Origin of the sequence: Lactobacillus gallinarum DSM 10532 = JCM 2011, assembly GCF_001434975.1 — a bacterium.
Taxonomy (GTDB): domain Bacteria; phylum Bacillota; class Bacilli; order Lactobacillales; family Lactobacillaceae; genus Lactobacillus; species Lactobacillus gallinarum.
Map to the genome: position 1 here is coordinate 1 of NZ_AZEL01000079.1, position 57671 is coordinate 57671.

Here is a 57671-nt window from a genome sequence, read left to right on the forward strand (position 1 = left end):
ATTGTTAGAAATTCTTTGCCATATAGATCTGCCTTATAAGCCAGCATGTTCAGGAAGCTGCGCCAACCAACATCTGAAATGGCTTGAGACAAGGCATGATTCTTTAACAGATTTCTGCTTCTTAGTTCCTCGGCAACTACTAAATCGTGGTTTTTGATTAGTGCAGTTGAGAGTACTTGTAAGAAGTCATTACGCTGTCTTCTGATCTTGTCGTGCAGTTTAGCTACAACTAAACGCTGCTTTTGATAGTTTTTTGCTAGCCGCAAATTGCGTCCTTCTTTTTTAGCCCGGCGCTGTCTGCGAGACAAGACGCGTTGGGCATGGGCAAGCTTCTTTTTGGTTTTGCAATAAAATCGTGGATTAGCAACCATTGCCCCGTTAGATGCTGTTAAGAAATTATCAAGGTTAAGGTCAATGCCAATTTGACTTTGCTTCTTAGGCAAGGCTTTAACAAAGGCAATATCGCTGCCTAATTGCATTGATAAGTAGAATTGCTCGTCAGCGGTCTTTTTAATCGTGACTGTGCCAATTCTAGTTGGGATATGATTAAGCAAACGCTCTTTGATTAGCCTTCTAAAACCAGCAATGCGGACGATACCCAGTTTAGGCAGTTTAATATGTTTAGCATCAATAAATCTAGCTGTCCCGTTATCAAGAAAAGCTTCTTTTTGCTTAGGATATTGACAGTTGGTCTGATATGACCAGTCGCTGCGTTTTTTATGGAAAGTTGGGATTCCATGACCAATCTTGCGATAGTTGCTCCAAGCTTTCTGGTAGTTCTGAATAGCGTTGGCAATAGCGAGGCTATCAATTTCTTTAACGCGTAAAAAGCTATAAGTATCGCGGATATTCCTTGGCTTAGCCAATAACTCGTTATTGGCGACTACTTTTTCTGCCAGTTGGGCTTCATAGCTATTAAGAGTAGAAAAGGCAAAAGGCATTGCTTGATATTGTCTAACAGCTAAATAGTGCTTAGCATGATAATTGCTTCGATTGCGTCCTACATAAGAGTTGTAGACAAAGCGTTGCGCATCATAGTTCAACTTAATGATTTTCTTTTGCTTAGAACTAGGATAAAAGCGAAGCTTAACGCCAAAATGATAGGCTAAGCTGCTCATTCTCTTCATGATTTCACCTCCTTCTGTAGATTAGATATTTATATTTTACAGGGAAGTCGAACGTATGTCTCTATTTTTAGAATAAAAAAAGCTGACTGCTAGGTCAGCTTGGCCCTATCCATCCCCGCATTAAAATACGGGGATTTTCGGGTGTTTTTCATTAAAAAAATCTTGTAAAATTAAGGGCTTTCAAATCACTTTTCAAGCCTTGCTGTGATTGAATCTAGCTTACTCTTGGTTTCTGATAGATTATCATTAACTAATATGTGTGCGTAATCTTTCAAGTCTTCCGGCAACAGATTTAATTCACTGCCGCTGAGTCGTTCTTTGATCTTTTCGGGATCATCTCCTCGCTTTAAAAGCCGCTCTTTTAATTCTTCTTCAGTCGAAGTTGTGACATAAAGAAAATAAACTTTATTGCCTAATTGTTTCAAATAAGTATAAACACCTTTAATATCGACAATTAAAGAAACGAGATCGCTCTTTTTCCAAGCAAGGTTTAAGGCTTCACGACTTGACCCATATTGATAAGAGCCATATCTGACGTGCTCAAAAAAGTGCAATGTCTTGAAGCTTTCATCCGTTTCAAAATGATAGGAGACATTCTGCTTTTCCCCTGGTCTCATTGGACGCGTCGTGTGTGTCAAAACACGTGGTATGCCATATTTTTCATTTAAATAATCAGAAATCGTTGTCTTTCCGGCGCCGCTCGGGCCCGCGATCAAAATTATTTTCTTCAAAAGAAAGTCCCCCACTTGAAAATGTTGCTCATCTATATTAACATTCCAATGTTACAAAAGACCAAGATTTTTTATCAAGAGAGGAGATAACTCCATGAAAAAAGCAGATGTAAAAGTTGGCGCAATCGTTGGTGCCAAGTCAGAAGAAGAACTTAAGAAGCCATTCCAAGGTAAGGTAGAAAAAATTTATGAAAATTCTGCTCTCTTAGCTATCACTTCATACGATCCAGTTGATGCCACTGCAATTAGTGACTTGAACAACAAGATTGTGGTCAACTTCAAAAACTTAAAGGCTGCTCGTGCCGCTAAAAATAGTAAGATTGCTTCAACTAACGAAGTTAAAGTTGAAAAGATTGCTAAAACTAAAAAGGCTAACAAAGACAGCAAAAAGTAAACAAAATTCAAAAAGATCCTGGGTAATATTTACGCAGGATCTTTTTTTGCCTAAAATTAATACAATATCGATCTATTTAGGGAGATTTTTTATGAAAGAGAAAACTCGAACCGTTTTATTCTGGTTCATCCTTATTCAGCCGTTTTTGGACCTTTATTGGTTTTATCATGGCAAATTGGCTGACGTCTTGCCGTTTACTTTGCCTACAATCATTAGAATTTTGGCTGTTTTTGTTATCTTTTGCATGTTCTTTAGTCAAAAACAGAATTGGCAAAAATTGGGTAAAAACAAATGGCTACTGTTTTATTTAGCCTTGCTAGTAATTTACTCGGCTCTACACTTGTTACACGTGAAACATTTTAATAGTATTAATCCAAATGATTACAACTATTCGACTGTCAGTGAAATCTTCTATCTCATTAGAATGCTTTTGCCGCTGATGGTGATTTTCTTTACTACCGCGTTAGATTTCACTCGCGATCAATTCAGACATGTAATTGAAGGAATCAGCGGACTATTTTCATTCACCATCGTGATCAGCAACCTTTTCGTGATTTCACTTAGAAGTTACGAAACCGGCCCGATCAGTGCCAATATTTTTGAATGGTTCTTCAATCCTAACATCGGCTATTCTCACATGGCTTCTAAAGGCTTCTTCAACTTTGCCAACATGGTCTCGGCCGTACTATTCATGCTAGTGCCCCTGATGCTCTACTTCATGTTCAGTCATTTTAATTGGAAAACCGTTACTTTAAATGTCGTGCAGGCCCTCGCAATGATCGAACTTGGAACTAAAGTCGCGCTAATCGGCTTAATTGGTGGCATTATCATCGGTATTTTGCTCTACTTTTTCCATTTGTTCATTGTCAAAGATGTCATCAAGAACGGCAAGGCAATTTTAGTAGCGCTGATAATCGAAATTAGTGCGATGGCGATTATCCCCTTCGGTCCAGCAATCCAGCGTTACAATTATGAAAAGTTTTTAGCGCAACAATCTGATAACAGCTTAACTGTTGCTAAGAAAGAATTAGCCGCTGGTCTTAAAAAATATCCAAGCGGCGAAAAACGGAAGCAATTTTTAATCGAATTTATCGAAGAGCATTATCAAGATTATGCCCTAAACAAAAAGTTTGTCACTAAGAGCTACCCTTACAAATATGATCCAGAATTTTGGCTTAAGATCATGAACGAGCCGGGAACTGCGCGTATGCAAAACCGTCACGTTGAAAAGGCTATGCTAGATCAAGTAGTTAAGACTAACAATAATAAGTTGGACAAGTTCTTAGGTATCTCATATACCCGTGAGACCAACATTTTTAACCTAGAGCGAGACTTCACCAGTCAGATCTATTCATTAGGTTGGATCGGGATGTTGCTATTTGTTGGCCCGTACGTAGCAATCATGCTGTACGCTTTTGTTAAATGGCTAATGAATAGAAGAAAACGCACCTACCTGATTAGTTCCATGCTGCTTTCAATCGCTTTTATGCTGTTTGCGGCATTTTCATCAGGCAACGTCATGGACTTTTTAACCGCCAGCTTCATCTTAGCCTTCGTTGAAGGTGGATTATTAGCTGAAATTAAAGCCAAACACCTTATTGCGCTTGACTTTACGTAGAAAAAATCCTCATTCGTCTTTGAATGGGGATTTTCTTTGCTTATTTTCCTTGCTTGATGAAGCTTTGATCTGGCACCCGGATCAAGTAATAACGCGTTGCCAAATGCCCTGCGTGCATTCCAATACCGTTTTGCCAATTCTTCTTATATGTCGCCGTATAAATGGCTACATAAGCACGTTGATATTTCTTATCCATTTTCTTAAGCGTCTTTTTAACGTATGGAATCTTTTCTGCATTAACATCTAATGCCGTATCACCATACGCAATCGATGCATAATCACTAGACGACGTGATTTTGCTTCCTGCCTTATAAAAAGTATATGACTGAGAACCGTATCTCTTCTTAGCTGAATCGATCGTGACATAGCTTGAATTGCCAACCCCTGTCTTCATTATCAGCGGTTCATATTTAACGCTTGAAGTAATTCGACTTGCATCTTCCAAATCTGGATTATCCATAAATGTTTGATTAAACATCCAGCCAGCTGCTACAAATAAAATGACCACCTCAACTATATTCAAGATAAAGTTAGGCCAGCTAAAGTGCTTATGCTGTTTAATAATCATCTTAATTCGTCTACGACGAATATTTTGGATAATAAATACTAAATACAGTATGATGGCAACCCAGATTAAGATACCAATAATATTCCAGCTAAACATGACGATTCCTCCTTGCTCTACATTATAGGGGAATTTTTTCAAAATTTGAATAGCTTAACTATTGAATACTTGGGATTTAGGTGAGAAGATAGGCATTGAGTACATTAGATTTATTAGGGAAAAATATGGTAGCAATAGCATTTTATTCAATAACTGGGCAAACTAAACGTTTTATTGATAAAACGCAATTAGAAGCCCATCAGATCAGCGATGCTAAACCCAAATTTGATATGGGTCAAAAGTACATTTTGATCGTTCCTGCATACCAGGATTTCATGATGGATTCAGTCGTTAACTTTTTAACGTATAAAGACAATAAAAAGAATATTATCGGAATTATCGGTTGTGGTAATCGTAACTTCAACGACCTTTTTGCTCAAACCGCGAAGAAGATCGCAGCTACGCTAAAAGTGCCGATTCTTTATTTATTGGAATTTAGTGGCACAAGTGAAGATGTCAAAAACGTTCGCAAGATTGTTCATGATCTTTCTACTGGTGAAAGCACCAAGAAAATCCGAAAACCTAAAGAATTACGTGGAAATATTAGCTTTTTAAGTGATTTTAGAGATTGAGTATGACTGAGAAATATTACGAAGCAATTAACTGGAACGACATGGAGGATCGTGTCGACAAATCCGCTTGGGCGAGACTAAACGATATTATTTGGGAACCTCGCAACGTTCCGGTTAGAGAAGATAAAAAAGAATTTATAAAATTAGATAAGCCAATCCAAGAAGCTTTGCTTCATGCTTTTGGAGCATTGTCTTTCTCGTCTGGCTTACAAATGCGTAACGGTATTGAACAGATTAAGGCGGACGCAATTACGCCTGAAGAATCTGCCGTTTTAAACGCGTTGCAATATTTGGAATCAATTGCCAATAAGGGTTACAGTTATGTTTTGCATGAGTTATCTGATGACAAGACTGTCGAAGAAACTTTGAATTGGGCAAACAATAATCCTTATTTGCAAAATAAGATCCATATTTTAAATAAAATCTATCAAAGTGGGGATGCCTTGCAGAAAAAAGCAGCTGATGTAATTTTGGAAACTGCTCTTTATCACTCTGGCTTCTTCGCCCCACTCTACTTGTTCGGTGACGGCAAGATGGTTAGAACTGCTGAAATTGTTAAGTTAGCCTTACGTGGTACTTCATTCAGCGGTATCTATCCTGGATATAAGTTCCGCTTAGGCTATAGCAAGCTTGGCAAGAATGAACTAGATAGATTAAAGGAATGGATCGACAACTTATACGATGAGTTAGTAGCTAACGAAGAAAAGCACATTCATTTAATGTATAAAGGCACTGGTTGGGAAGAAGATGCCAAACATTACTTCTACTACAGCGTCAATAAAGCTTATCTTAACTTAGGCTTTTCAGATAAGTATCCTGATACAGCTAATACTATTAACGCGACAATCGAAAAAGGTGTAATTAAGAGTGCCGTATTTGAAGACTTCTTCTACACCAATGACCATTCGCTTAATAAATTTAAAGAAATCAAATAATATTAACCTTGATGTACTAAAAATCGAATCAAATTGATTCGGTCTTTTCTTTTGGCAAAAAAAGATCAATCACCTGCAAATATGCAAAATGATTGATCTAAAGTCTATCTATATAAATACGCATTCATTATGTTTAGAATTATTTATTGTTTTGAAACGAAAATCTTGTCACCCTTTTTGATTGATGGGTTAGTAGGAGCAACTTCTGAAACACCTAACTTTGGAGCAGTGAAGCTAGCAGCTTCACTAACTGAAGCACCGACACCCATCATACTAATTGAAGCAACTACAACTGAAACAACTTTAACAATTTTCTTTGAGTCTAACATAATGAATACCTCTATTTTCTAAATCACTTTAACTTGTTGGAACTTTTCGTTTCCTCATTCCTTACATCTTTGTTATATAACATACATTATATAATGCAAGGGCAAAATAAAACTTTTTTAAAAAGAAAATAGATAGCGCGAAAGCTTGCTATAATAACATTTGTGCCAAGTTTTGACTGGAAAAAGAGCAAAAATAAAAAACAAAAATTTTTGTTATCATTACAAAAAAGACCCGAATCACTTAGATTCGAGTCTAAAAACCTTATAAAACTACTTTTTCTTTTTAATTTCTTTTTTAGCAGTTTTGCTCTTCTTTGTTTCCTTCTTAGCAGTCTTCTTTTCTGGCGCTTCATATTCACGCACAACTGTCAGCTTTTCAATGATTGCTTCTACTAGTTGATCTACCACCTTATCAGCATCTTTTTCAACTTCTTCTTCAGTTGCCAATTGATCAATTCTAAAATGCGAAACATTAACATAATCAGACCGCGTTTCAAAATAAACATTAAGCGGATATTCTTGCCCTTCCTCAAAAAAATTGACAATCTTCTTATAATTGCTGTAAGGCAAGTTGATGATATTAGTCTCTAAAGCAAATGTAACCGGACGCTGACCTGTCACTGCCAGCTGAGTTTGCACTAATGAATCATGCTTGAACGCAGCAGCGACTTCCTTAATCATCTTCTCTGCATAAGGCTTGATCTTGCTCTTAGATTTGCTAATATCGCCATATTTTACTGTTTCAAGATCTTGAATGTAATCTTGATTTTCAATTTTATTATTTAAATCTTCTAAATTAATCTTCAAAATAAACTTTCCTTTTTGTTAATTCTACTCACTAACATACTACAAAAAATTTTTTTGTCATCACTTTTTAGAATTCATAATAAGATTTTGCTAGAATAGTACTCATGAAAAATAAAAAAATTAATTTAAAGTACTTATTTTTAATTATTCCAATTGGATTAATATTAGTGCTTAGTCTAACTTACCTTGCAAACAAAAATCAAATTGATGACGAAATTAATTGGATGATGATGAAAGAGAAACAAAAGCTCAATGTTCCTCTAGAAAATCAGCTCCCCGACCTGCCTAACGGCTGCGAGGTTACTAGTTTATCCATGCTTATGAACTATTATGGCATCAAAGTTACTAAAAATGAACTAGCACAGAACATTCAACACGTCGATTCTTTTACCGACAATGGCCGTTATCGCGGTAATCCTAATCAGGGCTTTGTCGGTCATATGACTGTAGCAAATGCCGGCTGGTGCGTTTATAATGGTCCGCTTTATAACGTTGCACGTAAATACACCAACCACATCGTTAATGCTTCCGGCAGTAATTTCCTGAAAGTATTAAAACTAGTTTCCGATGGTCATCCCGTTTTAATTATTACTACTACAACCTTTAGCCGCGTCAACAATATGCAAACGTGGGAAACTAACTCAGGTAAGGTGAACGTTACACCATCATCACATGCTTGTGTAATTACAGGTTATAACAAGAAAAAGAAGGTTGTCTACCTTAACAATCCTTATGGATTTAAAAATCAAGCTGTAAACTGGCATAAATTAGAACAGAGTTACGATCAACAAGGTCGACAAGCGCTTTACATTAGTTAAACAAAACAAAAAGGACAAGCTTTATGGAAAGCTTGTCCTTTTTCAACTCAAGGCACATGCAAAAGCACATGTGGGCATTTAAACTGTTCACATCAGTATGTCCACCATCAGCACTTCCCGTGCTTGCCACTTAAGGCGGATGTCCTCTATCTCATAAATATACGCATCTCGCGTTCATTAATCGACTCGTCAACTAGGCATTGTACTATCTTTTACGTTTCATGTACAGCATTATCTTCTTAAAATGGCGATATTTTATTCTATAGAATGCTTCAATGCACATCGTAGATAACAAGAAACCTAACCCAATTGCGGCAGTAACAATTGCCACTCGCAAAATCAGCTCTTGTCCTTGTGTATAATTGCCTGCTACAAGTGCACGAACGGCCTGATAAGCTGGCATCCCCGGCACCAGCGGTACCAATGCAGGAATATTAAAGATCGTTGCAGGACATTTTTTTCTCCTAGCAAAAAATAATCCCAAAATTCCGATTAAAAATGCACTAATCAGATTAGAAACCATTCTGCCCATACCTAAGCGAAAGCAAAACCAATAAGCCATCCAGCCTACTGCTCCACTAATTCCAGATGAATTAAGCGCACGATGTGGGACATTAATAGTTAACGCAAATCCTACAGAAGCAATATAAGAAAAAGCAACATTAATTACTATCTCTAACCAAAAAGGCATCGTTATACCCCCATGAATTTCAAGATCATTCCGACTCCACCACCTAAAGCAAGTGCGGTTAAGACGGCTTCACACATTCTTACAATTCCAGATAGCAAATCACCCATAAATAGATCTCGCAATGCATTGGTTAAGGCAAGCCCTGGAACCAAAGTCATTAGCGCTCCAATCAAAATATTATCCACGATCATCTGTGAATCTAACCAATTCAAGCCTACTGCTAAAAGTCCCATCACCATCGCCGCAATTAATTCTGATAAAAAGCGAACTTTAGTGTACTTTTTAAATTCACAATATGCCCAAAAACCGACACCACCCACTAAAGCAGCTCCTGGAAAGTCGACCCAATCATAATTATCCATAAACAGAACCATCAAAGTCGCACTCAGAATTGCTGCACCAACTACTTGCAACCACATAGGGAAAGAAGGAGCATTAGCTACTTGGACTATCTTTTCCTTCAATTGTTGTAAATCAATTTGCTTAGCTGCAAATTGTCGCGATAATGCATTAACACGATCCACTAACTCCAGATTAATATTACGATCTCGCACTTGCTTCATTTGAGATAAGTTACCCCCATTTAAGCTCATAAATACACAAGTAGGAGTAGCAAAAACACGCGGATCTTCTGCACCCGCGTTCCGAGCAATTCTAAGCATCGTGTCTTCAACCCGATACATTTCACTACCGCCTTCAATCATTAAGCGTCCAGCGGTTAAACAAATATCCAATATTTCCTGATAAAATTTAGTATCGTGCTTATCGGACATAGTTTTATCCTCAATTCATTGTTTCAATATCTATAGTCTTATCTACCCAATCGCCATGGAAGAAATCTCGTTCGTGACTAACAATAATTACTCCACCTGGGAAATTGACGATGGCTTTTCTCAAGGCATCTTTCGTATCGTTGTCCAAGTGGTTAGTTGGTTCATCAAGGAAAAGCAAGTTAGCTGGTTCAAATTGCATCTTAGCTAATTTTACTTTTTCCTGTTCCCCACCAGACAATTCTTTCAATGGACTCATCGCTTGTTGCGCAGTCAAACCCATACGAGCAAGTGCCTGTCTTAATTCCTTAGGCTTCTTGCGTTCAAATTCTTCCTGCAAATATTGTAGCGGCGTCATATTATTATTTGGCCAAGCTAAATCCTGCTTGAAGTAAGCTAATTTTGCCGTTACTGATAATTCATACGAGCCATAAATTGGCTTGAGTTGTCCTAATAACGTCTTAAGCAAGGTAGTCTTACCAATTCCGTTAAAACCAGTGATTGCGACCTTTTCGTTGCCACCAACGGAGAAATTAAAGGCAGACTTAACTAACGCATGATCATAACCAATTACTAAATCTTGTGTTTGTAAAAGCAAGTTAGAAGCCGTAGCAACATATGGAAATTCAAACTTAGCCCGACGGTTGTTTTTAGGTGGGGTTAAAATATCCATTCTTGCCAGTTGCTTTTCACGTGACTTCGCACTCTTGGCACGAGTACCAGCCTTGTTCTTACGAATATATGCTTCGGTCTTAGCAATCTTGCGTTGCTGGTTAGCATATGCCTTAAGGTAAGTTTCACGGTTAGCCGCTTTTTGCCGCAGCGCTTGCTTCAACGTACCGGTATAACGCGTAATCGTACCAAAATCAATATCAATAATACAATTGGTAATTCTACCTAAAAAATCATAGTCGTGACTAACTACGATAAAGGCGCCAGAGAAGTTGTTCAGATAATCAACTAGCCAATCAATATGTGATACGTCCAGGTAGTTGGTTGGTTCGTCTAGCACCAAAACATCAGGGCTTTGCAAAAGAAGCTTAGCCAAAATAATTTTGGAACGTTGACCACCTGATAATTTGGAAACATCGTGGTCATAGCCGAGGTCCGCTAAACCCAACCCAGCTGCAACTTGTTCAATTTCGGTATCAACATCATAAAAATTGTTCTCTTCTAGGTAGGTCTGAATCTTACCTGCTTTTTCTAGCAATTGATTATCACTATTTTCAGCATACTTGGTATATAACTCATTTAATTCTTGTTCTTTTTTAAACAGCTCATCAAAAGCAGTCCGCAAAAAGCCGCGAATGGTTACCCCTGGTGCAAGCTTAGCGTACTGGTCCAAATATCCTACATCGATCTTATTTTGCCATTTAACTTGACCGTCATCTGGAATAATCTCACCTGTCAAAATCTTAATTAGCGTAGATTTACCTACCCCATTTTGACCGGTAACCCCCATGTGATCTTCCTTATTTAATACAAAGTTGGCATCTTCGTACAAAGTCTTATCAATAAAGCTTTGACTTAGGTCTTTAACAGTTAATAAACTCATTTTTCCCTCTAACTATTATTTGTAGATTCTTGTTCTTTTTCATACTTTTGCAGCGCATCAAGTACACGTGGCCAGTAGCGTTTAGGCAAAATCAACTGCAAGCGATCGTGATAAATTGGAAAATCGCTCGGTTTCATCCCCGTAATATTAGCCACTTCTTGATCTGTTAACTTATATTTATAAACGATGCGCTTAATTTCAACTGAAGCATGCCCTCTAAAATAAGACAAGCCAAAAAAGAAAATTGCAAAAATACCTGCCAGTATAATCGCCAATTGCAGATTTAATCTAAAAGTGTGCAGGCAAATAAAAAATACGGCAATAAAAGCAATTATTGCGGAAATTATGCCATAAATGACTGGAAATATTGATTCTTTTTTTTGCATAATTTTCTCCCTTCAACACAAAAGCAGTAACTTTTACGAACTTAGCAAAATTTAGCTAACTTTGCAATGACTTTTAATTATGAATTAAGTATACTTGCAATAACTCAATTTGTATTTAGAAAGAAACGGTAAAATGAATAAAAATATCCACTACTATTTTTCATTAATCCACTTCCAAATCGATGATTTAGATATTCACTTAGTATTGCCGCAAACTTGGCAAGCAATTGATCTTTATCATGCAATCGCCCATGATCGAGAAAGCCTAGGTAAGTGGCTGCCCTGGGCCTACAATATGAAATCTTCAGCTGATGAAGCTAAATTTATCAAAACCATTCAAGCTAACATGGTTCAAGAGCGCATGATTGTATTGACTATTCTCGTTAACGGCGAACCTTGTGGCATGATTGATTTGCATAATTTAATTACCAACCAAAAAGGCGAAATCGGCTATTGGTTGTCTAGCAAATATCAAGGCCGAGGCATTATGACTAAAAGCGTACGTGAAGTGTGCAAATATGCCTTCAGTGAGTTAAATCTTAAATACGTTGACTTAATTGTTGCAGTTGCAAATGGTAAAAGCACCCGCGTTGCGCAAAATGCAGATTTTAAACTAATGGGAATTAAAGACAACTTGATTCATAACCATAGTATGGCTGGCAAAATTTTCAGAAAAATTAATTCAAATTAAAATAGGCCCGTTACATCTTTAATAATAAAAAAGATAACTGGTACTAGCAGTGCAGGCAAAAAATTCAATGTCTTTACATCACGAATTTTTAATAAAGCTAGACCTGAACAGGCAATTAAGAAACCACCAACAATGGAAATTTCTGTTACAAGTGGACCGGTAAAAAAGCTGGCTGATAAAAACTTGGCGACGAGATAAATACTGCCTTGCCAGCAAAATAGAACTGGAGCAACAACCAGCATCCCCCAGCCGAAGCTTGCACCAAAGACCATCGACGTTACAAAGTCCAACGTAGAATTAGTGAACAGCATGGTGTTATCGCCCTTTACAGCTGCAATAACGGGACCAACAATGGAAAGTGCCCCAATACAGCAAAGCAAAATTTCAGTTGCGAGACCCTTGCCTAAATTGGATTTACCAGTTTTAGCAACTAAGCGATCAAAATGTCCAGAAATATCAAGAGCGGTTCCACATACGCCGCCTAAAGCTAGGCTGACAATGAATAAAACGGGATACTGGCTCTTCGGCATGTTGTTGGTCACGTTTTCCCAGCCAATGCCTAGAGCAGCTAAGCCCATTGCGATAAATAAAACGTCTTCGTAACGCTTGTTAATCCCCTTTTTTAATAAACAGCCAATGGACGTTCCTACTAATAACGCTAATGTGTTCACGATTGTCCCAATCATCTTTCTCACCTCTCAGTTTATTTTACATCAGCAAAAAACAGCATCCCAGATCGGGATGCTGTTAATTTTTACCATTGAAACTTCCAGCCACCACTACTTGATGATGAACTAGAACTGCTGCTATTTGACGATGATGAAGCATTTGGATTCTTACCATAACCAGAATTAGAATCACCAGCAGGCTTATCTGAATTTTGATCATAGATTCGATAATTAGTAAATGCTTGCGGATCGTCCCACTTGATATGACTATTTTGGTCATTCAATTCGTTTTGTCGTGTCTCTTCATTATCTAATGTTTCAGTTTCTAAACCTAAATTCTTCCGAATTCTATTAGAAACCTTCTGCAATTCTTCAGTTGAAGCAACTTGAATTGAAGAACCATCAATCCAGGCATCATGACCTTGAATGTAGCCACTCTTCAAATTCTTAGCACAACCACGATAATTCAAAGTAAGACTAAGCATATCGTTAAAGGTCAAATTAGTTTTCACGTACTTGTTAAAAATATCAATTAACTTACGATAATTGCTCAGCGTATTAACAGACATAGCCTTATGCATAATCGCCTCAATTACTTGGCGTTGACGAAGTTGACGACCATAGTCCCCACGTGGGTCTTCTTTTCTCATACGGACATAAGCCACAGCGTGACGACCATTCAAGTGTTGCTTTCCTTTATGGAAATCACACCAATCATATGAAAAGTCAAACGGCACATTAACGTCTACGCCACCTACTGCATTAACTAAGCTGCGCAATGCCTTCATATTCACTTCTAGATAATAATCAATTGGTACATTTAACATGCTTGAAACAGTCTTCATGCTGGATTGACTACCACCAATTTCATAGGCAGAGTTTACCCTGAACATGAAATATTCGTCTCCCGGATCTCCCTTAATATCAGCTAAGGTATCACGCGGAATTGAGGTCATCGTTGCAGTATTTTTTTGCGGATTAGCTGTAGCTAAAATCATGGTATCTGAATTACCACGATCATGTCGTCCTTCAATACCTTGATCCACACCTAACACTAGGATAGAAATAGGTTGTCTATTAGCAATCTTAGCTGAAGCCGGTACATCGCTATCCCCCTTACCATCAACTGCACTATGAATGGTGAAATACATGTGCGCAGCCCATGCTACTCCAAAGCAAACAACCACTAATGCGACTACGCCAATAAAGCGTGCAAACATATTACCACTTTTTAATGCAGAACTGTCTGCAGCAAAAGCACGATTGCGGTGGAGATTAAGTGAGGAATGTCTTGTTCGGTATTCTTCTCTTCGTTTTGGATTTTGGTCCATTCTTTGTATCTTTTCCCTTCAAAATTAATACATGTTAATTTGTATCACTTTTAATCGCTAGATAAAATAAAATTACTTATAATTAATAATAACTTATTTTTTGTGTTTCATTGTACATCGAATTATGATGTATACAAAATGTAATTAATGGAGGAAAATTTATGGCGATTCCAACAAGAAGCGAAGTCCCAGAAAATATGAAGTGGGATTTAACCCGAATCTTTAAAACAGACCAAGACTGGGAAAATGCCTACGACAAGGCAAAAGACGAAGTAGCTAAGCTAAGTGAATTAAAGGGCAGTTTGGCTAAATCAGGCAAAGGCTTATATGAAGGCTTAACCAAGATTTTAGCAGTTAAGCGTGATGTGGAAAATATTTACGTTTATGCCACTATGTCTAGCGACGTTGATACTTCTAACTCACATTATTTAGGCTATGTTAGTCGCGTGCAAAGCTTGTCCAATCAATTTGAAGCAGCAACCAGCTTTATTAATCCTGAGATTTTAAGCATCCCTGCCGCAAAGTTTGAACAATTTAAGAAGGATGAACCAAGATTAGCTGATTATGCCCACTATTTGGAAATGATTACTAATAAGCGCCCTCATACCTTGCCAGCAGAAGAAGAAAAAATTATCGCCGATGCTGGGGATGCCATGAGCGTGTCCGAGAACACCTTTAACGTCTTAACCAACTCTGACATGGAATATGGCTACGTGCAAGACGAAGACGGCAACATGGAACAATTATCCGATGGTCTTTATTCATTATTGATTCAGTCCCAAAACCGTGACGTGCGCAAAGGCGCCTTCGATACGCTTTATGCAAGCTATGGTCAATTCCAGAACTCACTTGCATCTACTCTATCTGGTGTTGTGAAAAAGCATAACTACAACGCTCGTATGCACAAGTATGACTCAGCTCGAGAAGCCGCATTAGCTGATAACGGCGTGCCTGTTGAAGTCTACGACACATTAATCAAAGAGGTTGATTCACACCTTGATTTGCTCCACCGTTATGTCGCATTACGTAAAAAGATTTTAGGTCTTAAAGACTTACAAATGTGGGACATGTACGTGCCGCTAACTGGTAAGCCTGCTTTGTCTTATAACTTTGAAGAGGCAAAAAAGGTTGCTAAAGAAGCCTTGAAGCCACTTGGTGAAGACTACTTGAAGCACGTTGATTATATTTTTAATAACCGTGTGATCGACCCTGTTGAATCTAAGGGTAAAGTTACTGGTGCTTACTCTGGTGGTGCTTATGACACCGATCCATATGAGCTTTTGAACTGGGAAGACAATATCGATTCACTTTATACCTTAGTTCACGAAACTGGACACTCAGTTCACTCTTGGTACACCCGCCATAGTCAACCTTACATCTATGGTGATTACCCAATCTTCGTAGCTGAAATTGCTTCAACTACTAACGAAAATATTTTGACCGAGTATTTCCTGGACCATATTACTGATCCTAAGACACGCGCATTCATCTTGAATTACTACCTTGATTCATTCAAGGGTACTTTGTTCCGTCAAACTCAATTTGCGGTATTTGAACAATTTATCCATGAAGCAGATGCTAAGGGCGAACCATTGACTGCTGATATTTTAGATGATGTGTATGGTCAAATTAACCAGCACTACTACGGCGATAGCGTTGAACCAGGTGGCGATATTGCGCTTGAATGGTCACGGATTCCGCACTTCTACTACAACTTCTACGTTTACCAATATGCGACTGGTTTTGCGGCTGCGACAGCTTTGGCTAATAAGGTTGTGCATGGCAGTCAGGCTGACAGGGATGCATACCTGGGCTACCTTAAGTCAGGTTCTAGCGACTATCCTACTGAGATTATGAAGCGTGCCGGCGTTGACATGACCAAACCTGATTATTTGGAAGATGCTTTCAAGACTTTTGAAAAGAGATTGAACGAATTCGAGATCTTGATTGGGAAGTAAAAAATATTTATATCGAAAAAGCTGACAATTCATTTTTACGTGAATTATCAGCTTTTTTATTTTAAACGGAGCCTGTTAAACCAGCTTCAGTACATTTATTTGGATTTTCATCTAGCATAATTTTTAACTTAGTTAACGTTGACGGTAATTTGAAATCATGCGTCAACGAATAATTATCAATCTCTTGATTTAATTTAAAAACGACCTTATTTAGATCAATATCTTGTTCTATTTCAATCAAAGCATGATCAATTATTGTCATTGCTTCAGGATCACCAGTATTATCTGGCTGTGTTTGCATGCTAAGCAAAATAGATTTTATTCTTTGATTCATTTAAATCATCCCTGCAACTAAACCAACTACATACAAGAAGATACAACAAATCACAAGATACAAACTGCCCCACTTGACAGTCTCCTTCAAGATCTCGCCTTCGTCACCTTCACGGTTGATCGCACCGGTTGCTACCGCAATATTCTGTGGGGACAGCATCCCTGCCGTTGCACCCGTCATGTTCGATGCCACAACCCAGTACTTGCTTACACCTAGGTCCGCTGCTGCTGACAGTTGCAAGTTACCAAAGAGCACGTTAGCTGAAGTGGCAGAACCAGTTAAGAATGTTCCTAATGCCCCAATAAGTGGTGCAAATAATGGATAAGCTGGCCCTAATAAGCTAACTAAGGCCACTGCTAATGCATCGGTCATTCCTGCATAGACCATTACTTTGGCTAATCCTACAATTGCACAAACCGTAATTGTTGTCTTCCAGACGCTCTTAATTACTTGTCCTAAAATTTGCATCATTTTCTTAAAACTAACGCCCTGAATTGCCCCACCGATTAAAGTAGCAACAAAAAGCAACGTACCTGGAGACGACAACCAGCTAATTGACAAGGTATTCGGATTTTTCCCCGTATAAACAACCAAATTAGTTGTCACCTTATTAAGTAAATTATTAACTGCTGGCACCAATGATGATGCAAAAATGACGAAGATGAAGACTAAGATAAATGGTGAACATGCCTTAAGCATTTCATTTGTACTTGGACGCTCCACATCAGATTCTTCCTCATCTTCATGCCATCTAGTAAACAAAACCGTAATAGCGATTGAGCAAAGAGAACCTACAATTGCAGGTAATTCTGCACCGACAAATTTGGCAGCTATTACCTGGGGAATAGCCATTCCTAGTCCTGACATCAAGGTAATTAAGCCAACGCCTTTTACAGCTTTAATACTGCCTTCTGTCAAAATCACCAGGATAAATGGTACTAACACTACCAATACAAATAATTGCAAAGTTACAATGAAAGATAAATTTTCTTGCTTCAAGTTAGTTACTTCAGCCAATGTTAAAATCGGCAAACCAATTGCACCAAAAGCTGTTGCTGTTGTGTTGGCAATCAAACTAATTACTGATGCTCTAATTGGATCTAACCCAAAAGCAATCAAAATACCTGCCGCGATTGCTACTGCTGTACCAAAACCTGCAATTGATTCAAGAAAGCCACCAAAGCCCCAAGCGATAATTAGCACGATAATACGCTTATCAGTTGAAATTGTGGCCAGCATATTCTGAATGGTTTTCATTCTGCCCGACTCAGTAGTCACATTGTATGCGAATAACGCCATCACGATCACGAACATGATTGGCCAAATACCCATGATGATCCCTTCTAAGGCTCCCGTCATGGTATCTAAAACAGGTAATTTAAAGCTAAAAATTGCAAGCACAATTGTTAATACCAATCCAATTACACAAGCTCGTGCAGCTGGCATGCGCATCACACCAAGTGAAATAATCAACCAAATGATTGGCAACAACGCAATCGCAAACTTAATCCACATCTAACCCATCCTTTATCGTAAAATATCTTATAATATATTTAATCATTAAATAAGTCAAAAGTTAAAACCAAATACTCAAATTTTATTAATTATTACAAATTCTAAAATTTTTGCTTGCAACTTTGCTCAACAAACTATATAACAATTAATGGAAAGTAAAATTTCTCACATCATTTGAGAACTACTCCTCGGAATGGAGTAGTTCTTTTTCTTTTTCAAATAAAAAACAGGTTGAATTTCTCAACCTGCTTTATTTCTATTAACGATGTTTAACTACATGGAGGCCATAAGCAACCAGATAAATTACTACTTCGATTGTAGCAATAAAGAATGTGACAGGCCAATTAGTGATAAAACCTAAGTATAGACCTGCCCAAACACCGATTAAGGCAAAGAAAACCGACCATGCAATCATCGCTGGAATTGTTCGACCAATATAACGGGCCGTTGAAGATGGCAATGTTAGCAAAATAAATACTAACAATGAACCAACAATTTGTGCACCGATAGCAACTGACATAGCTAAAGAAATTAAGAAAACAATTCCTACTAAGCCAGTATGCACACCGTGCGCAATCGCACCTATATGGTCAAATGAATCAAAGTTCAAGTTCCTTTGAACCAGCAAAATCATCAGCAAAACGATAACTGATAAAACAACCAATTGGATTACGCCTTGCTTGTCTACACCGATAATACTACCGAACAAAATATTCGTCGCATAACGGCTGTTAGACCCTGAAATAGCTAGGAACAAGACACCCAATCCAATAAACAGTGCAGAAATCGCACTAATTGAAGATTCCTTTTGATCACTATGCAAAGACAATTCACCAACGCCAATCGAACCTAATAACGTGAAGAGTAGCATCCCCCATAACGGCGCAATACCGATAAACACGGCAAAGGCTGCCCCCGCAAAGCCAATTTCTGACAAAGTATGAGCTAAAAAGGCATAGCTGCGTGCTACAACATAAACTCCGACGACCCCACAGGTAATCGCAATAAATGTACTTGCTAAGAAGGCATAACGCATAAATTCATATTGAAACATTATTCGAAATCCTCCTTAAACTCACTCATCTTTCCTTGTCTGATTGAACCCTTGTTAAGGTACAAGTAATCAGTCATATATTTTTTAGCTAACGGAATATCATGAGTAACGAACAAAACCGTAATTTTGTGTTCTTGATTAAGGTGCTTGATTAGCCCCATTAATTCTTCCTTAGCCGCCGGATCAAGACTCGCTGTTGCTTCATCCAAGATAATCATATTAGGACTATCCAGCAGCGCCTGAGCTAAATATGCACGCTGTTTTTGACCTCCTGAAGCTTCACCCATTCGAGTATCCTTAATCGAATCTAAGTGAGTTTCAATCAATTGATGATCAATTTGATCCTTCACCTTTTTTGTTTTAAAAAGTGGTGCATTTAAACCTATAAATGCACGAATTGAAAGTGGATATTCTGAATCAATATTTCTAAATTGTGGCACATAGCCTAATTTAACATCTGATGAGAAATTATAACTACCATCAGTTGGCGTAAGCATCCCCATCAAAATCTTAATTAATGTTGTCTTTCCCGTTCCGTTTGGTCCCAAGAGAGCAGTCATTGATCCTTTTTCAAGATGAAAGTTAATATCCTGAAAAACGGTCTTTGTATCAAATCTCATTGAAAGATCATTCACATCTAAAATCAATTTAGCATCCCCTTTACTTGCTAAATTCTATCTATTTTTTGCTAATATTAGCTAAATTTTGGTAATTTTCTCTCATCCAATCCAAGTAAGTTATATGATTTGGAATTGTTTCGCGAACGTTAAGTACTGGCACACCGTTTTCCTTAGCAAGCTTAACAAAAGTCTTAACAGTTGAACTACTTGCTTGAGTGTTATTAACAAAGAATGCGATCTTCTTATCCTTAATTTCATTAGTCATCTTGTTGATGGTCTTAGGACTTGGATCAGTACCATTTTCAATTGCTTCTTCAAATTCCTTGTCGCCAATCTTGTAATCAGCTTCTTCTAAACCGTAATCAAAAACAGGTTCACTAACGAAAACAGGCTTATTGTTCTTCTTATCAGTTGACTTGGCAATTTGCTTGATCTTAGCAACTTTAGCTAAGTACTTGTCACCATTTTCCTTAAAGTAAGCTGCATGTTTTTTGTCTAACTTAGACAGACGCTTAACTAAGTAGTTAACATACTTGGTTGGCATATCTAAATCATACCAGATATGAGGGTTGTCGCCCTTCTTGAGTCCCATTAAGTCTTCGCCCACCAAGACTGGTTTCTTGCTTACTGAACTAGCTAACTTGTTCATCCAAGTGTCATAACCCAAGCCATTAGCTACGATAATGTCAGCCTTAGTCAATTCCTTGGCATCTGCAGTTGTTGGTTCAAAATCGTGTGGGTCAGTTGCACTGTTTTTAATAATGGCTTGAACACTGCCGTACTTACCTACAACATTCTTAGCAATATCTGCATAAACATTAGTTGTAGTCACAATTGAAACCTTGTCAGAGTTAGTTTTTGCACCTTTTTTATTTGAGCATGCGGAAGCTAAGAGCATAATCATGCCCATTAATCCCATGATAAAAAGTGACTTAGTAATTCTAGATTTTATTTTTCTCAATATAATTTCCTCCATACAAAAAAAGCATTTAAATCAGAAAGTTCAGCAATTCTTTTCTGACTTAAAGTTAGAATAAGCTAGTTTGATAATCGTGTCAATATTTTTAAGCGTATACAAATAGCACCAGTGCCTCTTAGACCTGATGCTATCAATAAAAACTTATAAATTATAAGAAATGTTTAAAATATAAAACTTGCTGAATTTTATTTAAATGCTTTTGTTCTAGAATTACATCATTATATAAACATATTTTTATATGCTTGTCAAACTATTCTTTGACGTGCTGACGTAAAACATCCAAGATTTTAATAATATGATTATCAGCTAAACTATAGTACTTTTCCTGCTTAACCCGTTCACTTTTAACCAACTTAGCTTCTTCTAAAATTCTAAGATGACGTGAAATAGCCGGTTGACTCACATCGAATTGCTTAACCAAATTATTTACACTACTTTTTTGATGATCATTTAAATAATAAAGAATCTGAATACGAATTGGATGATTGAGAGCCCTGGTGATCCGGATAATTTGATCGTTCAACTTTTTCACCTACTTACTAGTTTTAGCTTAATATATCCCTTAATTTTTCTCACAAAAAAACGCTACCCGAAGGTAGCGCAAAACATAACAGAGTATCTTGACTCAAGTAGAGATCATCAAGATACTTATATTATAATACGTTTTTTACATAATGGAGCATTTTTAATTAATAACTTAAATTATTTTACTCCAGTACATATTTTTATTCGTCAGGATCGTCCTTAACGTTCTTCTTCCAGAAACTCATGATCAAACCGGCTACGATAGAACCGATAATAGTTGCCAAGAAGTAGAACAAAATGTGACTTGGTCCACCAATGTTACCAGCAAGTGGTGATACCCAAAGACCACCGTGAGGAGCTGGAACACCAACGTGCCATAAACCAACTAACGCACCACCAACAGCTGAACCGATAATACATGAAGGAATTACACGACCTGGATCAGCAGCTGCAAATGGAATAGCACCTTCAGTAATGAATGAGAATCCTAATACCCAGTTTGAAACACCTGCACGACGTTCTTCCAAAGTATATCTATTCTTGAAGAAAGTAGTACCGATAGCAGTAGCAAATGGTGGAACCATACCACCAACCATAACAGCAGCCATTAAGATAGCAGCAGTAGTTGAGTGTGGGTCGTTAGCAAAAGCACCTGAAGCAAATACGTAAGCAGCCTTGTTGAAAGGACCACCCATATCGATTGACATCATACCTGCCAAGATAGTAGTAAGAAGTACCAAGTTACCAGTACCCATACCATTCAAGAAGTGGGTAATAGCAAAGTTAATACCACTGAAGATTGGGTTAATGATGTAGAACATAATAGCTGCGATTAACAGCAAACCTAAGATTGGGTAGAACAGCATTGGCTTCATACCTTCAACTGAGTGAGGTAATTTAGCAAATAGCTTCTTTAAACCAACCATTAAGTAACCAGCGATGAAACCGGCAGCAATACCACCTAAGAATCCAGCTGGTGAAGTTGCGTGTGATTGAACGTTAACTTGGAATTGACCGTTAACGATCGCAGCCATGTAACCACCAACGAAACCTGGCATAAGAGCTGGCAAGTCACCGATTGATTCAGCAATGTAAGCAGCAAGAACTGGAACCATGAAAGCAAAGGCCAAGTTACCAGCGTTGTTCAAGAAGATAAATGCAGGAGACTTAGCACCACCACCGTAGTTTTCTACGATGAAGGAGATAGCCATCAAGATACCACCACCAATAACGAATGGAAGCATGTGGCTGATACCGTTCATTAAGTTCTTGTAAATACCTGCCCATAAGCCTGGCTTTTCAGTGCTTGATGATTCTTCTGACTTGTCAGATGCACTTGCGTGGTAAACATCTGCCTTGTCATCCATAATGTCATCAATCAATTCACCTGGCTTGTTGATACCATCAACAACTGGACGGTTAACTAAGTGCTTACCGTCAAAACGTGGCATATCAACTTTCTTATCAGAAGCGATAATAACACCTTTAGCACGCTTAATTTCATCAGGGGTTAACTTATCCTTAACACCTTCTGAACCGTTAGTTTCGATTCTAACTTCGATACCGCGCTTCTTACCTTCCTTGATCAAGGCTTCTTGAGCCATGTAAGTATGGGCAATACCGTTGATACATGCAGTAACACCAACGATCAAAGGCTTGTTATCATCTGAACTACCTTGAGCTTTAGCAGCTTCCTTAGCCTTTTTAGCTTCGGCAGCCTTCTTGTCTTCTTCGTCCTTCTTAGTTTCAGCCTTTTCGAAAAGATCGATAACTTCTTCTGGAGTCTTAGCAGCCTTAAGTTTTTCAACCAATTCTGGATCAATTAATAAACCAGAAAGCTTAGCTAAAGCTTGAAGGTGAGTATTGTCAGCACCAGCTGGTGCAGTAATCATGAAGAATAAGTGAACTGGTTGACCATCAAGTGAGTTGTAGTCAATACCTTCTTTACTCTTAGCGAACAACACACGAGCCTTGTTAATTAACTTGTTACGTGCGTGAGGCATCGCAATTCCGCCACCAATACCGGTAGTAGATTCATTTTCACGGTCCCAGATGGACTTGATAAATGCATCTTCGTCGTTAACGATATCGGTTGCAACTTCAAGGTCAGCCATTTCTTTAATGGCATCTTCTTTGTTTTTAGCCTTGAGTTCCATAATCATGGACTCAGGACTTAATATGTCCTTAATTCTCATATATCTTTCCCCTTTAAATTAAGAAATTTGTCCAACCTTAATCTGTGGCAATACTGCGTCGATTTGACTCTTCACAGCGATATCCTTGGTAAATGCAGTAGCAGCACCACAAGCCATACCAATTCTAAAGCCTTCCTTAGGATCTTGAGTCTTGTAGTAAGTACCAACAAAACCAGCGATCATTGAGTCACCGGCACCAACTGAGTTGACAGCAGTACCAACGGCACCCTTAGCGTGGTATACGTGATCCTTAGTCAAAAGGAAACCACCTTCGCCAGCCATTGAAACCATGACATTTTGTGCACCCATATCAAGCAACTTTTGTGCGTATTCAAGCATCACGTCGCTAGAATCAAAGGTTACGCCAAAGAGGTCAGCCAATTCGTGGTGGTTAGGCTTGATTACTAATGGCTTGTATTCCAAAGTATCAAGAAGAGCTTGACCAGTAGTATCAACTACGAATTCTGCACCAGCTTCCTTAATAGTTGGAAGAAGTGATTGATAAAAATCAGTTGGTAAGCTTGGAGTAAGTGAACCACTCATGACAACAATGTCACCCTTTTTCAAGTCGTTCAAACGATCCTTGAAAGCAGTGATTTCTTGGTCAGTAATGTTAGGACCAGCTGCGTTAATTTCAGTTTCCTTTTCTGCATGAATCTTAACGTTCACACGAGTGTTGTCTGAAATAGTAACGAAGTCACTTTCAATTCTCTTTTGGTTTAATTGGCGAACCAATTCCTTGCCAGTGAAACCACCAACAAAGCCCCAAGCAGTGTTATCAACACTTAATTGGTTAAGAATTTGAGAAACGTTAATTCCTTTCCCACCTGCTAAAAATGCATCATTATTAGTTCTGTTAACTTCCCCGCGGTTAACTTTTTCTAATTGAAGAACATAGTCAAGCGCTGGGTTAACAGTTACTGTATAGATCATTATTTTGCCTCCTCTAGGTTGATATCGGCAGGTAATGCCGCTTTTTGACTGGATTTAAGTTGATCTGTTACCACGTAAACGTCCTTGGTATTGGCGAAAACCGCAAAGTTGCGTTCACCAATCTTGGATGAATCAGCTAAAACATAGGCATGTCTAGCTTGTTTAATTTCGGCAGCCTTAATTGCAGCTTCTTCGGGATCTGGCGTTGTAAGATTGCCATTTTTTTCGATTCCGTTAGCTCCAACAAAACTAACTGAAAAGTTCATCTCTCTAATTTGAGCGAGTGCAGTTTGACCAATCACCGCATGAGTGTCATCTTTGACCTCGCCACCAATTAAGATGGTCTTAATGCCGTGATTCAAGCTACATAACGCCGTTTCAACACCATTGGTAATGATCTTCACCTTGGGAACATCGGCCAAAAATGGGACTAACTCATATGTGGTCGTTCCCGCATCGATAAAGACATTATCACCGGGTTGAACAAAGTTGCGAGCTGCATACTTAGCAATCGCAATTTTAACGTCATGATTCAAATTAAAGCGGACGTTTTGGGAAACATCACGAGAAAAATTTTTTACTGATTGAGCACCACCATGCACACGCTTAAGCATTCCGTTCTTCTCCATCTGAATAAGATCGCGACGGATAGTTGATTCGGATGTATCAGTTAAGTCGCATAACTCGCTAACGCGGCATACTTCGTGCTGATTAACGTAGTTTTCAATTAAGCTTTGGCGTTCTTGTGTCAGCATTTCTTTTTCACCTCTATCATTATTGTATCCGCTTTTTTCTCCAAAATCAATCACATTTCTTCAAAAATAATCATTTTCATTAATTATTCTTCATTAAAATTCATTTTTATGCATTTTTTACGCAAAAAACAGATCATGTGTATTTACATGATCTGTTTTCGTAGTCACTGATAATTATTCTTAGTCATTTTACCCTATTTGACGAAGAATAAACAAAAATGACGAAGAAAAACCAGCAAGATTATTTCTTGCTGGCTAAATAAATATTCTAATTAAGCAATCCACGCTTAAAGTTTTGCCATGGACCTAAATCGTCAGTTTGTAAAATCAACTTCGGATAGATACGTCTGATCCACATAAAGGAAATTACTATTGCTAACAAAGCAGCCACAGCTGAAATTCCTGCTTCAAAGCCAGTCGCATTTCCTTTCAGCACTCTCATTGGCATAATGAATGATGATAAGAATGGAACATATGACAAAATCTTAGCCCAGATCGGATCACCTGCTGATTGTAAGTTGATTGCGATCAAGAAGCCAACAATACCGACAGTCGTCAAAGGTGAAACTGCCTTATTTGCATTCTCGCTCTTAGCAGTCAAAGCACCACAAAATGCGGCGAAGATGATGAATAATACTAAAGCTAGTACCGTGAACAGTAGGCCCCAGGACAAAAGGTTGCCTACGACTTGGTAGATCATCGGTTTGAACTTGTTGAAACTGTCGCTAACCCCACCAATATACGGTGCAGCATAATAACAACCTGCTAAACCTAACGCATAAATTAACACCTGGGTAATAATTTCACCAAAAATGCCCAAAATTTTACCAATAAAGTAATCCCCACCTGGCATACTGGAGAAGATTACTTCCATCATCTTGGTGCCCTTCTCGGTCGCAATATCTTGTGCCGTTACTTGAACGTAAGTTAAAACCAAGAAATATAATAAGAAAATCAGAATGAAGAAGGTTATTTCTTGTACTGGATTATCGGCACTGCCGTCAGATTGTTTGATAGTCTGTTTGAAATCAACTTGATTCGACAATGCCTGTATTTGCTTAGCAGATAATTGGGCTGCTTTTAAGTTCAAGTCTTGCTGGACATTTTTTAGACTAATCAAAAATTCTGACTTAAGATCATCGTCCATCTTCTCATCGCTGTGATAAGTAGCAATTATGCGATTATCCTTTTCTTGAACTACTACGTAACCATCAATGTCGTCATTGTGGTAAGCCTTCTTAGCCTTGGCGACGCTGGCGTAGTTGTCAAAATCATCCGACTTCTTGACTGATTGGCGTAACGCCGCATTGTCAGTTACCACGCCAACATAACTATCGTCACCACTACCCGTCATGAATCCAATTCCAAATATCACGAAGACCATAATGAATGGTGCTAAAATCATGAATAAATATGACCATGTCTTAACTTCTCTGCGGTAGGTTTCTTTCGCTACTAACCAAATCTTATGCATGACGGGCACCTGCCTTCATCCTAAATATTTCATCCAGTGTTGGTGGTTCTTGATCAAAAGTCTGAATATATTGGCCAGCAGATAACTCATCAAAGATTGCTTTGCCATATTTTTCATCTTCAAGAATGAGCAGCTTAGAGCCGTTATTCTGTGCGATGGCATCCGTTACACCAGGCAATTCACGAAGATCACTCAAACTCTTGTCTGTTCTAACAAAGATCCGAGTCAGGCCAAAGCTATTCTTGATCTCATTGACCGGACCGTTTAAAACGACACGCCCATCATTAATCATCACGACATCATCACAGAGTTCTTCAACGTTACGCATGTCATGATCAGAAAAAATAATCGTTGCACCATTTCTTTTTTCTTCAAGAATCAGCTGTTTCATCAAATCAACGTTGACGGGATCTAATCCGCTAAAAGGTTCATCCAAAATAATTAATTTAGGCTGATGAATCAAAGTAGCGATCATCTGGACCTTCTGTTGATTACCTTTAGACATTGATTTGATTTTATCGGTAGGTAAGCCTTTTACGCCTAAGCGTGATAACCAATCAGGCAGTTCTGCCTTAGCCTTCTTAGCTGACATCCCTTTCAAGCTGGCTAAAAAACTAACTTGATCAGCCACGGTTAATTTAGGCATCAAACTGCGTTCTTCAGGCAAATATCCTACTTGATCATAGTCTTTGGCATTTAACTTTTTGCCATCAATACTAATCGTACCGGTATAATCCACGAAGTTCAGAATGCTGTGAAAAATCGTTGATTTTCCGGCACCGTTTTTACCGACCAAGCCTAGGATGCGGCCATTCTGCACGGAAAAGCTCACATCGAATAAGACTTGATTAGCACCGAAGCTCTTATTGAGGTGGTCGATCGTTAACATAGTTTATCCTTTCGTCAACTTTTATCGTTCTTGTCTCTTTTCATGGCAAAAGCCACAAAAAAATGAAAAAGTTATCACAGAAATTAATTAGTAGAACTTTTCCCAGTGAATGACTGCTTCTCAGCGTTTTTTTGCCTAACACAATAGTGCGATAAGTATATTGACCGCCACGCCGTCCTGCAATCGTTCTAATTACTGCAGCAATTAAACTCACGACTAGCACAAGTACAATCACTAAAATAATCGATTTCGTATTATTATCCATATTCATTCTAAAATAGTAAAGCAAAGAACATTCCGCTGATAAATTCGCCAATTATTTCCCAGGAAAATATTTCCTTCATCAAATTAAAACTATTAAGGTTCATTAACCAGTCAAACAATACACCTACTACTATGAAAAATAGACCGGTTAAGATCATGTTTCTAATCATAGTAGTTACTTTAATCTTAGAAAAGGTTGCAGCAATAACGCCATGCTCGATCAAACTTAATGTAATAAAGGCCCCAGCCATTGAACCAAAAACGGCTCCGATAGCGATTTCAGCTAATTGATTAACTAATGGTGCGTTCTTTAAGTCATAGCCAATCCACATAACGATTGGTAAAACAAGCATCCCTACTAACATGCCAACCAAAATCTTACGATTATCACGTTCAAATTTAGTCTGTTCCATGATTATTCACTGCTTTCTAAATAATTGAATCTGAATCTTTTTGCACTTTCATTCCATACTTGAATACCAAGTACACCACATACAAAACTGCTAAAAACAATAATCCATTAGTAATGCCATTCGGATAGACATAATTCTGAGTTTGTGCATTAACCAGCTCATGATTGCAGGCAATTATAACGTAATCAATAATTGAACCCACCGTATAACAAGCAACTGAAATTAATAATTTTTTGAGCAGTTGCAAGTTCTTTGCCGCAAAGTAAATTTCTTGCTTAATGTTTTTGACAATTAAACGTGCGTAACGACAAATCAAGAATTCAGCGATAGCCATTACCATGAATAACATTCCTAATCCTACAATGAGCCAGATGAGTTGTACATCTGAAATATTATGTACGCCCAAGCCTACACGGAATCCGTCGCGAAAATCTGCGTTGGATAAGCCAAATAAACCCACACCTACTGTGCCAATGCCGAAAATTACGCCGAGAACACAAATCACTTGATATATCCAAGTTAATATCGTTAATAGATTTAAAATAAACTTTTTCATTTTCTTACTCCTCTATGAGTTAGCTTTTAATACGCTTCTAATATATTATTGTATATCGATAATTAATAGCTGTAAAGCACATAAATAATATTTTTTAAAGTAAATAGTTTTAGCTATATCCATATTACTTATTTTTAATATTCTACCTTGAAAGAGCATTATCAGAGTAAAAAATACCGAACCGGTCGGTTTTAGGACTTATTCGGTATTTTAGAGCTTATATTAACTTTTACTGCCCTCAATAAACAAGAAACCATATGTAAAAATATAGGCAAACGCTAAAGTAATGATTGTTTCTAAAACGAAACTATCCGTATGTATTATTAATCGATTAATGAGTTGATACAACCCACTCGCAACGAGCACACTGACTATGGATACAAAAATTATCCATTGTTTTGATACTTTTTCTTCGCCACGTTTAATTGCTTTTTTCATTTTTCTATTCCCTTAGAATTCGTTTGATTTTAATGACAGCGCTGATAATTAACATAATAGCCACAATTGTAAGCAAGGTAATTCTCTGCCAGCTCCAAGTGCCCTGGCCAATATTTGCTAACACTAAAACTAACAGCAATAGCAACATTCCAATGATGTTCATTATTTGTCTTTTCTTATCTGGTAACATTTTTAATGCCTCAACTTATTCTAAAAAAACCTTCCAAAATAGATGGGAATACCAAGGCAAATAGTTGTTTGAAATCATTAATAAGGTAGGCAACGAAGGCCAGGCCAAAATTAACCTTTTCATCTCTTACCTTGACTATCATGAGTTTTCCATCAATCTTTTTGTATTCTCTATGCTTGTAGATATACACTCCATTTTGTCGATTATAAACAGTCTGAATCAGTGCAGCTATAAGCCAGATAATCAATATTCCACTGATGAGCATTAGAATCGAAATCATTATTCTGCCTTCTTATTTTTATTATTTTTCTTTGAAATTTATTGCATCTCGATAATTAATAATTGAAAAGAGGTAAAATAATATTTTATCAAGTATATTTATCTATCTTCAATTAAGACACTGCCTCAACAATCCTCACTGCATTATCTTCCATGAAATTCCGTCTTTTACCAGTTATGCGCGTTAACGGTGTTGGGTTCATCCCCCTTTATAAAATCATATTAAAACGACAGCTTCACATGTAAAGAAGGACCGATTTGGTATCAAAAAAGCTCCAACTAGTTCATGAAATACACTAGTTGAAGTCTTATAATATTCAACTTTAATATTTTTTCACCCACAAAAAATAGCCACCGAATTTAATCGATGGCTACAAACTTATTTTTATTTTTCTACGTATTCACCGTCGCAATAATCAAAGACAACTTCGCGATCAGCTAACTTAACTATAATCTGTTGATATTCATGTGCATAACCATGATGAGTTAACTTCACTGTTACCTGATCACCATCAACTTCAACGTCATACAAGTTGTATTCGCCATTTTCATACTTAAAGTCAAGACCATTATCTTGATAATGAGTGTACTTACCAAGCTTGCCAAAGACTCTGAAGGTTATTTCTTGATCTGGTTCATCAGAAATGTGACTAACTTCCTTACCCCATGGTAAAATCGTATTCTTCTTGATAAATAATGGCAACTTATCAATTGGTGCATCAACTAAAATCGTATTTCGTCCGGCATACTCAACCCCGTTCCAAAAGTCGATCCATTCACCTTCTGGCAAGTAAACGGCCCGCTTCGTCTGGCCTTCTTGAACAACTGGGGCTGTCAAAATGTCTTCACCCACCATGTACTCGTCGTTCATGTTATACACATGTGGATCATTTTCATAATTCAAAACCAACGGCCGCATAACTGGCAAGCCTGTCTTGCTTTCACGATAGAATTCATCATACAGATATGGAATAAAACGATAGCGCAACTTCAAATATTTCCGATAAATTGACAAAGTCGGTTCACCAAAGACCCACGGTTCCTGTGAACGCGTGCCAAGAGCGGCATGGTTTCTATAAAGCGGACTAAACAATGCTCCCTCAATCCAACGTGTTAATAATTCTGGCGTGGTATCAGCTCCAAAGCCGCCAATGTCAGTACCAGCAAAGCTGAAGCCACTCAGACCCAAATTACATAATTGCGGAATCATCATTTGCACATGTGGCCACAAACTTTGGTTATCACCCGTCCACACTGTGGAAAACTTTTGAGTTCCGGCATATGCTGCACGCGTGATTACAAATGGCCGCTTACCTGAATATTTCTTCAAGCCTTCATAAGTTGCCTTAGCCATGTTGTGGCCATAGACATTGTGCATCTTTTTATGAGTGGTTTCCTCATCTTCATTATGGAAGACTACATCTTCTGGAACTTCACCTCTAAATGAAGCTGGTTCGTTCATATCGTCCCAAATACCTGAGACGCCTAAGTCAACTAAGTACTTGCAGTTCTTAGCCCACCATTCACGTACTTGCTTGCGACCAAAGTCTGGGAAGACTGCATCCCCTGGCCAAACTTCATTCACATAAACAGTGCCATCTGGAGCCTTAACGAAGTAGCCCTTTTCAAGACCCTCTTGGTAGATCTTGTAGTCGTCATCCTTCTTTACACCCGGGTCGATGATCGTAATAATTCTGAAGCCGAGCTTACGCATCTTTTTAACAAAATCTTCTGGAGCTTCATAGGTATCTTTTCTCCAAGTGAAGACACGATATCCATCCATGTAGTCGATATCAAGGTGTAAAACATCGCATGGCAAATCATATTTGCGCAAATTTTCAGCGATCTTTTCTACTTGTTTTTGGCTGACACTATAGCCCCAACGTGATTGTTGATAACCTAATGTCCACTTTTGAGGCATTGGTACACGGCCGGTCAGATAAGTATAGTTAGTGATAACTTCCTTAAGTGAATCACCGCCAATAATGTAGTAATCAATATTGCCATCAACTGCTGAGTAGTAATAATAATTGTTGCTTTCTTTACCTAGATCAATGTGGTTGCGGTAAGTATTGTCAAAAAAGATACCGTAAGGATGACCATTTTTAATACCAAGTAAAATTGGAATTGACTTATAAAGTCGAGTGAAACTTTCTACTTGCGGATCAGGATTATCAGTATTCCAGTTGTCATAAGCATAATGACGCTTGTTTAAGAAACCTGTTTTATCACCCAGGCCATAAAATTGTTCATCTCTGGCTAAAGTCTTGATAATTTCATAATAGTTTTCATCATGCATGCCCAGCAATTTCTTAACATCATGGCCTTCTGATTCAGCTAGCTTCAAGTGCTCTTTGTCCATCTGACGATCGATTGGCGTTCTACTGCCGCGATAATCAATAATTAACGGATCGCCTTTTTCATCATAAACATCAATCTTTTCGTCATCGTATGCCTTAACAGTTAACTTTTCAGTTGTTATTTCAGCATAATCGCCTTTATCTTCAACATCAAAGTCAGTCTTAATTTCCTTATCGCCTTCAATGGCGTAAGAATTGCTGGCGTTGCCGCGATCTTGAAACACACGAATAATCTCTGGAGTTAAGACTGTTAACTCTAAAGGTTTATCTTGATAATTTAAAATAATTTTTTGTCCATCTTTAGTAAAGTTAATTAATTTATTAGTCATAAAATTCCCCTATTCAAGCCTTTTTTGTATTCGCTTTCAATTTTAGCATAATAGTGCGCTCGATTAACTTAAAACTGGGAATCCGAAACTTTTTCCAACAAAAAAACCGCCTTGCGGCGGCTTAGTTAATTGAAAATATCTGACATTTTAGTTGGAATATTATTATTTTTAACAAAATATTTTTTAAAAGTAGTGAAATCTTGGTCTTCTCGATCTCGGTGTACGTACATATCATGCACTGCCCAAAATGCGGTAATTGCTAAATTAACACCTAGAACAATCAATAAACCAATCAAAATATATAGTAAGTACATCATTATACGTACACCTCCTAAATCGTTATCTGGCCCAGCGTGATATCTTCAATGAAATATCTTACAAAAGCCTCTCCAAAACTCATGCCTTGTCCATTGTAGACATGCCATTCTTCACGCTTTGCTCCAATTGTTCTAGCCATACTGACTAAAAAACAAATGGCTAAATAAACTAAAACTATGTTTGCAACTATCATAATGACCATGTCTACACGTCCTTCCGCATCTGTATCACTTAACTAATACACTAATATCTATTGCCTAATTTGTCAATATCTAATTCAAAATTTCACTAATAGATTTTACTTATCATGCTTCCTACCAATATACAAAAAGCCATAAATCGCCGGTCCAATTACAATTGCACCGGCAACAGAAGTAACTAGTACTACGACAAAACGTGGCATTGCAAAAAAGTCTGCACTAAAACCCTTACCAGCCCAGGCTCCGACAAATACTATTGCCCAAGCAATTAGCATTGAGATAAATAATTTTAAAGCTGAAAATTCATTTTTATTTTTCATCATCTTCACCTTTATCTTCATCATCTGGCACATACTTAAGCAAATCACCAGGTTGGCAATCTAATGCCTTACAAATTTTGCTAAGTGTATCAAAACGAACACCATGTGCCTTACCTGTTTTCAAAATAGACAAGTTCGCCGGTGTAATCCCAATTTCTTTAGCTAAATCTTTTGACTTCATCTTTCTTTTTAACAGCATAAAGTCAACAGTTACTTCAATCATCTGTTTTCATCCCCATTAAATAAAAGTATCTGATTCTTGTTGCAGCTTTAAACCAGATTTAAATACTAGATAAATAATATAGATAATTGCTAAAAAGATTAAGGCATTCCAGCTACTTGCTACCCATTCACTAGAAAGCTGGTCTGCTTTAGCAAATTCACCAGTCACGCAAATCAACAAGACATTGACCCAATTTAGTATAGTATAAATACCTACAGTCGCCAGCAACCGCTGCAATAATTGCAGGTTATCTTGTTCAAAATACTTCTCTTGATTTAAATTTACAATCATTTTTTGTAAATAATGAACAATTACAATCATCACAATATCGGCAATTAATGCCACAGCAATCACCATCCATGCTGAAGGACCATTGCTTACTTTAAAAAATGGAGTAATCATCATCTGGCGAATCCAGCCTTGCGTTCCGGGCGTTATGACTGCAGCAACTAAAAAGATCAAATAGAAGATCGCCATCAAAACAAAGTATATTTCGCCAATCCAGGATACGATGTTAAGTAATTTAAAAACTTTATTTTTCATTTATATTCTCCCTTCCTAAATAATCTTGTTAGTGTCATCACGTAAGGCTAAGCCATGCTTAAAGATCAAGTAGACAACATAGACAATCGCAATAAATACCAGATCAGCAATATATGCATTAGGATAAAATGGTGTGCTGTCCATTGGCAAGATAATTGCCCAGGAAATAATTGACAACACTGTATAAACAATTGATCTAATTAACAATTGCTTCAATTCATGCAGGTTAGCCTGATCAAAGTAAACTTCTTGCTTGATATTCTTGATCAAGTGCCGCACATTATGAATGCCAAGATTAAAGAAAATAACAGCTATCAAACCAATAATCATAAAAAATGGTAGTATATGCCAAAATTGGCTACTATACTGGCGTAAACCAGGTTCTTTAGCAATTTCTCTGATTACATCTGGCATTTTAACTAATAAGAATACAAAAGATCCTGCCATGAGTGTACATACAGCAATTGAAAACCACATAAATATTTCAATAATCCAGCTAATTATCGTTATTAGATTCAGGATAAACTTTTTCATAATTCATTCCTCCCTATAGAGTTATCTACCTCTCATTAATTTTATTGTATTACGATAATTATTGGTTGTAAATATATAATTTTATATTGAGGTGCAAAAAAATAGCTATCAAACCATTTTAGGTTAATAGCTATTTTCTTATATTTAATTTCTGTTTTATCTTCTACCAATGCCCGAAAAGGCCAAGCCTAAGGCTGCACCACCAAGTGCTCCTGCTTGATGAGAGACAGGGCGAACACCATTAGCAATCTCATAGTGAAATTCAGTCACACCCTTAGATAACTTGCTTTGCCAGCTTAAAGGATCAAGACCAACACGAATTAAGTTGCAAACATAGTTAGCTGATTCGCCAGTTTCGAGTTGATGCTTAGCATTAAGCAAAACTTTGCGTTCTTCTGGTTTAGTATTTTCGTTTACTAACAAATCAGTAATATTATTCAAAAGCCAAATCTTCAAGTCGTTTTCATCTTCTTGATACATTTTGAGACCTTCTTTGATTTTTCATTTGCTCTTATTATAGTCCTAAAAAATCAAAATGAACCTTCAAAATTAATTCTCTAATCAACGAAAAGCCTGGCAAAAAATCGTCGCAATTATGCCTTCATAAAGCGCAGCCATTCCCCAGGGGACATGATAATCTTCTTTTACTATTGTGTTCCAAACATCTATTAAATCATTCATTCTCTCATATAACCTATTTACAATATTACGATTTACTATATTATAATATTGTAAATTATAGTCCAACAAAATACCGAACCAGCTTCGCACTGATTCGGTATTTTTTACTTATACATATATTTCTTACATGCTTCTTCAGGATCCATCCCGTGACGAATCTTAAGCGCAACCTCAATTGACACGTCAGCAATAATTGATTGCGGATCAATCACGTTATAAGGATGATCTGGTGCCTTTTCTTGAGCTAAAGATAATTCAGTACAACCAAGTAAAATAACGTTGCAGCCATACTTATCATGCATTGTTTTCAAAATCTTGTGATACAAGTCATGATCAACAATGCCTTTTTCTTTAATATCAGAATAAATCAATTCATTGACCATCGGCTGAATCTCAGGACCACCTAATTCTACCGTCCTGCCAACTTTTTGAATTTCATCGGCATATAAATAATCATAAATTGACCCTTCTGTAGCAATTAAGCCAATTTTCTTTTCATCAGGATAATTATCAATAAAATTGTGCACTGCAATCCGCATCATATGCAAGAATGGCTTATCAGTAAGTGCTGCCAAATCATCATAGAAATAATGCGCAGTGTTGCATGGCATTACCAAAAAGTCTGTTCCCAGCTTATCCTGGCCTTCTACATCATCTTTTAAATCATAAAAGAAGTTAGGCTTAGAATGATCCTTAATATAAGCAGTTCTATCAGGAACTTGAGCATCATTAACCAAAATATAGTTTAAATAATCTTGGTCTCGCGCAATTTTTACTCGATGGTTAATTAAACGAACATAACTTTCAGTGGCAATGGTTCCCATCCCACCAATAATACTAAAGAAATGTTTCATCTTATCTTCTACTTTCTAAAATGCTCTTTTTGACCTTCTAATTCATTGATCACTTCTTGAGCAACTACGATATCTGATGGATATGGAGTATTTACGCCGCGAATCTTTTGAAATGCATCTGCACCCTTGCCGCAGATTAAGACTACATCATCTGGACCGGCCATAGCAATCGCGTCATGAATAGCTTTCTTACGGTCTAATTCAATTGTAACGTCGCATTTAGAGTGATCGATACCTGAATCTATTTCCTCGGCAATACTCTTAGGGTCTTCGAATCCTGGATCATCAGTAGTCAAAAATGCTTTATCTGCATATGCACTTAAACTTTCACTAAAGCCTGGACGACGAGATACCCCTTTATCACCAGGTGCACCAACGACCACAATAATCTTAGGATTATTAAATTCACTTTGCATGAAGTTCATTAAAGCCATCATCGAAGCTTTATTGTGTGCATAGTCAACTACAACCATTCCGTGGCTCTTAGTTCTTTCAGTTTGCATACGACCTGGAATAGTTACATCACGAATACCCTTAGCACATTGATCATGGTTAAGGCCTGCAAGACCAGCACCGATAATCGCAGCAGTACCGTTTGATTCATTAAAGTCACCAAGCATCTTCAAAGTATAGTCACCGTTGATTGGCAATTTACGTGCCTTATTACTAGAGCAGAATAACTTGAAGCGAGTTTCCTTCATATCTAATTCTTGAGAAGCAAATCTGAAGTCAATTGGTACCTTTAAATCCGGATTTTCAAAATCTTCTCTAGCAAATAAGTAAATGCTATCAGGATTAGTAGTAGTGGTTGCTGCAGCGTAAACCTCATTGAAGTGAGCAGTTTCTGCATTGATAATACACTTGCGTGAATTTACCAATAATTGCAACTTGCAGTGTAAGTAATCTGCAAAATTAGGGTGTTCATTTGGTCCAATATGGTCTGGACTAATATTCAAGAAGAAACCTAAATCATAAGTTAAACCAAAGACACGATTCTTCTTGTATGCTTGACTTGAAACTTCCATTACCAAGTGAGTCATTCCGTTATCAACAGCAGTACGCATGTCACGGAACAAGTCCAAACTTTCTGGGGTAGTCAAACTAGACTTAAAACTATCTTCTGGCTTTGGTCCAACAACGTCATTAACTGATGAAATCAAAGCAGTCTTGCCGCCATTAGCTTGGTCGAGCATTCCCTTTAAAAAGTATGCAGAAGTAGTCTTACCCTTAGTTCCAGTAAATGCTACTACATACAAATCATCTTGTGGAAAACGGAAGAATGCTGCTGAAAGTAATGCCATTGCCTTTGATACGTCACGTACGATCAATGCATGCATCCCTTTACCTTCTGGATAAGGTTGTTCAGCTACGTAGCAGATTGCTCCATTATCTTTAGCCATTGATAAATATGTTGGTCTAAAGCCTGCACCTTTACAGAAGAATAAAGTGTTAGTTTGGATATCACGTGAATCATATGACACGTATTCCATCTTGGTTGCTACAGTATCTTGTACTGCACTTGACTTAAGTAAATGATGCTCTTTTAAAATTAAAATACAGGTATTTAAAGAAATACTCATTTTTTCTCCTCGTTGTATTAAAACATTTCAGTCAAAATTATAACACAGCTAGCCCTTGCTGTTTGCCTTCTTAGGATTAAGTGGTAAACGAATAATAAAACTTGTCCAATTCTTATCCGATTCGCATCTAATAGTTCCGTGATGCAAATCAACCACACCCTTGGTGATAGAAAGTCCCAATCCTGTACCACCAGTTTTTGTATTGCGCGATGTCTCCACGCGGTAAAAACGATCAAATATCTTTTTCAATGATTTCTTCGGAATAGGTTCACCATTATTTTCTACACGTAATTCAACTTCACGTTTATTTACTAGATTAGCCACTAATTTAATCTGCGTAGCGCCAATACCGTATTTAAAGGCATTAGAAATCAAATTATTATAAACTCGCACTAATTTTTCTGCATCAGCCTTAATGATTAAATTTTTGGGCCGAGCTTCAATTTTAATTTCTATGCCCTTTTTCTCAGCTTCTAGTTCAAATCCCGCAGCAACTTGCTCTAACATTGAATAAATATGTAAATTGCTCAAATTCAACTTAGTAGATTTAAGGGTAGTATATTCAAATAAATCATTGGCAAGAGACTTCATCTGCTCAGCCTTAGTATACGCAATGTTAACGTATTTTTGCTGATCTTCTGGTGAGGCAACCCCACTTTTCAACAATCCCAAATAACCAATAATTGAAGTTAACGGCGTTCTGATATCATGCGAAACGTTGGTAATCAATTCATCTTTTGACTGTTCAATTGCACGTTCCTCATTAATTGAATTAACCGTACTATCAACTAAAGAATTAATAGAATCAACCACATGTTGCAAATCTGGACGAACTCGAAAGTTGATTCGATGATCAAAGTGTCCACTTGCAATATAATGCAATTCTGAAATTACGTGGCGTAGCTGCATTTGATGATAGCGTCTAATCAGTCGCCAATATAAAACGACAATATCGCCTATCTCCATCAAAATAATAAACGTATTCTGCCAAGACCAAAGATGATACCCACCAGCAAATGTCATTGTTTTTTTCAAAAAATAAATGCCATTAACTAAGCTCTCATCTTGCAAAATAGCCAGGTGAATCAGAATAATAATTGATAAATTTAACAAAAGCAGAAGGACGATGGTTACCACTCCTTCTGCAAACAACTCACTTTTTTCAGCGCCAGTAAGCTTGACGCGTTCTTTTTTCATTAACTACGCCTCGACTTTATATCCTACGCCCCAAACGGTTTGAATGACATCTTCACCGCCGGTAGCTTTTTGAATCTTATCACGCAAGTGTGAAACGTGAACCATAACAGTTTTAGCTGAAACAATAGATTCTTGTTGCCATACGCGTTCAAAGATTTCATCTGCTGAAAATACCCGGTTAGGATGACTAGCTAAAAGATATAAAATACCAAATTCAAGAGCAGTTAATTGAATTGCTTTGCCATCAATAGTTTTAACTTCGTGTGAATCACGGTTAATAACTAATGGACCTACCTCCAAAACATCTGGTTCATCATCTTTAACTTGTTTTTGACTACGACGAAGAAGTGAACGAACCCTAGCCATTACTTCAAGTGGATTGAATGGCTTAGATACATAATCGTCGGCACCGGTGATTAACCCTTGAATCTTGTCCATGTCGCCAGTCTTAGCTGAAACAATAATAATTGGAATATCTGAATCTTTTCTGACTTCCTTAATTACTTCAATTCCTGACATATTTGGCATCATTATATCCAGTATCATCAAAGCGATATCTGGAGTCGTGGTTAATTTAGTAATTGCTTCTTTGCCGCTATATGCCGCAATTGGTTCATAACCTTCATTTTTCAGATAGATGCTTAATAATTCTACGATTTCCTTGTCATCATCAACAACTAAGATTTTCATAAAGAAAACCCCCTCTCTTTATTTTGCTAATTGATTATAGTCTGTATCTTTATCTACTAGTTTAGCAGACCCTATGGTCTATATTTTACTATTTTTCAATAAAAGGCTGAAAGGTAAAGCTATTTTTTAGAAAAATACAAAAAATAGAGCAACTTGTGCTCTATTTTACTTCTATTCAATTTCTTTTTTACCAGTGTAAAGCTCGTAGTAGTAACCCTTTTGCTTCAATAGCTCTTCGTGGTTACCGGATTCAATGATATGACCATGATCAAGTACCAAGATCAAATCAGAGTTTACTATAGTTGACAAACGGTGGGCGATAACAAAACTAGTTCGTCCAGCAAGCAAGTTGTCCATACCTGCTTGAACCATCTTTTCGGTCTTAGTATCAATACTTGAGGTTGCTTCATCCAAGATCATTACAGGTTCGTCAGCAATCATCGCTCTCGCAATACTGAGCAGCTGCATTTGCCCTTGTGATAAATCTCCACCGTCTCCATCAATCACAGTATCATAGCCATGATCAAGATCGTGAATAAATTCATCGGCATGTGACAATTTAGCTGCTTGGTAAACAACATCATCACTAGCTTCAGGATTACCAAAGCGGATGTTATCCATGATAGTGCCAGTAAACAAGTGTGTTTCCTGCAAAACAATTGAAAGTGATCTACGCAAATCATCCTTCTTGATTTGTTTAATCGGGATACCATCATACGTAATTTTACCTGAATCAATATCATAGAATCGGTTCAACATATTTGAAATGGTAGTCTTCCCAGCACCAGTTTCACCAACCAAGGCAACTTTCATCCCTGGCTTGGCATTGATTGAAATATCATGCAAAATTTGGTGTTCTGGAACATAGCTAAAATTAACATGATCAAAAATGATGTGTCCGCGAACCGGTACTTTCTTAACAGAACCATCTTTTTCAGGAACATTCCAATTCCACATACTGCCGACTTCAGCACCTCGTGAAATTGTAACATCACCATTGTCAGTTTCAGAAGCTTGATCTTCCAAATTAAAGATTCTTTCGGCACCGGCTAAAGCTATCACAATTGAGTTCAACTGTTGTGAAATCTGGGCAATTGGCATACTAAACTGCTTTGATAATTGCAAGAATGAACCAATAGCACCAAGAGATAATGGAGCCCAGCCATTAATAGCCACAGCACCACCAACAAAGGCAATTAAAACATAGAGCAAGTTACCCATGTTACCCATAATTGGGAAAAGGATAGTGGCATAGGTGTTAGCCTTACCTGAAGCTTGACGCAATTCTTCGTTATACTTATCAAAACCTGTTTTAGATTCTGGTTCATGACTGAAGACCTTAATAACCTTTAACCCATTAAGCATTTCTTCGTTATAACCATTGATTTGTCCCAACTTCTTCTGTTGAACTTGGAAGTAGTGACTTGATCTTAAAGTCAAGAAACGCACGATACCAAATGACATGGCAAAGATAATGAATGAAAATACAGTAAGTTGCCAGCTAAGTGAGAACATCGCTACCACAACGAAGATCAAACTTAAAGCTGAGTTAGTAAATTGTGGAATGGACTGTGAAATCATCTGCATCAAGGTATCGATATCGTTAGTATAACGACTCATGATATCGCCAAATTCATTTTGATCAAAGTATGAAATTGGCAAGCTTTCCATGTGGGTGAACATTTCGTTACGAACACGGAATTGTACCTTTTGAGCTAACACACCCATTAACATGTTGAACAAATAGTTAGACAAAAATCCAATGGCATAAATACCAAACATTACCGCAATAGCAGTCGCAAGTGGACCATAATTTGGCACCTTTTCCTTAGTTAGCGGAATAATGTAATCATTGATTAATCGTTCAATAAATAATGAACCGATAACATTACTTGCCGCTGCTAAAACGATGGTAATCATAGAAATGATGAGCATCCATGGACTTGTACTGTTTACTAATTTAAGCAAACGCATCAAAATCTTAATTCGATTGCCCTTAGTTTGATTTTTATTATCTACTGCTTGATCCATAACACTCACCTACTTTCCTTGTTCTTCTTGGAACTTAGCAATTGAACTGTAAAACTCATTAGTCTTCATCAATTCTTCATGCGTTCCAATATCTTGAATTTTACCGTGATCCATCACGATGATGCGGTCAGCATCCTTAATTGAAACAATTCTTTGTGAAATGATGATCTTCGTTGTATCTGGCATGTCTTTAGCCAAAGAAGTTCTAATTTCACGTTCAGTACTGGTATCAACAGCTGAAGTTGAATCATCCAAAATTAAAATCTTAGGATTCTTAAGCAAGGCTCTCGCAATAGTAATTCTCTGCTTTTGACCACCAGAGACGTTATTACCACCTTGTTCGATCATGGTATCGTAACCATCCGGCATTTCACGAATAAAGCCATCAGCATGCGCAATCTTAGCTGCAGCTACAACTTGTTCATCGGTTGCATTTTCGTTGCCCCATTTGAGGTTATCTTTTACTGTACCAGTGAACAAAACGTTGTTTTGCAAAACCATCGCAACGTTATCACGCAACGTCTTTAAGTCATATGACTTAACGTTATGACCCGCTACACGAACGGCACCTGCCGTTACATCATATAAACGCGGAATCATTGAAACCAAAGTTGACTTAGAAGAACCAGTTTCACCGATAATTCCTAGAGTTTCACCCGATTTGATATGCAAATTGATATCATGTAACGCATCAGTCTTGTCAGCTAGTTCATATTTAAAACTTACATGATCAAAAATAATTTCACCATTAGTTAAACGCTTAAGTGGCTTTTTAGGATTTTCAATAGTTGGCTTTTCAGTAATGACGGCAGCAATACGACGACCACTGGCACCTGAAACAACTAATTGCGTAGTAATCATAGCTAAAATATTCAAACTGAACAAAACGGAGTTTGAATAAGTAAACATTGAGATAAGTTGACCAGTTTGCAAACTGCCACCAACAACTTCTTTAGCACCAAACCAGCAGATAGCCAAAGTTGAAATGTTCAAAACAGCCGCTACAACTAACGCATTTAAAGACATAATCTTTTGTGCGGTAGCGAATAACTTATAGATAAAGCCTGATGACTTCTCAAATTGTTTAATCTGATCTTTTTCTTGAACGTAAGTCTTTACTTCGCGAATACCCCGAACATTTTCACGAACGACTTGGTTCATACGGTCATATCCTCTAAAAATTTTAGGGAAATATGGATATGCTGCTTTAATAATTAATCCTAATAGAATCGCAAAAATTGGGCCTATAACTAAGAAAATCAAAGATAATCTTGGACTAATTATGATAGACATCACAATTGAAACGATGAACATCATTGGTGCTCTAACCGCAATTCTGATAATCATCTGATATGCCATTTGTACGTTATTAACATCAGTAGTCAAACGCGTAACCAAACTGGCACTTGAGAAACGATCAATATTTTCAAAAGAATAGTCCTGCATATGGTAGAACATATCTTTACGTAAATTAGATGCAAAACCCGCTGCAGCATGTGCGGAAACATAACTCGCACTCGCACCTAATATCAGTGAAACTATAGTTATTATCAGTAATAACAACCCCATTTTACTGATATAGGGCATATTCCCCTTCATAATTCCATTATCAATCAAAATTCCGACCAAATATGGAATCAGCATTTCGATAATTACTTCACCAATAACGAATAATGGTGAGAGCAATGACAATTTTTTGTATTGTCTAATCGATTTGCTTAGTGTTTTGACCATATAGACCCACCTTTCCATGCACTTCATAAATAAAAAGATAAATAGGCTATTACCTATTTATCTTTTTTGACGTTATTAAATTAAGTATGTACTTTTTTTAAAAAAGAAGCAAATTATTTGCGTTGCATATTTGGTGCAAACGGTGAACCAGTGATCTTGTAATATCTTCTGAATAAGTAACGAGCGCCAAATGCAACTACCGCAATAATAATATCTACTTCACCTGGCAATACCGGGTTAATAGGTCTTAAGCCTGGAAGAGATAGTAACCAAATCCAGACGAATAATACGACAACAACGCCTATCATCCCTAAAATGATTTTAGCCCATGATTGGCGCTTACCATTTTTAGGCATTATCCAGTCATTATATTTCACCATACCGATGCCCATTACGATACCAACACTGGCTAAGGTTAAAATACCCATTTGTGAATTCTTAGGTTGTTTAGTTTCAAATAAAGCAACGACTCCAAACAAACCAACAAAAATTGCAAGATACATTAATGCACCATCAATAGCTAATTGCCAAAATGGAGTTGCAACGGGCTTCTTATCCGGATGAAGCATTTGCTCTGCCTTAATCTTTGGCGAAGCTAAGTATAAACCATTAGCTGGTTGTCCATGACGTTGTGCCACTATAATTTCACCTAATAGTTTATCAGTCATCTCTACTGCTTCGGCACGGGAAATTGAACCTTGCAATTGCAATTCTTTTTCCAAACGAAAAACGTAATCTTGATTTTTATTACTTAACTTATTACGTAATTCCTTTGGATCCATTTGTTTAATTTCTTCATCTTGATTGTCAGCTTCGGTTTGACGCTTTAACTTTGCTTGTTTTTCGCTATCAATATTTGAAGCTGTTTGTTCTTTTTTTGTCTCTTCAGCCATTCTTCCTCCTAGACATTAAATCTAAATTCGATAATGTCACCATCTTGAACTTCGTAGTCCTTACCTTCAAGACGCAACTTACCAGCTTCCTTAACCTTTTGCATAGTTTCAAGCTTGTCTAAATCATCGAAGGAAACAACTTCTGCACGAATGAAGCCACGTTCAAAGTCTGAGTGAATAACACCAGCAACTTGTGGAGCCTTCATACCCTTGTGGAAAGTCCATGCACGAGTTTCAGGACCACCAGCAGTAAAGAAGGTTCTAAGACCTAAGATGTGGTAAGCGGCACGAATCAAACGGTCCAAACCAGATTCTTCAACGCCTTCCATTTCAAGGAATTCCTTCTTTTCATCGTCAGCCATGCCAGCGATTTCTTCTTCAGTTGCAGCAGAAATACCCAAGCATTCAGCACCTTCGCTTTCAGCGTGCTTCTTAACGATCTGGTAGTACTTGTCGCTTTCTGGATCAGCCATTGAATCTTCAGCAATGTTAGCAACATAAATAACTGGCTTAGAAGTCAAAAGGAATAAGCCCTTAACAATCTTTTGTTCATCTTCATTAAAGTCGATTGAACGAGCAGCATTACCTTCTTCAAGAACTGGTTGCAATTTGTTAAGTACAGCCATTTCTGCCTTAGCTTCCTTGTCACCTTGTTGAGCAACCTTCTTTACCTTGTTAATGCGACGGTTAACAGCATCAAGGTCAGCAATTGCAAGTTCCAAATTAATAGTATTAATGTCTTCTTCTGGATCAACCTTACCTGTAACTGAAGTAATGTTGTCATCATCAAAAGCACGAACTACGTGAACAACGGCATCAGTTTGGCGAATGTTTTCGAGGAATTTGTTACCAAGACCTTCACCCTTTGAAGCACCCTTTACCAAACCAGCAATATCAGTAAATTCAAAAGTAGTGTGCACAATCTTCTTAGCAGGAATTAATTCTTGGATTCTTGCTAAACGCTTGTCAGGAACTTCAACCATCCCGACATTTGGTTCAATGGTGGCAAATGGGTAGTTAGCCATTTCTGCACCAGCCTTAGTAATCGCATTAAACAAAGTTGACTTACCAACGTTTGGCAAACCAACGATACCAGCAGTTAATGACATTTGTTGTCCTCTTTTTCTAAAAAACTATTTTAATATTTTATCTTACTTGTCTATTTTATCTAAAATTAGGGCGAGCGATACGATCTTTTGGCACATATTGCTCTTTTTTTGCATTAACCGGATCATTAGCTTTAGTTAAAACCTTTTTCATCTTCCGATTAAATTCGCTACGCGGCATCATAACCATATGGCCGCATCCCATACACTTCAGCTTAATATCAGCACCCATACGCAAAATTTCCCAGTCGTTGACTTGGCATGCGTGAGACTTTTTCATTTGAACTGTATCAGCTAAATTATAAGTGATTTCTTTAGTCATCTAAATCAACACCTAACAAATCAAGAATTCTATTCAACGCTTCGGCAGAAGTGAAATCAATTGATAGGTGACCTTTACCCTTTTTAGTCTCTGAAATATTAACGCTTGCGCCAAATTTATTAGACAATTGGTTTTCGCTTGCTCTAATAAAGGCTGACTTTTTAATAGCCTTCTTTTGGGGCTTTTTGGCATTCATTTCATTGACCAAGGCTTCAACCTTACGAACAGGTATCCCTTCTTGGGCCACCTTTTTGGCTAAACTATCAATTTTATCTTTGTCTTTTAAAGCTAAAAGAGTTCTAGCTTGACCCATTGATAATTCGCCATGTTGCAATAAACGCTTAGTTTTGCTTGGCAAAGTCAATAAACGTAAATAATTGGCAATGTATGGACGAGACTTGCCCATTCTCTTAGAAACTTCTTCCTGAGTTAAACCCAGATTCTTTTGTAGCATTTCATAAGCTTGTGCTTCTTCAAGTGGGGTCAAATCTTCACGTTGCAAGTTTTCTAAGACGGCTACTTCCATCATTTGACTTTCGTCAAACTTGCGAACGATTGCAGGAATGGTCTTTTTCTTAGCTAATTTTGATGCACGATAGCGCCGTTCACCTGCAATAATCTCATAACCATTAACAGACTTGCGGACGATAATAGGCTGAAAAACGCCATTTTCCTTAATAGAATCAGATAATTCTTTCAGGCTCTTGTCATCAAATCGCTTTCTAGGCTGATATGGATTAGAGCGAATCTCACTTAAATTGAGTTCTTGAACTTCTTCAGTTTCCTCAATTTGTGGTTCATCATCAAATAAAGCTTCGATACCACGACCTAATCCGCCTTTTTTTCTATTTTCTTTACTTCTGGAGTCTCTTACCATGAGCTTTTAACACCTCTTTTGCTAAATCATCATATACCTTAGCACCACGAGATCTTGGAGCATATTCGGTAATCGGCTGACCATAACTTGGTGCTTCTGCCAATTTAGTGATTCTTGGAATAATTGTTTTATAAACTTTTTTACTAAAGTATGATTGAACTTCCTTAACTACTTCTGCACCTAAATTGGTTCTAGCATCTAACATAGTTAAAAGGACGCCTTCAACACCTAAGTCCTTGTTAAAGTGCTTTTGTACTAAACGAATAGTATTCAAAAGCTGACTTAAACCTTCCATAGCATAATATTCACTTTGAACTGGAATCAAAATTGAGTCAGACGCAGTAAAAGCATTAATTGAAAGTTGACCTAATGAAGGAGGACAATCAATAAAAATAAAATCATATTGATCACTAATTGCATCTAAAGCTGACTTCAATCTTGTTTCACGTGCCATCATGCTAATTAATTCAGTTTCAGCACCTGATAAATTGATTGTTGCTGGAACCATGTCTAACTTAGCCATTGATGTATGATGAATTGTATCTTGGATTGGAATTTCGTCAATCAAAACATTGTAAATGTCCTGGTCAATCTCTGATTTTTCAATTCCTAAACCAGAGGTGGCATTTCCTTGTGGGTCAATATCCACAATTAAAACACGGTAACCACGGTCGGCAATTGAGGCTGCTAAATTGATAGTAGTAGTGGTCTTACCCACGCCACCTTTTTGGTTAGCAACCGAAATTACATTTACCATATTTTCCATCCTTTCTACTTTCTCTTTAATTCAATGGTGATTTTGTAATCATCTGGATTTTTATCTTCTTTAATTTTAACTTTAATTCCTGAATCTTTAGCCAACTTAACAGCCTTCTTAATGGTATTAATTTGAACTTTAAGGTCCTTTGGAATGCGGTTAACAACACGCTTTTGTTCTGCTTTTTCCTTTTTCTTAGGTTGAGGATTAAAATAAGCATCCACATCTTTAGCAATTTCTTCAGTTTGCTTTACATTCAAGCCTTTAGCTTCAATCTCAGCTAAAACTCGCTTTTGATCAGCATCATCAAGATTTAAAAGAGCACGGCCATGACGAGCAGTAATTTTTCCTTCAACCAAAGCAGTTTGCACGTCATCATCTAACTTAAGTAAACGCAACTTGTTTGCGACATATGATTGAGACTTACCCATATCTTTAGCCAAAGCAGTTTGAGTTAAATCATTTAATTTCATCAAATTAGTATAGGCTTTAGCTTCATCAATAGGATTCAAGTCTTCACGTTGCAAATTTTCAATTAAAGCAAGAGAAGCTGCTTGATCATCATTCATGTTTTTGACAATGGCAGGAATAGTCTCCCAGCCTAAACTCTTAGCAGCACGATAGCGACGTTCACCTGCAATAATCTCATAGTGATCATCACCATCTTCACGTACTACAATCGGTTGAAGCAATCCATCTTGATCAAGAGTATCCGCCAATTCCTTAATTGAATCATCAGAAAATTGATGTCGTGGTTGATATTGATTAGGAACAATCTTATCTAACTCAAGATCTTGAATTTGCTTATTCTTGGGGATTTCTTCATCATGATGCATAAAAGAAAATAATGACATTTTTCATCCTCCTATTAACATATTGGTTTACGCCGCGGCGTCCCCGCTTGACGAGGGTATTTCTTTGGCGTTTCTTTAACTTTTTTAACCAAAACCAAAGTTCTTTCTTCTGTAGTTCCTGGCAAAGTTAACTCTTCATCTTTAATTAATTTACCTCCGAGAACTGCAAGTGCCTTTTGTCCTTCATCCAGTTCATCTTCAGCTTTTGGTCCTTTAAGAGCTACAAAATAACCATCTTTTTTAACCAATGGTAGACAATATTCGCTTAAAACACTCATCTTGGCTACAGCCCGTGCAGTAACAATATCAAACTTTTCGCGATAAAGCTTATTTTGACCAACATCTTCAGCACGGCCATGAACTAACTCCACATTATCCAAATCTAATTTAGCAATCAAATCTTTCAAAAAAGTCAGCCTTTTAGCCAGCGAATCAACAATCGTTACTTTAAGAGATGGCTTTAAAATCTTTAATGGGATCGAAGGAAATCCGGCCCCAGCTCCGACATCACAAAGAGTAGCACCATCTTTAAAAACATCGCCAAAAACAAAGAGTGGCGTAACACTATCATAAAAATGTTTGAGATAAACTTCATTTTCTTCCGTAATTCGAGTCAAGTTAACATGTTCATTGACTTCAATTAAGAATTTAAAATAAAGTTTAAATTGCTCTTTTTGTTTATCAGTTAATACAAAATTATGTTTTGATAATTCTAAAATAAATTTTTCAGGATTCATTTTTCACCCGTGAAACCTTGTTTCACACTTCTAAATTTAACGCTAATTATACTTATTAGTAAAGAGAAATCGTCCTTACAATTATCAACTATTTCATTGCAATCGTCAAAGTTTTGTCGCATGCAAAATAGGGTATAATATTCCGCAAAGGAGAAATAAAAATGGTTGTTACTTTAATTGTTTTGGCTTACTTAGCTTATAAAGCCTATACAGGCTATAAAACCGGCTTTACCAGATATATTATTGGTTTAATTTGTTCCGCTATTGTCTTTATGGTCGCAATTTTTATGCAAAATCCGTTTGGCAATTGGCTTTACACCCAAGTTACAGGAGAAATGATTCGAAGCAATTCAACAACTAATGTTGAATTAATGATTGCACGTTTTGCTGCATTCTTCATTATCTTCTTCGTTGGTAAGATGATCATGAAAATATTTAAGGGCTGGATTCCTGCTAAAAATCCACATGCCACTAATCTTGGCAGCCTTTTAGACAATGTCTTAGGAGCTTTGGCATCCCTAGTAGCCAGTTACTTCGTAGTCTACGTTGTCTTGTCCATGTTCAATGCATTGCAAAATCCATGGTTCATGCAACAAACAATAGATTCTAGCTTCTTACGCTTCATTATCTACAGTACACCTGGACTTTCTAACGGCGTCTTCAACAGTATCTTCAACATCGGTAAGACCGTTGGTTAAAAAAATAGGACTAAACAAACAATTTGCTTAGTCCTATTTTTTATTGATTAAAATTATCATATTCAACATGTTCATCATTATAAACAAAAATTGCCCCAACACGGTCAGGATCATCATGCCAGCCTTTTAGCGAATGACCTGCAAAGAATAATCTCTTGCATTCAATTTCTGCTTCCACGGATGTTTTGGTAAAAGTAGTTACGCCTGCCAAATCCGTTTTTACAGGATAACCAGTTCTAGGATCGATTAAATGATGATACTTATGTCCATTAACTACTAAGTAACGCTCATACGTACCACTAGTCACAGCTGAACATTCTCCTACCATTACAGAGGTAATATTGTCACCGCGAGGCTCTTTAGGATCTTGAATCCCAATCACCCATTTACCATTGTCTCGCTTAGGTGAATCGCCTACCAGAAGGATATTACCACCTAAATTAATAATCCCTGCTTCAACACCATATGCTAGCCATAAATCACGAATGCGGTCGGCGATCCAGCCCTTGGCAATACCACCAAGATCCAGTTCCATCCCCTTCATTTGAAGAAAAACAGTTTGATCTTGATCATTTAATTCCACCTTAAAAGGATTCGTCAGTAACATCTTATCTTTGATTTCTTCATCTTTTGGAACATGGGCACCTTTAAAACCAATGTGCCACAATTTTACTACTGGTCCAATTAAGGCATTAAAGCCAAAATTCTCTCTGCTTTTTTCTACGGCTAACTTCACTAGGCTGTAGACTGCACTTGAAACTTGGACAGGATGCTCACCTGAGGCATGGTTAATATCCATTACTTCAGATTGATCACGATTAACAGTAAAAATATCTTCATAATGATCAATTAAATCAAAAGATTTTTTCAACAGGCTTCGATCTTGTGTCCCAAATATTTGCAAAGTAATCGATGTACCTAAAGCATGGTGATGCCCTACTACTTGTTCTAATGCTAAATCTTTAATCATTTTAATTCCTAGTTTTCTAAATACAATTCACGTAATCTATCACGCAATTCCGACGTTACGCCAATTTTTTCTTTAAGATAATTATCGATACTACCGAAGTCTTTTTCAATTGCAATTAATGCAGTATCTAAAAATGCATCGGATACGGAACCTAAAATACGCATATTAGCACGGAAGCATAAATTTTCTCCTTCTTCTTGCATCTTTTTATCCCGTAAAGCACGATAGTCATTTAGCATATAATTTGAATATAAATAATCCTGCCTAATAGTTTCCATATCAACACCCAATAGGTAAAGAACAACTACGGTAACAATACCTGTTCTATCTTTACCTTCAGAGCAATGATACAACACTGCACCATCTTCAGTATTGGCTAAAACTTCTAAAATTTTATGAATACTATTTTGAGCGTGTTCTTTTAATACATGTGAACGATAGCGATCACACATCATTTTAAAGCCAGCATATTGGTCATGACGATAAATTTCAAATGTCTTAGCAAGGTCTTTTTTGCCTCCTTGCGTATTATCATCAGTCGAAATAGATAAATCAATGTGTTCTACGCCCGGAATTTTACTATCAGGCATCTTATGACACTCTAATGGCGAACGTAAATCAATGATTTTGGTCAAACCATAATCAAGCAAGAATTGCTGATCATGCAGCGTTATATTACTGATCTTCCCCGTTCTCAGTAAACGATGCATTTTTACTCTACGTCCATGATCACCAATATAGCCGCCCAAATCACGCGGATTACGAACTTGCTCTAGTGACAAAACAACTGGATTCATCATTTAATTCACCCCATTACATTTTTTGAGAAAAAACCGGATAGTTTTCTATCCGGTAATTTTACTATTGAGTTAGATAACTGGCAAAATTATTTATTTGCTTGTTCTACAAACTTAATGAAATTGTCCATCATTACATCTAATTGCTTGATGTAATCTTCATTTGAAAGATCACCAGTAGTTTTATCGAAGTTTCTTGCAGCGCCACCAATTAAGATTTCATTGCCTGGTAATACGTTGGCACTCATATCAGGTGAAAGCAAAATTTCTCGTGCATCTTCTTGAGCACGACTTGAACCTTGAATGCCGTATGATGTACCAACAACTGCTGCTGGCTTCATCTTCATTACGTCAGGGCCAGCATGTGAGCCAAGCCATTCAAGTGCACTCTTAAGAGCTGCAGGAATAGCATGATCATATTCAGGTGTTGTCAAGATTACGCCATCTGCATTCTTAATATCTTCAATCCAATTCTTGGTAGCTTCATCAGGTTCATCCGTTCTAGAGAAAGGCTTAATTTGATCAATTTCTTTAACTTCAAAATCAGCCTTATCTGCATAACGCTTAGCAATAAATTTTGCTAAAAAACGATTATATGAAAATGGAGCATTTGTACCAACGACTACTAATAATTTCATTTAAATAAGCCCCCTACTTAGTAAGTTGTGCATACCAATCATCTACTTCATCAAAGAAGTGATTCAAAAACTTAAGCGTACCTGGTTCGGTTAAATTGCCCTCTTCGTCAAATTGTTGTGGTGCAATTCCCATCATAAATTCATCGCCGTTAAATACGTGAGCACTAAAACCAGGAGCAGCCAAAATACTCTTTAAACGAGTTTGAGAACGAGCACCACCTTGAGGCATTGGTGAAGTTGAAACAATCACAACTGGCTTGTCATGGAAAGGATGAACTGAACTAGAAAGCCATTCAAGTGCACTCTTTAAAGCACTTGTAACTGAGTGTTGTTGCTCAGGAGAACCGATTAAGATCATGTCAGCTTCTCCTACTTTTTCGCCTAAATCTAAAATTTCTTTAGGAGCTTCAACACCTTCTTTAAACATTGGTAAGCCCTTAACAGTTGCAAAGTCGAAGTCGTATTTATAATCTAAATTTTTGATAATAACTTTGAGTAATTTTTCGTTAAATGAGTTATCTGCATTTGAACCAGATAAAGCGAGTACCTTCATAAAAACCACCTTTCGAAAATTCCTTTAATATATATAATTATAACTTAATGGCCACAAAAATAGCTGAATTTTAACAGCAAAAAAAGACACTCCACAATTGTGAAGCGTCTTTTTTCATTAAAAAGCACAGATGATTGATGAAATATTATGCTAAGTTATCCTTCAGAGATGCTTCGTCATCTGCAGCAAACATAGGATTTTCCTGAGTTTCGCTAAGACGATCGTTAAGCATTGCATCATGGATTTGAGCATTCAAAACATTAATAATTTGATTTTGGTTGAAACTTGCAATTTCGTTAACAACTAATGCAGCCATACCGGTAGTTGAAATCCAGTTAGCAATTACAATGTCATTAATCTTGTCTTTATCATATCCAGTATCAGGATATTGTTCATTAAACTTTTCAATTCCAAGATCCATCAAAGTATCAGCAATAATCTTGCTACCGAATTTACCATCAACAAACATTGCACGGAACAAGTTAACATGCTTTTGTGCAAAATCAATGTATGATAAATCCAAGTCGATTAAAGGCTCACCAGTAAACTTTTGTTGTAAAGTGTGAGTTCTTAAATCTGAAGAAATTCTCTTCAATACTTGATTACGAAGATCTCCCATATTATCGAATTCTAGATATAAAGGTTGGGTTGAAAAATGTCCTGCCTTAGCAATACTACGAGCAGTTAATCCTTCAATTCCACCTTTAATAGCCATCTTATAAGCAGTATCTAAAATCTTATCTTTGCTTATTTCTTTTTTTCTTGCCATTTTAATACACCTTAATCATTTGTTAAGTATGTGCTTTTCAATACGCTTGTTATTTTTTATGTACATCATATATCTAATAAATAACAAATGCAAGCCTAAGCAATACAATTTTGCCATTTTTTATAATCGCTTGAATAGCGATGATCCGTCGTCTCCAGTAAATTGATCATAATGTGATGACACCATTTCAATAACTGCTTGCTTATCTAATCCTTGTGCAGCACAAAATGAAAAGAAAGCTGCAGAAAGAATATAGCCCCGCTCACGATCGTCAGTCAGATTATCTGAAAATTTCATATTAATAGTATGATCTGCATAATCTGTCGTTAGCTCGATTGATTTATCTTCTGGTCCTTCACTCATGTTAAGACCTCCTTTTTTTACATATTTTTAATATAATATAAAAATTAATACAATTACATTATAATTATGTTACAAATGCGATTTAGAAAGCGTGATTTTTTATGAATAATGTAATCGGACGTTCATCGTGTACTTCTATTCTTATTGGTAAGAAGGCTTCTCTCACAGGAAGCGTAATTATTGGTCGTAATGAAGATGCTAAAACCGCTTGGCCCAAACATCTTGCATTTAATCCGCATCAAGATAATGTAAAAAATAACCATTTCAAATCAAAAGATAACAAATTTGAAATGGATTTACCTGAAACTATTTTTTCATATTCTTCAACACCAGAATGGACAGACAAGTACGGCGCCTTTGAAGAAGATGGTATCAATGAACATCATGTAGCAATGAGTGCTACTGAAAGTGCATATGCCAATGAACGAGTATTAGCAGTTGATCCTTTTGATACAGAAAAAGGTATTTTAGAAGAAGCCATGGTAACCGTTGTTTTGCCATACGTTAAAACAGCCCGCGAAGGCGTACAACGTTTAGGTGAAATCGTCGAAAAGCATGGTGCTGCTGAAGCAGACGGTATTTTATTCAGTGACCCAGATGAAGCATGGTATATGGAAATCGGTTCAGGCCATCACTGGGTTGCTCAAAGAATTCCTGACGACTCTTACGCAGTAGTTGCTAACCAATTGGCAATCCAAGCTGTCGTCTTCGATGGTAATGATTTTATGTATTCAAAAGATCTAAAAGACTTTGTTTACCAAAATCAATTATGGCCTAAAGATGCCGTCTTTAACTGGCGTGAAATCTTTGGCACACATGACGATAGCGACTTGCATTACAACACACCTCGTGTCTGGATTGGGCAAAAATTATTAACCCCATCTGTCGAGCAAGAACCACAAGATTTTGACTTGCCATTTATTAGAAAACCGGACAAGCCAATTTCTATTCAAGACGCACAAGCCGTATTGAGCAATCATTACCAAAATACGCCTTATGATTTAACTAATCCTAAGAACAAGAATAATGCGACATTTAGACCTATTTCTGTTGCTACTACCCAAGAGTCTCACTTATTAGAATTAAACGGTGAAAACATGATTCATTGGTTAGCAATGGGTATAGCTGCACAAAGCGTTTATGTTCCATTTTACCCACAAGGAACTAAGGTCCCTACTATGTATAAATATGGCAAGGAAACTTACAGCACTAACTCTGCTTACTGGGTATTTAAACTGGCAAGCACCTTAGCTGACCGCGATTGGAATAAATATGGAACAGACTTAAGCAATGCCCAAGACGAAGCTAGAGAAAAGACTACCCGTCTGCGTTACGAATATGATCAAAAATTAGCTAAAGAAAGTGATCCAGCTAAGAGAATTGACCTTGTTAATGAAGCTAACGAAAAGATGGCTAAAACTGCTACGGATATTTTCAAAGAATTGTCTGCTAAATTAATCACCAAGCAAACTGGCGATTCACCTCTTCGCTTCAAGATGGATCCTAACTTATAGTTCATAACAAAAATACCTAGTTCAAAATTTTGAACTAGGTATTTTTTACTTCTTTTGACTCATCTTACCATCCATCATTTCATAAATATGATCCGCATATTTTTCAAGACGAGGGTCGTGCGTCACAATTAAAATTGCTTTTTCACGTTCTTTAGCCAGCTTCTTAAATAACTTACCAACTTCTTCTACATTTTGCGTATCTAAAGATGCCGTTGGTTCATCTGCTAGCAGAATCGCTGGGTTAGCATAAAGCGCCCGCGCAATTGCCACACGCTGCTGCTGACCACCTGACAATTCATTAGGATATTTTTTAACTAATTTAGTAATACCCAAATCCTCAAGCAATTTATCCAAATCTTCTTTAGACAAATTATCTTCCTTTTTAACTTTATCGACCAAAACAAATTGATCATGAACAGTTAAATACGGAACCAAATTATAGGCTTGTAAAATAAAACCTATTTCATTTAAACGCAAACTATTTCTTTTTTTATCAGAGAACTTGCTAATATCTTCTCGGTTAATGATAACTTGGCCTGAAGTTGGCTTCTGCAGTGAACCGGCAATAGTTAAAAACGTACTCTTACCGGCACCGGAAGGTCCCATAATCAGAACCAATTCGCTCTTATCAGCTTCAAAATTAATATCTTTTAAAGCTTCAACTTGCGCATCGCCTTTACCATAAATCTTTTCTACATCTTTTAACTCAATTACTGCCATTTTATTCACCAATTGCCTTTGCAGGATCAACCTTTAAAATTGATCTAATAGGAATCAAACTACCAATAATACCCATTACAAGCATCCCTAGCGTACCAGCAATCATAATAGTTGTGGTAAAGCTCATAGGCACCGCAGCGGGTAAAACAGCGGCTGTGACCCACATCAATATTAAGGCGATAATCACTCCCACAACGACCAAAATAATTGATTGACTAACTGTTGCACCAACTAGTGTCTTGCTTGGAATTCCCTGTGCTCTCATTACAGCCAAATTATGCATTTTTTGCATCGTCAAAATGTATAGGAAAACTGCAATGATAATTAGAGAAATGACAAATAAGAATCCAATCATTAACCCAAAGGTCATATTTTGTGCAGTATAACCTGGCAATTTATTAATAAATGTGGCAATCGGATATGTTTTTGCATCTTTATAGTTGTATTTATAATTAGCATTTTTGGAAACAATCGCTGCAGCAGCTACATTTGGTGCAACCATCCGCAGTTTTCTCCATGTAGCAAAAGAGCCATAGATAATTGGGGCAATGTTGATCTTGGCATTATTAACGAAGCCCACAATCTTATACTTTCTAGCTGAACCATTCAAACTAATCTTATCGCCTAAACGATAGCCTTTATCCCTTAAGCTTGAATCTACGGTAATTTCTGTTTTGCCTTTTCCTCGTTTACCAGCTACTAAGACCTGGTCTTTGTAAATAAATTGGTCTTTCTTAATCCCTAAAAATTGCGCAGAAACAGATGGCCGATTTTTAGATTTAACTACTACCGCTACTTGACCAATATATGCTTCATTTTTACCAATATCATCGTCTTTTAAATCTTTTTTAGTCAAAATAGATTGACTCAAACTAATATTGGAATTTTTATTTAAAACAATTTTCTTAGCACTCCAACTATCGATTGCCTGTGTATTTTCACTTGCTAATCCCACGGCTAATGAAGACAACATAAAAATCAGATAACTGATTAAAAAGATCATTAAAATGATTAAGCCATAGCGCAACTTTTCATGTTTAATTTCTTTTAGTGCTAAAAACAATTATTTCATCCCCTTTGCAATCATGTATAAACTCTTCTTGTAGCGAGCAAGGTTCTTCTCTTGATTTTCTGGGTCTGACAAGCAAAGATTGATTACTTCATGACTTAAAACCATTGCACTCCATAATTGTGGACTCATATTTAATAATTGTCTTGAATAAATCTTGAAGTTATCCGGAATTAAATATTCATTTTGCGACATGTGCAACTTCATCATTGGTTCATATTTACTGTTTTGAGTCTTATCAATAAATTTAGTAACTCGATCATAAAAATGATCAGGATCAAATTTTTCATTAGGACTCATATTAGCGTGAATAGTATCGATCGCAATATGATACATATAAACATAAGCATCTGTTAAATCATCGAAATACTTATAGAATGCACCACGTGCAATGTCTGCCTTTTTGACAATATGAGAAACTTTAGCATCTGCTAAAGGATATGTACTAAACTCTTCTAACAAAGCCTTTTCGATTCGTTCGCGTTTAGCGGAAGGTAAATTTTTAAATGTTGCTTTAACCATTTTTATCCTCTCTTTCAACACACTGACGTTTTGTCACCAATCAACTATTATACTATTCTTTTGTGACGCATTGTCAATGAATATACATAAAAAAAGCTGCTTGCTTTTTTACTAAGCAAGTAGCCGATTGTAGAAGATCATTCGTGCAATATTTTTCTTAACGCTAAATTTTGCTAGGGCACAATTATCCATCGTATCAATTTTATCCATATCGCCATTAGTTAAATAGTGCGCCGCCATCATTCGAATCAAACGACCATGAGCTACTACTAGCACCTTTTTATCAGGATACTTTTGGTACATTTCATCTAAAAAGTCACCGCAACGCTTGTCAAAAGCTTCGTAGCTTTCACCATTCTTGGCATATCTTATATAGTTGCGATTAACCTTTCCCCAAGGATCAACAATATCAGGATATTCCTTAACGATATCATCCATCTTCTTGCCATCCCAGTCACCA

At 37.1% G+C, this 57671-nt stretch carries 67 protein-coding genes (1 of these 67 running past the window's edge); 9 read left to right on the forward strand and 58 right to left on the reverse strand.

Annotation, left to right across the window (positions count from 1 at the left end; genetic code table 11):
* Nucleotides 1–1127, reverse strand: a 1127-nt coding sequence (locus FC37_RS09270; RefSeq protein ID WP_056945628.1) for an RNA-guided endonuclease TnpB family protein, incomplete at its 3' end; no start/stop codon positions are given.
* Nucleotides 1128–1312: 185 nt separating this feature from the next.
* Nucleotides 1313–1858, reverse strand: a complete 546-nt coding sequence (locus tag FC37_RS09275; RefSeq protein WP_025006465.1) for a guanylate kinase — start codon at nucleotides 1856–1858, stop codon at nucleotides 1313–1315.
* 94 nt (nucleotides 1859–1952) lie between these two features.
* Here FC37_RS09275 and FC37_RS09280 point away from each other — a divergent pair, with 94 nt between their 5' ends.
* Both FC37_RS09280 and FC37_RS09285 read left to right on the forward strand, forming a co-directional pair.
* Nucleotides 1953–2252: a DUF2187 family protein gene (locus FC37_RS09280; RefSeq protein ID WP_025006464.1), complete on the forward strand. Its 300-nt coding sequence runs from the start codon at nucleotides 1953–1955 to the stop codon at nucleotides 2250–2252.
* A gap of 91 nt (nucleotides 2253–2343) precedes the next feature.
* Nucleotides 2344–3870 (forward strand): O-antigen ligase family protein, encoded by a 1527-nt coding sequence (locus FC37_RS09285; protein ID WP_056945629.1) that lies wholly within the window; start codon nucleotides 2344–2346, stop codon nucleotides 3868–3870.
* Between the two features lie 40 nt (nucleotides 3871–3910).
* Here FC37_RS09285 and FC37_RS09290 read toward each other — a convergent pair whose 3' ends face one another.
* On the reverse strand, nucleotides 3911–4534 hold the full coding sequence (locus FC37_RS09290; RefSeq protein WP_025006463.1) for an LVIS_2131 family protein: 624 nt from the start codon (nucleotides 4532–4534) through the stop codon (nucleotides 3911–3913).
* A 125-nt stretch (nucleotides 4535–4659) separates the two neighbouring features.
* Between FC37_RS09290 and nrdI the strand changes: the two genes are divergently transcribed.
* Together nrdI and FC37_RS09300 are read left to right on the forward strand one after the other, a co-directional pair.
* Complete coding sequence (gene nrdI / locus FC37_RS09295; RefSeq protein WP_025006462.1) at nucleotides 4660–5106, forward strand: class Ib ribonucleoside-diphosphate reductase assembly flavoprotein NrdI; 447 nt, start codon at nucleotides 4660–4662, stop codon at nucleotides 5104–5106.
* Nucleotides 5107–5108: 2 nt separating this feature from the next.
* The gene (locus FC37_RS09300; protein WP_056945630.1) at nucleotides 5109–6041 is read left to right on the forward strand and encodes a ribonucleotide-diphosphate reductase subunit beta; all 933 of its coding nucleotides are present in this window, start codon (nucleotides 5109–5111) and stop codon (nucleotides 6039–6041) included.
* A 143-nt stretch (nucleotides 6042–6184) separates the two neighbouring features.
* Here the strand turns inward: FC37_RS09300 and FC37_RS09305 are convergent, their stop codons facing one another.
* Nucleotides 6185–6370 (reverse strand): hypothetical protein, encoded by a 186-nt coding sequence (locus tag FC37_RS09305; protein ID WP_056945631.1) that lies wholly within the window; start codon nucleotides 6368–6370, stop codon nucleotides 6185–6187.
* 270 nt (nucleotides 6371–6640) lie between these two features.
* Complete coding sequence (locus FC37_RS09310) at nucleotides 6641–7177, reverse strand: hypothetical protein (protein ID WP_025006492.1); 537 nt, start codon at nucleotides 7175–7177, stop codon at nucleotides 6641–6643.
* A 104-nt stretch (nucleotides 7178–7281) separates the two neighbouring features.
* Here FC37_RS09310 and FC37_RS09315 point away from each other — a divergent pair, with 104 nt between their 5' ends.
* Entirely contained in the window at nucleotides 7282–7995 is a 714-nt protein-coding gene (locus FC37_RS09315; RefSeq protein ID WP_025006491.1) for a C39 family peptidase, read from the forward strand.
* Nucleotides 7996–8200: 205 nt separating this feature from the next.
* On the opposite strand, the gene FC37_RS09320 is transcribed toward FC37_RS09315, so the two are convergent.
* From FC37_RS09320 to FC37_RS09335, 4 genes are read right to left on the reverse strand one after another with little or no spacing between them, the layout of a single operon-like run.
* Nucleotides 8201–8686 carry a threonine/serine exporter family protein gene (locus tag FC37_RS09320; protein ID WP_056945632.1) on the reverse strand — a complete coding sequence of 162 codons (486 nt, stop codon included), beginning with the start codon at nucleotides 8684–8686 and terminating at the stop codon, nucleotides 8201–8203.
* Between the two features lie 2 nt (nucleotides 8687–8688).
* Nucleotides 8689–9459 carry a threonine/serine exporter family protein gene (locus FC37_RS09325; protein WP_025005870.1) on the reverse strand — a complete coding sequence of 257 codons (771 nt, stop codon included), beginning with the start codon at nucleotides 9457–9459 and terminating at the stop codon, nucleotides 8689–8691.
* A 10-nt stretch (nucleotides 9460–9469) separates the two neighbouring features.
* Nucleotides 9470–11011 (reverse strand): ABC-F family ATP-binding cassette domain-containing protein, encoded by a 1542-nt coding sequence (locus tag FC37_RS09330; protein WP_025005871.1) that lies wholly within the window; start codon nucleotides 11009–11011, stop codon nucleotides 9470–9472.
* 8 nt (nucleotides 11012–11019) lie between these two features.
* The gene (locus FC37_RS09335; protein WP_014919445.1) at nucleotides 11020–11397 is read right to left on the reverse strand and encodes a hypothetical protein; all 378 of its coding nucleotides are present in this window, start codon (nucleotides 11395–11397) and stop codon (nucleotides 11020–11022) included.
* Between the two features lie 133 nt (nucleotides 11398–11530).
* Between FC37_RS09335 and FC37_RS09340 the strand changes: the two genes are divergently transcribed.
* A complete protein-coding gene (locus FC37_RS09340; protein ID WP_025005872.1) occupies nucleotides 11531–12088 on the forward strand; it encodes a GNAT family N-acetyltransferase in 558 nt (185 codons plus the stop codon).
* Here the strand turns inward: FC37_RS09340 and FC37_RS09345 are convergent.
* Nucleotides 12085–12774, reverse strand: a complete 690-nt coding sequence (locus tag FC37_RS09345; RefSeq protein ID WP_025005873.1) for a DUF554 domain-containing protein — start codon at nucleotides 12772–12774, stop codon at nucleotides 12085–12087. The genes FC37_RS09340 and FC37_RS09345 overlap by 4 nt on opposite strands.
* 68 nt (nucleotides 12775–12842) lie before the next feature.
* Entirely contained in the window at nucleotides 12843–14087 is a 1245-nt protein-coding gene (locus FC37_RS09350; protein ID WP_025005874.1) for an LCP family glycopolymer transferase, read from the reverse strand.
* Between the two features lie 161 nt (nucleotides 14088–14248).
* On the opposite strand from FC37_RS09350, the gene pepF reads away from it, so the two are divergent.
* Nucleotides 14249–16045, forward strand: coding sequence for an oligoendopeptidase F (pepF, locus tag FC37_RS09355; RefSeq protein ID WP_025005875.1), 1797 nt, complete (start codon nucleotides 14249–14251; stop codon nucleotides 16043–16045).
* A 61-nt stretch (nucleotides 16046–16106) separates the two neighbouring features.
* On the opposite strand, the gene FC37_RS09360 is transcribed toward pepF, so the two are convergent.
* The 37 genes from FC37_RS09360 to rsmG all read right to left on the reverse strand — a co-directional run bounded on the left by FC37_RS09360 (nucleotide 16107) and on the right by rsmG (nucleotide 48598).
* Nucleotides 16107–16379, reverse strand: a complete 273-nt coding sequence (locus FC37_RS09360; protein WP_025005876.1) for a bacteriocin immunity protein — start codon at nucleotides 16377–16379, stop codon at nucleotides 16107–16109.
* Nucleotides 16380–17894: an L-lactate permease gene (locus FC37_RS09365; RefSeq protein ID WP_025005877.1), complete on the reverse strand. Its 1515-nt coding sequence runs from the start codon at nucleotides 17892–17894 to the stop codon at nucleotides 16380–16382.
* 259 nt (nucleotides 17895–18153) lie between these two features.
* The gene (locus tag FC37_RS09370) at nucleotides 18154–18948 is read right to left on the reverse strand and encodes a metal ABC transporter permease (RefSeq protein ID WP_025005878.1); all 795 of its coding nucleotides are present in this window, start codon (nucleotides 18946–18948) and stop codon (nucleotides 18154–18156) included.
* On the reverse strand, nucleotides 18948–19595 hold the full coding sequence (locus tag FC37_RS09375) for a metal ABC transporter ATP-binding protein (protein WP_025005879.1): 648 nt from the start codon (nucleotides 19593–19595) through the stop codon (nucleotides 18948–18950). The genes FC37_RS09370 and FC37_RS09375 overlap by 1 nt, the downstream gene beginning before the upstream one ends.
* 31 nt (nucleotides 19596–19626) lie before the next feature.
* Nucleotides 19627–20544 (reverse strand): metal ABC transporter solute-binding protein, Zn/Mn family, encoded by a 918-nt coding sequence (locus FC37_RS09380; RefSeq protein WP_035434377.1) that lies wholly within the window; start codon nucleotides 20542–20544, stop codon nucleotides 19627–19629.
* A gap of 253 nt (nucleotides 20545–20797) precedes the next feature.
* Nucleotides 20798–21070 (reverse strand): ArsR/SmtB family transcription factor, encoded by a 273-nt coding sequence (locus FC37_RS09385; protein WP_003630183.1) that lies wholly within the window; start codon nucleotides 21068–21070, stop codon nucleotides 20798–20800.
* Nucleotides 21071–21272: 202 nt separating this feature from the next.
* The gene (locus FC37_RS09390; protein WP_056945633.1) at nucleotides 21273–23267 is read right to left on the reverse strand and encodes a PTS fructose transporter subunit IIABC; all 1995 of its coding nucleotides are present in this window, start codon (nucleotides 23265–23267) and stop codon (nucleotides 21273–21275) included.
* 18 nt (nucleotides 23268–23285) lie between these two features.
* Entirely contained in the window at nucleotides 23286–24200 is a 915-nt protein-coding gene (pfkB, locus tag FC37_RS09395) for a 1-phosphofructokinase (RefSeq protein ID WP_025005881.1), read from the reverse strand.
* Nucleotides 24200–24955, reverse strand: a complete 756-nt coding sequence (locus tag FC37_RS09400) for a DeoR/GlpR family DNA-binding transcription regulator (protein WP_025005882.1) — start codon at nucleotides 24953–24955, stop codon at nucleotides 24200–24202. Before FC37_RS09400 ends, pfkB begins: the two co-directional genes overlap by 1 nt.
* 268 nt (nucleotides 24956–25223) lie before the next feature.
* Entirely contained in the window at nucleotides 25224–26429 is a 1206-nt protein-coding gene (locus FC37_RS09405; RefSeq protein WP_025005883.1) for an ABC transporter permease, read from the reverse strand.
* The gene (locus tag FC37_RS09410) at nucleotides 26422–27318 is read right to left on the reverse strand and encodes an ABC transporter ATP-binding protein (RefSeq protein WP_025005884.1); all 897 of its coding nucleotides are present in this window, start codon (nucleotides 27316–27318) and stop codon (nucleotides 26422–26424) included. Before FC37_RS09410 ends, FC37_RS09405 begins: the two co-directional genes overlap by 8 nt.
* Before the next feature lie 272 nt (nucleotides 27319–27590).
* The gene (locus FC37_RS09415; protein ID WP_025005885.1) at nucleotides 27591–27995 is read right to left on the reverse strand and encodes a hypothetical protein; all 405 of its coding nucleotides are present in this window, start codon (nucleotides 27993–27995) and stop codon (nucleotides 27591–27593) included.
* 16 nt (nucleotides 27996–28011) lie between these two features.
* On the reverse strand, nucleotides 28012–28551 hold the full coding sequence (locus FC37_RS09420) for a hypothetical protein (RefSeq protein ID WP_025005886.1): 540 nt from the start codon (nucleotides 28549–28551) through the stop codon (nucleotides 28012–28014).
* 222 nt (nucleotides 28552–28773) lie between these two features.
* Nucleotides 28774–28989, reverse strand: a complete 216-nt coding sequence (locus tag FC37_RS09425) for a hypothetical protein (RefSeq protein WP_025005887.1) — start codon at nucleotides 28987–28989, stop codon at nucleotides 28774–28776.
* Nucleotides 28990–28993: 4 nt separating this feature from the next.
* A complete protein-coding gene (locus FC37_RS09430; RefSeq protein ID WP_025005888.1) occupies nucleotides 28994–29179 on the reverse strand; it encodes a hypothetical protein in 186 nt (61 codons plus the stop codon).
* Nucleotides 29180–29189: 10 nt separating this feature from the next.
* Nucleotides 29190–29459, reverse strand: a complete 270-nt coding sequence (locus FC37_RS09435; protein WP_025005889.1) for a hypothetical protein — start codon at nucleotides 29457–29459, stop codon at nucleotides 29190–29192.
* Between the two features lie 384 nt (nucleotides 29460–29843).
* Complete coding sequence (locus tag FC37_RS09440; RefSeq protein ID WP_025005890.1) at nucleotides 29844–32147, reverse strand: glycoside hydrolase family 31 protein; 2304 nt, start codon at nucleotides 32145–32147, stop codon at nucleotides 29844–29846.
* Between the two features lie 125 nt (nucleotides 32148–32272).
* Nucleotides 32273–32464: a hypothetical protein gene (locus FC37_RS09445; protein ID WP_025005891.1), complete on the reverse strand. Its 192-nt coding sequence runs from the start codon at nucleotides 32462–32464 to the stop codon at nucleotides 32273–32275.
* A gap of 14 nt (nucleotides 32465–32478) precedes the next feature.
* Nucleotides 32479–32667: a hypothetical protein gene (locus tag FC37_RS09450; RefSeq protein WP_025005892.1), complete on the reverse strand. Its 189-nt coding sequence runs from the start codon at nucleotides 32665–32667 to the stop codon at nucleotides 32479–32481.
* 96 nt (nucleotides 32668–32763) lie between these two features.
* On the reverse strand, nucleotides 32764–32985 hold the full coding sequence (locus FC37_RS09455) for a hypothetical protein (RefSeq protein ID WP_025005893.1): 222 nt from the start codon (nucleotides 32983–32985) through the stop codon (nucleotides 32764–32766).
* Nucleotides 32975–33208, reverse strand: a complete 234-nt coding sequence (locus FC37_RS09460) for a helix-turn-helix domain-containing protein (protein WP_025005894.1) — start codon at nucleotides 33206–33208, stop codon at nucleotides 32975–32977. Before FC37_RS09460 ends, FC37_RS09455 begins: the two co-directional genes overlap by 11 nt.
* A 15-nt stretch (nucleotides 33209–33223) precedes the next feature.
* The gene (locus FC37_RS10615; protein ID WP_025005895.1) at nucleotides 33224–33751 is read right to left on the reverse strand and encodes a DUF2975 domain-containing protein; all 528 of its coding nucleotides are present in this window, start codon (nucleotides 33749–33751) and stop codon (nucleotides 33224–33226) included.
* Nucleotides 33752–33766: 15 nt separating this feature from the next.
* Nucleotides 33767–34285: a DUF2975 domain-containing protein gene (locus FC37_RS09470; RefSeq protein ID WP_025005896.1), complete on the reverse strand. Its 519-nt coding sequence runs from the start codon at nucleotides 34283–34285 to the stop codon at nucleotides 33767–33769.
* A 156-nt stretch (nucleotides 34286–34441) separates the two neighbouring features.
* The gene (locus FC37_RS09475; RefSeq protein ID WP_025005897.1) at nucleotides 34442–34765 is read right to left on the reverse strand and encodes a bacteriocin immunity family protein; all 324 of its coding nucleotides are present in this window, start codon (nucleotides 34763–34765) and stop codon (nucleotides 34442–34444) included.
* Between the two features lie 305 nt (nucleotides 34766–35070).
* Nucleotides 35071–35820, reverse strand: coding sequence for an aspartate/glutamate racemase family protein (locus tag FC37_RS09480; RefSeq protein WP_025005899.1), 750 nt, complete (start codon nucleotides 35818–35820; stop codon nucleotides 35071–35073).
* A gap of 8 nt (nucleotides 35821–35828) precedes the next feature.
* Complete coding sequence (locus tag FC37_RS09485; protein ID WP_025005900.1) at nucleotides 35829–37400, reverse strand: UDP-N-acetylmuramoyl-L-alanyl-D-glutamate--2,6-diaminopimelate ligase; 1572 nt, start codon at nucleotides 37398–37400, stop codon at nucleotides 35829–35831.
* A 48-nt stretch (nucleotides 37401–37448) separates the two neighbouring features.
* Nucleotides 37449–38597 (reverse strand): sensor histidine kinase, encoded by a 1149-nt coding sequence (locus FC37_RS09490; protein ID WP_025005901.1) that lies wholly within the window; start codon nucleotides 38595–38597, stop codon nucleotides 37449–37451.
* Nucleotides 38598–38600: 3 nt separating this feature from the next.
* Nucleotides 38601–39287 carry a response regulator transcription factor CroR gene (gene croR / locus FC37_RS09495; protein ID WP_025005902.1) on the reverse strand — a complete coding sequence of 229 codons (687 nt, stop codon included), beginning with the start codon at nucleotides 39285–39287 and terminating at the stop codon, nucleotides 38601–38603.
* A gap of 171 nt (nucleotides 39288–39458) precedes the next feature.
* Entirely contained in the window at nucleotides 39459–41318 is a 1860-nt protein-coding gene (locus FC37_RS09500) for an ABC transporter ATP-binding protein (protein ID WP_025005903.1), read from the reverse strand.
* Between the two features lie 9 nt (nucleotides 41319–41327).
* Nucleotides 41328–43052, reverse strand: coding sequence for an ABC transporter ATP-binding protein (locus FC37_RS09505; protein WP_025005904.1), 1725 nt, complete (start codon nucleotides 43050–43052; stop codon nucleotides 41328–41330).
* 113 nt (nucleotides 43053–43165) lie between these two features.
* Nucleotides 43166–43945 carry a DUF1129 domain-containing protein gene (locus FC37_RS09510; RefSeq protein ID WP_025005905.1) on the reverse strand — a complete coding sequence of 260 codons (780 nt, stop codon included), beginning with the start codon at nucleotides 43943–43945 and terminating at the stop codon, nucleotides 43166–43168.
* An 8-nt stretch (nucleotides 43946–43953) separates the two neighbouring features.
* Entirely contained in the window at nucleotides 43954–45054 is a 1101-nt protein-coding gene (gene ychF, locus FC37_RS09515) for a redox-regulated ATPase YchF (RefSeq protein WP_025005906.1), read from the reverse strand.
* Between the two features lie 55 nt (nucleotides 45055–45109).
* Complete coding sequence (locus FC37_RS09520) at nucleotides 45110–45373, reverse strand: DUF951 domain-containing protein (protein WP_025005907.1); 264 nt, start codon at nucleotides 45371–45373, stop codon at nucleotides 45110–45112.
* Entirely contained in the window at nucleotides 45366–46250 is an 885-nt protein-coding gene (locus tag FC37_RS09525) for a ParB/RepB/Spo0J family partition protein (protein WP_025005908.1), read from the reverse strand. Before FC37_RS09525 ends, FC37_RS09520 begins: the two co-directional genes overlap by 8 nt.
* Entirely contained in the window at nucleotides 46228–47007 is a 780-nt protein-coding gene (locus FC37_RS09530; protein ID WP_025005909.1) for a ParA family protein, read from the reverse strand. Before FC37_RS09530 ends, FC37_RS09525 begins: the two co-directional genes overlap by 23 nt.
* Before the next feature lie 14 nt (nucleotides 47008–47021).
* Complete coding sequence (gene noc, locus FC37_RS09535) at nucleotides 47022–47861, reverse strand: nucleoid occlusion protein (protein ID WP_025005910.1); 840 nt, start codon at nucleotides 47859–47861, stop codon at nucleotides 47022–47024.
* 14 nt (nucleotides 47862–47875) lie between these two features.
* Nucleotides 47876–48598, reverse strand: a complete 723-nt coding sequence (gene rsmG, locus FC37_RS09540) for a 16S rRNA (guanine(527)-N(7))-methyltransferase RsmG (protein ID WP_025005911.1) — start codon at nucleotides 48596–48598, stop codon at nucleotides 47876–47878.
* Between the two features lie 161 nt (nucleotides 48599–48759).
* On the opposite strand from rsmG, the gene FC37_RS09545 reads away from it, so the two are divergent.
* Nucleotides 48760–49296, forward strand: coding sequence for a CvpA family protein (locus FC37_RS09545; RefSeq protein WP_025005912.1), 537 nt, complete (start codon nucleotides 48760–48762; stop codon nucleotides 49294–49296).
* A gap of 40 nt (nucleotides 49297–49336) precedes the next feature.
* On the opposite strand, the gene FC37_RS09550 is transcribed toward FC37_RS09545, so the two are convergent.
* The 6 genes from FC37_RS09550 to FC37_RS09575 all read right to left on the reverse strand — a co-directional run bounded on the left by FC37_RS09550 (nucleotide 49337) and on the right by FC37_RS09575 (nucleotide 53386).
* On the reverse strand, nucleotides 49337–50266 hold the full coding sequence (locus FC37_RS09550) for an FAD:protein FMN transferase (RefSeq protein ID WP_056945634.1): 930 nt from the start codon (nucleotides 50264–50266) through the stop codon (nucleotides 49337–49339).
* An 8-nt stretch (nucleotides 50267–50274) separates the two neighbouring features.
* Nucleotides 50275–51066, reverse strand: a complete 792-nt coding sequence (locus tag FC37_RS09555) for a tyrosine-protein phosphatase (RefSeq protein ID WP_025005913.1) — start codon at nucleotides 51064–51066, stop codon at nucleotides 50275–50277.
* Between the two features lie 86 nt (nucleotides 51067–51152).
* Nucleotides 51153–51701 carry an NADPH-dependent FMN reductase gene (locus tag FC37_RS09560; protein ID WP_025005914.1) on the reverse strand — a complete coding sequence of 183 codons (549 nt, stop codon included), beginning with the start codon at nucleotides 51699–51701 and terminating at the stop codon, nucleotides 51153–51155.
* Nucleotides 51702–51714: 13 nt separating this feature from the next.
* The gene (locus FC37_RS09565; protein ID WP_025005915.1) at nucleotides 51715–52254 is read right to left on the reverse strand and encodes an NADPH-dependent FMN reductase; all 540 of its coding nucleotides are present in this window, start codon (nucleotides 52252–52254) and stop codon (nucleotides 51715–51717) included.
* Nucleotides 52255–52399: 145 nt separating this feature from the next.
* On the reverse strand, nucleotides 52400–53023 hold the full coding sequence (locus tag FC37_RS09570) for a TetR/AcrR family transcriptional regulator (protein WP_025005916.1): 624 nt from the start codon (nucleotides 53021–53023) through the stop codon (nucleotides 52400–52402).
* A gap of 120 nt (nucleotides 53024–53143) precedes the next feature.
* Nucleotides 53144–53386 (reverse strand): hypothetical protein, encoded by a 243-nt coding sequence (locus tag FC37_RS09575; protein WP_025005917.1) that lies wholly within the window; start codon nucleotides 53384–53386, stop codon nucleotides 53144–53146.
* A gap of 101 nt (nucleotides 53387–53487) precedes the next feature.
* Here FC37_RS09575 and FC37_RS09580 point away from each other — a divergent pair, with 101 nt between their 5' ends.
* Nucleotides 53488–54900, forward strand: a complete 1413-nt coding sequence (locus FC37_RS09580; RefSeq protein ID WP_025005918.1) for a C69 family dipeptidase — start codon at nucleotides 53488–53490, stop codon at nucleotides 54898–54900.
* A 45-nt stretch (nucleotides 54901–54945) separates the two neighbouring features.
* Here FC37_RS09580 and FC37_RS09585 read toward each other — a convergent pair whose 3' ends face one another.
* From FC37_RS09585 to FC37_RS09600, 4 genes are all read right to left on the reverse strand, one after another.
* On the reverse strand, nucleotides 54946–55620 hold the full coding sequence (locus FC37_RS09585) for an ABC transporter ATP-binding protein (protein WP_025005919.1): 675 nt from the start codon (nucleotides 55618–55620) through the stop codon (nucleotides 54946–54948).
* 1 nt (nucleotide 55621) lies between these two features.
* Entirely contained in the window at nucleotides 55622–56683 is a 1062-nt protein-coding gene (locus FC37_RS09590) for an ABC transporter permease (protein WP_025005920.1), read from the reverse strand.
* Nucleotides 56684–57211 (reverse strand): TetR/AcrR family transcriptional regulator, encoded by a 528-nt coding sequence (locus tag FC37_RS09595; protein ID WP_025005921.1) that lies wholly within the window; start codon nucleotides 57209–57211, stop codon nucleotides 56684–56686. It abuts the gene before it with no gap.
* A 111-nt stretch (nucleotides 57212–57322) separates the two neighbouring features.
* Nucleotides 57323–57671: the 3' portion of a histidine phosphatase family protein gene (locus FC37_RS09600; protein ID WP_025005922.1), read on the reverse strand. 251 nt of this gene lie beyond the right edge of the window; 349 of the gene's 600 nt are visible here — the last part of the coding sequence; its start codon lies beyond the right edge, outside the window — the gene reads right to left on this strand; its stop codon occupies nucleotides 57323–57325.

Coding starts and splice junctions, on each gene's coding strand:
- FC37_RS09525 (WP_025005908.1), bottom strand. CDS start 46,250: ATGGTAAGAGACTCCAGAAGTAAAGAAAATAGAAAAAAAGGCGGATTA.
- FC37_RS09585 (WP_025005919.1), bottom strand. CDS start 55,620: ATGGCAGTAATTGAGTTAAAAGATGTAGAAAAGATTTATGGTAAAGGC.
- ychF (WP_025005906.1), bottom strand. CDS start 45,054: ATGTCATTAACTGCTGGTATCGTTGGTTTGCCAAACGTTGGTAAGTCA.
- FC37_RS09580 (WP_025005918.1), top strand. CDS start 53,488: ATGAATAATGTAATCGGACGTTCATCGTGTACTTCTATTCTTATTGGT.
- FC37_RS09360 (WP_025005876.1), bottom strand. CDS start 16,379: ATGAATCAAAGAATAAAATCTATTTTGCTTAGCATGCAAACACAGCCA.
- pepF (WP_025005875.1), top strand. CDS start 14,249: ATGGCGATTCCAACAAGAAGCGAAGTCCCAGAAAATATGAAGTGGGAT.
- FC37_RS09530 (WP_025005909.1), bottom strand. CDS start 47,007: ATGGTAAATGTAATTTCGGTTGCTAACCAAAAAGGTGGCGTGGGTAAG.
- FC37_RS09420 (WP_025005886.1), bottom strand. CDS start 28,551: ATGAAAAAGTTTATTTTAAATCTATTAACGATATTAACTTGGATATAT.
- nrdI (WP_025006462.1), top strand. CDS start 4,660: ATGGTAGCAATAGCATTTTATTCAATAACTGGGCAAACTAAACGTTTT.
- FC37_RS09490 (WP_025005901.1), bottom strand. CDS start 38,597: ATGAAAAAAGAACGCGTCAAGCTTACTGGCGCTGAAAAAAGTGAGTTG.
- FC37_RS09345 (WP_025005873.1), bottom strand. CDS start 12,774: ATGATTGGGACAATCGTGAACACATTAGCGTTATTAGTAGGAACGTCC.
- FC37_RS09415 (WP_025005885.1), bottom strand. CDS start 27,995: ATGGAACAGACTAAATTTGAACGTGATAATCGTAAGATTTTGGTTGGC.
- FC37_RS09335 (WP_014919445.1), bottom strand. CDS start 11,397: ATGCAAAAAAAAGAATCAATATTTCCAGTCATTTATGGCATAATTTCC.
- FC37_RS09555 (WP_025005913.1), bottom strand. CDS start 51,066: ATGATGAATCCAGTTGTTTTGTCACTAGAGCAAGTTCGTAATCCGCGT.
- FC37_RS09595 (WP_025005921.1), bottom strand. CDS start 57,211: ATGGTTAAAGCAACATTTAAAAATTTACCTTCCGCTAAACGCGAACGA.
- FC37_RS09430 (WP_025005888.1), bottom strand. CDS start 29,179: ATGTTACCAGATAAGAAAAGACAAATAATGAACATCATTGGAATGTTG.
- FC37_RS09575 (WP_025005917.1), bottom strand. CDS start 53,386: ATGAGTGAAGGACCAGAAGATAAATCAATCGAGCTAACGACAGATTAT.
- FC37_RS09485 (WP_025005900.1), bottom strand. CDS start 37,400: ATGAGTATTTCTTTAAATACCTGTATTTTAATTTTAAAAGAGCATCAT.
- FC37_RS09325 (WP_025005870.1), bottom strand. CDS start 9,459: ATGTCCGATAAGCACGATACTAAATTTTATCAGGAAATATTGGATATT.
- FC37_RS09320 (WP_056945632.1), bottom strand. CDS start 8,686: ATGCCTTTTTGGTTAGAGATAGTAATTAATGTTGCTTTTTCTTATATT.
- FC37_RS09425 (WP_025005887.1), bottom strand. CDS start 28,989: ATGAAAAAAGCAATTAAACGTGGCGAAGAAAAAGTATCAAAACAATGG.
- FC37_RS09300 (WP_056945630.1), top strand. CDS start 5,109: ATGACTGAGAAATATTACGAAGCAATTAACTGGAACGACATGGAGGAT.
- FC37_RS09410 (WP_025005884.1), bottom strand. CDS start 27,318: ATGTTAACGATCGACCACCTCAATAAGAGCTTCGGTGCTAATCAAGTC.
- FC37_RS09290 (WP_025006463.1), bottom strand. CDS start 4,534: ATGTTTAGCTGGAATATTATTGGTATCTTAATCTGGGTTGCCATCATA.
- FC37_RS09470 (WP_025005896.1), bottom strand. CDS start 34,285: ATGAAAAAGTTTATCCTGAATCTAATAACGATAATTAGCTGGATTATT.
- FC37_RS09510 (WP_025005905.1), bottom strand. CDS start 43,945: ATGGCTGAAGAGACAAAAAAAGAACAAACAGCTTCAAATATTGATAGC.
- FC37_RS09505 (WP_025005904.1), bottom strand. CDS start 43,052: ATGGTCAAAACACTAAGCAAATCGATTAGACAATACAAAAAATTGTCA.
- FC37_RS09400 (WP_025005882.1), bottom strand. CDS start 24,955: ATGCTGACACAAGAACGCCAAAGCTTAATTGAAAACTACGTTAATCAG.
- FC37_RS09480 (WP_025005899.1), bottom strand. CDS start 35,820: ATGAAACATTTCTTTAGTATTATTGGTGGGATGGGAACCATTGCCACT.
- FC37_RS09520 (WP_025005907.1), bottom strand. CDS start 45,373: ATGACTAAAGAAATCACTTATAATTTAGCTGATACAGTTCAAATGAAA.
- FC37_RS09550 (WP_056945634.1), bottom strand. CDS start 50,266: ATGATTAAAGATTTAGCATTAGAACAAGTAGTAGGGCATCACCATGCT.
- FC37_RS09340 (WP_025005872.1), top strand. CDS start 11,531: ATGAATAAAAATATCCACTACTATTTTTCATTAATCCACTTCCAAATC.
- FC37_RS09570 (WP_025005916.1), bottom strand. CDS start 53,023: ATGGCAAGAAAAAAAGAAATAAGCAAAGATAAGATTTTAGATACTGCT.
- rsmG (WP_025005911.1), bottom strand. CDS start 48,598: ATGAATCCTGAAAAATTTATTTTAGAATTATCAAAACATAATTTTGTA.
- FC37_RS09365 (WP_025005877.1), bottom strand. CDS start 17,894: ATGTGGATTAAGTTTGCGATTGCGTTGTTGCCAATCATTTGGTTGATT.
- FC37_RS09460 (WP_025005894.1), bottom strand. CDS start 33,208: ATGATTGAAGTAACTGTTGACTTTATGCTGTTAAAAAGAAAGATGAAG.
- FC37_RS09435 (WP_025005889.1), bottom strand. CDS start 29,459: ATGATTTCGATTCTAATGCTCATCAGTGGAATATTGATTATCTGGCTT.
- FC37_RS09350 (WP_025005874.1), bottom strand. CDS start 14,087: ATGGACCAAAATCCAAAACGAAGAGAAGAATACCGAACAAGACATTCC.
- FC37_RS09305 (WP_056945631.1), bottom strand. CDS start 6,370: ATGTTAGACTCAAAGAAAATTGTTAAAGTTGTTTCAGTTGTAGTTGCT.
- FC37_RS09440 (WP_025005890.1), bottom strand. CDS start 32,147: ATGACTAATAAATTAATTAACTTTACTAAAGATGGACAAAAAATTATT.
- FC37_RS09285 (WP_056945629.1), top strand. CDS start 2,344: ATGAAAGAGAAAACTCGAACCGTTTTATTCTGGTTCATCCTTATTCAG.
- FC37_RS09380 (WP_035434377.1), bottom strand. CDS start 20,544: ATGGAGGAAATTATATTGAGAAAAATAAAATCTAGAATTACTAAGTCA.
- FC37_RS09280 (WP_025006464.1), top strand. CDS start 1,953: ATGAAAAAAGCAGATGTAAAAGTTGGCGCAATCGTTGGTGCCAAGTCA.
- FC37_RS09405 (WP_025005883.1), bottom strand. CDS start 26,429: ATGCATAAGATTTGGTTAGTAGCGAAAGAAACCTACCGCAGAGAAGTT.
- FC37_RS09500 (WP_025005903.1), bottom strand. CDS start 41,318: ATGGATCAAGCAGTAGATAATAAAAATCAAACTAAGGGCAATCGAATT.
- FC37_RS09545 (WP_025005912.1), top strand. CDS start 48,760: ATGGTTGTTACTTTAATTGTTTTGGCTTACTTAGCTTATAAAGCCTAT.
- FC37_RS09560 (WP_025005914.1), bottom strand. CDS start 51,701: ATGAAATTATTAGTAGTCGTTGGTACAAATGCTCCATTTTCATATAAT.
- croR (WP_025005902.1), bottom strand. CDS start 39,287: ATGAAAATCTTAGTTGTTGATGATGACAAGGAAATCGTAGAATTATTA.
- FC37_RS09315 (WP_025006491.1), top strand. CDS start 7,282: ATGAAAAATAAAAAAATTAATTTAAAGTACTTATTTTTAATTATTCCA.
- FC37_RS09330 (WP_025005871.1), bottom strand. CDS start 11,011: ATGAGTTTATTAACTGTTAAAGACCTAAGTCAAAGCTTTATTGATAAG.
- FC37_RS09445 (WP_025005891.1), bottom strand. CDS start 32,464: ATGATGTACTTACTATATATTTTGATTGGTTTATTGATTGTTCTAGGT.
- FC37_RS09475 (WP_025005897.1), bottom strand. CDS start 34,765: ATGTATCAAGAAGATGAAAACGACTTGAAGATTTGGCTTTTGAATAAT.
- FC37_RS09565 (WP_025005915.1), bottom strand. CDS start 52,254: ATGAAGGTACTCGCTTTATCTGGTTCAAATGCAGATAACTCATTTAAC.
- FC37_RS10615 (WP_025005895.1), bottom strand. CDS start 33,751: ATGAAAAATAAAGTTTTTAAATTACTTAACATCGTATCCTGGATTGGC.
- FC37_RS09450 (WP_025005892.1), bottom strand. CDS start 32,667: ATGGTCATTATGATAGTTGCAAACATAGTTTTAGTTTATTTAGCCATT.
- FC37_RS09390 (WP_056945633.1), bottom strand. CDS start 23,267: ATGAGAATTAAGGACATATTAAGTCCTGAGTCCATGATTATGGAACTC.
- noc (WP_025005910.1), bottom strand. CDS start 47,861: ATGTCATTATTTTCTTTTATGCATCATGATGAAGAAATCCCCAAGAAT.
- pfkB (WP_025005881.1), bottom strand. CDS start 24,200: ATGATCTATACAGTAACTGTTAACCCAGCGCTTGACTATGTTCTTCAA.
- FC37_RS09370 (WP_025005878.1), bottom strand. CDS start 18,948: ATGTTTCAATATGAATTTATGCGTTATGCCTTCTTAGCAAGTACATTT.
- FC37_RS09455 (WP_025005893.1), bottom strand. CDS start 32,985: ATGAAAAATAAAAATGAATTTTCAGCTTTAAAATTATTTATCTCAATG.